Origin of the sequence: Streptomyces sp. NPDC001851 (assembly GCF_040297165.1) — a bacterium.
In the GTDB taxonomy this organism is placed as follows: domain Bacteria; phylum Actinomycetota; class Actinomycetes; order Streptomycetales; family Streptomycetaceae; genus Streptomyces.
This window is the reverse complement of sequence record NZ_JBEOYR010000010.1, coordinates 1-57,017: the sequence shown is the minus strand read 5'-3', so window position 1 is coordinate 57,017 and position 57,017 is coordinate 1. Positions and strand designations below refer to the sequence as shown.

Below are 57,017 nucleotides of genomic sequence, written 5' to 3'. Positions count from 1 at the left end.
GGGCCGGCCTGCGGCTCCGGGTGCCGAGGTGAGGGAAGGACAGGATCGTCGCGGCGCCCGCGATGTGCGGGCGCGCGGCGGGGGCGGGCCGCGAGAGGCGGAGCTTCTCGTGCACCGGGTGCGCGGACGCCCCGGCGTCCTCGCTGTGCGCCGGCGGGGTGGAACAGGGAGCTTCGGCGGGCCCCTGCGCAGGCTGTGCCATGGTGTTTCCTCCGGTGTGGCGTGCCCCGGCCCGGGCGGGCGGACCGGGGACACGCGTCCCGCGTCAGAGGTTGGTCATGTCGACCGGGATCTTCGGCTCACAGCCGTCCCGGAGGATGGTCGCCTCGATCAGGCCGTAGGGCCGGTCGGCGGCGTAGTAGACCTCGTTGTCGTTCTTGAGCCCGAAGGGCTCCAGGTCGACCAGGAAGTGGTGCTTGTTCGGCAGCGAGAAGCGGACCTCGTCGATCTCGCTGCGGTTGTTGATGATGCGCGCACCCATCTGGTAAAGCGTCTGCTGCAGGGAGAGGGAGTAGGTCTCGGCGAAGGCCTGGAGCATGTGCTTCTTGACCTGCTCGTAGGACTTCTCCCAGTTGGGCATCCGCTGCTCGTCGTCGGTCCAGTTGAACCGCCAGCGGCCGGAGACCTGGGTGGCCAGGATGCGGTCGTACGCCTCCTGCAGGGTCGTGTACTTGTCCTTGACGTAACCCCAGAACTCGGAGTTCGTCGAGTTCATCACGACCAGGTCCTTCAGACCGGAGACGACCTCCCACTGCTCGCCGTCGTAGGTGACCTGGGTGACGCGGATCTCCTGGCCCTTGCGGACGAAGGAGTGCTTGACCTCGTCGGCGCCGATGAACTTGGAGTTGGCGTCGGAGGTCTCGATCCGCTCCCAGGCGTACTCCTCGATCCGGATCCGGGCGCGGTGGATCGGCTCCTGCGAGGTGACGAAGTGGCGGGCGAGGTGGATGCCGAACTGCTCGGCGGACTCGATGCCGTACTCCTTGGCGAACGCGTACACCGTGTTCTTGGTGGTGTCGGTCGGCAGGCAGTTGGCGTTGGAGCCGGAGTAGTGGACCTCCTCCATGTCGCCGCTCAGCGCGACGGAGACGTTGAGGTCCTTGATGTGGTGGGTGGCGCCGTCCCGCGTGATCTTTACGACTCGGTTCTCGGCCTTGCCGTACTGGTTCTGTCCCAGGATGGTCGGCATTAGCTAGCTCCCTCGGTAAACGGAGTAGCCGAACGGGTTGAGCAGCAGCGGTACGTGGTAGTGCTCGCCCGGTACGACGGCGAACGTGATCGCCACCTCCGGGAAGAACACGGCCGGTCCGCTGTCCCGATTCGCGGGGGCGTCCTGCTGCGCATCGGCTTGCTTCTTCTCGAAATACGGCTCCACCGCGAAGTCGAGCCGTACGTGGGTGGTCCCCTCCGGCAGGGCCGGCAGGTCCTTGCACCGGCCGTCGGCGTCGGTCGCGGAGCCGCCGAGCGCCTGCCAGCCCGCGTGGCGCCCGGAGCGGGCGCTGAGCTGGACGGCGACGCCCTCGGCGGGGCGGCCGACCGAGGTGTCCAGGATGTGGGTGGACACGGAGGCGGTGGTGCTGGTGCTCATGGTGTCAGGCGTCCTCTTCGACGAGTCGGGCCAGTCGGATACGGTTGATCTTGCCCAGCTCGGTGCGGACGATCTCCCGCTCCTGCTCCGGCGCGTTACCGATCCGCTCCTTGACCGCGTCCCGCATCTGCTCGCCGGTCCGGCCGGTGGCGCAGATCAGGAACACATGGCCGAACTTCTCCTGGTAGGCCAGGTTCAGTTCGAGCATCTCGGCCTTGAGCCCCTCGGCGGCGCCGGCCATGCCGGCCTGCTCGCGCGCGGAGGTCGGGTCGCCGGGCTTGGGCCGTCCGATCGGCGGGTGCCCGGCCATCGCCTCCTCCAGGTCCGCGGTGCTCAGCTCGGCCATGGCGGCGTCGCTGGCGGCGTAGAGGTCCTCGGGGGTGGCGTACGGCCGGGCGGCTAGCAGCCGCCGGGCCCACGCGGTGGAGGCACACGCCTCGTGGAGGGCGGCGAGGGCCGCGTGCTCCTCCAGATCGTTGAACCGGGCCAGGCCCGGGGGCGTGGAAGTCGAAGTCACGGGAGCCTCCGTGGCCGGATCCGGCCTTCGTGCTGAACGGGCTGCCGATAGCTAACGCCCCCGGAAACGTCACGTCAACACTTTGTTGAAAATTCCGGGTAACGAGAACACCCGAAAGGGGCACGGGGAACTGCGCGCCCGGTCACGACGCCGCGACAGCCGTCCGACGGCAGCCCCGGGCACCCGCCGACGACAGCCCCAGGCACCCCCGACGGCGCACGCCCCGGAGCGCTACGCGCCCTTCTCCCGGTTCAGGTAGTTGTAGACCGTGAAGCGGCTGACGCCCAGCGCCCCGGCCACCGTCTCCACGCCGTGCCGTACGGCGAAGGCGCCCCGCGCCTCCAGCGTACGCACGAGCTCCTGCTTGGCCTTGCGGTCCAGGTCGGCCAGCGGCCGGCCCTGCCGGCGCTCCATGGCGGCCAGGATGTGGTCGAGCGAGTCGGCGAGCTGGGGCAGGCGGACGGCGACGACGTCGACACCCTCCCAGGCGAGGACGACGTCCTCGGGGCCGGCCTCGTCCGGCGGGACCATCTCCCCGCCCATGGCGTCGACCAGCGGCTTCACGGCCGTGATGAAGGGCTCGTCCCCGGTCATCTGCCGCCCTCCCCGATGCCGTCGTCGACCACATTGACCTGGAGCGAGATCCGGGTGGCACCGGCTTCCAGGCTCTTGCGCAGCAGCGCGTCCACAGCGGTGAGCACGCGGTCCGCGCCGCCCTCCGCCGTGTTGCCGAACGGACCGACGTCGACGGCGTCCAGTCCCGCCGTCTCGACGACCTCCCGCGCCACCAGGGCGTGCGCGGGCGCCTCGTCCAGGTCGAAGGGTTCGGTCGTGAACTCCACTCTCAATCGCACGCGCTCAACCTAGCGCCCGGCGCGGCTTTTCGGGCGGCCGGTGACCGGCCCCCCTTGACAAGCGCCGACACACGACGGCAATCTTCCATTAAGCAGAAACGAACTTCCGCAATACGGAATCTACGGAAGGGAGCGCGGCCCCCGATGGGATTCGCAGACCAGCGCTTCAACGTCAACCTGTCGATCCTCTTCACGGAACTCCCGCTCCTGGAGCGCCCCGCGGCCGCCGCCGCGGCGGGCTTCACGGCGGTCGAGCTGTGGTGGCCCTGGGTCGACTCCCCCACCCCCGAGCAGTCCGAGCTCGACGCCCTGAAGAAGGCGATCGAGGACGCGGGCGTCCGGCTCACGGGGCTGAACTTCTACGCCGGGCAGCTGCCGGGCCCGGACCGCGGCGCCCTGTCGGTCCCCGGTGAGGAGTCGGAGAGGTTCCGCGCCAACATCGACGTCGCCGCCGGCTTCGCCGCCGCCCTCGGCTGCACGGCGCTCAACGCGCTGTACGGCAACCGCGTCGAGGGCGTGGACCCGGCCGAGCAGGACGCGCTCGCCCTGGAGAACCTGGTCCTCGCGGCCCGGGCGGCCGACCGCATCGGCGCGATCCTGCTGATCGAGGCCCTGAACCAGCCCGAGTCGCCGCTGTACCCGCTGGTGAGCGCGCCCGCCGCCATCGGGATCGTGGACAAGGTCAACGAGGCGACGGGCCTCGGGAACGCCAGGTTCCTGATGGACCTGTACCACCTGTCCATGAACGGCGAGGACCTGCCGTCGGTCATCGAACAGTACGCGGCCAGGACCGGCCATGTGCAGATCGCCGACAACCCCGGCCGCGGCGCCCCCGGGACGGGTTCGCTCCCGCTGGAGGAGCTGCTCGACCAGCTGGGGAAGGCCGGCTACGACGGCTGGGTGGGCCTGGAGTACAAGGCCGGCGACCGCCCGAGCGCCGAGTCCTTCGAGTGGCTCCCGCGCGACGCGCGCGCTGCGCGCTGAACCCCCCGACCTTGCAGAGCAGTCAGAGAGGCACCCCCATCATGAGCAACACTCTTCCCAAGATCGCGTGGATCGGCCTCGGCATCATGGGCTCCCCCATGTCCGAGAACCTGATCAAGGCGGGTTACCAGGTCACCGGCTTCACGCTGGAGCAGGACAAGCTGGACCGCCTGGCCGCCGCCGGCGGTACGGCCGCCTCCTCGATCGCCGAGGCCGTGCGCGACGCCGACGTGATCATCACGATGGTGCCCGCGTCCCCGCAGGTCGAGGCCATCTCCTACGGCCCCGACGGCATCCTGGAGAACGCCAAGCAGGGCGCCCTGCTGATCGACATGTCCTCGATCACCCCGCAGACCTCCGTCGACCTGGCCGCCGCCGCCAAGGACAAGGGCATCCGGGTGCTGGACGCCCCGGTGTCCGGCGGTGAGGCGGGCGCCGTCGAGGCCGTACTGTCGATCATGGTCGGCGGCGAGCAGGGCGACTTCGACCAGGCCAAGCCGATCTTCGAGGCGCTGGGCAAGACCATCGTGCTGTGCGGCCCGCACGGCTCCGGCCAGACCGTGAAGGCGGCCAACCAGCTGATCGTCGCCGTGAACATCCAGGCGTGCGCCGAGGCCGTGGTCTTCCTGGAGAAGTCGGGCGTGGACCTCGCGGCCGCGCTGGACGTCCTCAACGGCGGCCTCGCCGGCTCCACCGTGCTGACCCGCAAGAAGGCCAACTTCCTCAGCCGCGACTTCAAGCCGGGCTTCCGCATCGACCTGCACCACAAGGACATGGGCATCGTCACCGACGCCGCCCGCAACGTCGGCGCCGCCCTGCCGGTCGGCGCCGTGGTCGCCCAGCTGGTCGCCTCGCTGCGCGCCCAGGGCGACGGCGGCCTGGACCACTCGGCCCTGCTGCGGGCCGTGGAGCGCCTCTCCGGCGCCCAGGTCTGAGCCGAACCCCGAGACTTCCGGGCGGCGCCGTCGCTGACACCTGTCCTGTCGCGCCCAGGCGCCGGCGCCGCCCGGAACCAGCATGAGATCAGATTCAACAAACTGTTGACGTCAGATTGCCCCACTTCTAGGCTCCACGAAGCGGAAACAGGTTTCCGCTGACACCCGCACGGAAGGTCCACGATGTCGAAGCGCGTGCTCACGACAGAGGCCGGCGCCCCGGTCGCCGACAACCAGAACTCCGCATCCGCCGGCGTCGGCGGCCCGCTCCTGCTCCAGGACCAGCACCTCCTGGAGAAGCTCGCGCGCTTCAACCGCGAGCGCATCCCGGAGCGCGTGGTGCACGCCCGTGGTTCCGGCGCGTACGGCCACTTCGAGGTGACGGACGACGTCACCGGCTTCACCCACGCCGACTTCCTGAGCACGATCGGCAAGCGCACCGAGGTGTTCGTGCGCTTCTCCACGGTCGCCGACTCCCTCGGCGGCGCGGACGCCGTCCGCGACCCGCGCGGTTTCGCGGTGAAGTTCTACACCGAGGAGGGCAACTACGACCTCGTCGGCAACAACACCCCGGTGTTCTTCATCAAGGACCCGATCAAGTTCCCCGACTTCATCCACTCGCAGAAGCGCGATCCCTTCACGGGCCGTCAGGAGCCGGACAACGTCTGGGACTTCTGGGCGCACGCCCCCGAGGCCACGCACCAGGTGACCTGGCTGATGGGCGACCGCGGCATCCCGGCGTCGTACCGCCACATGAACGGCTACGGCTCGCACACCTACCAGTGGACGAACGCGGAGGGCGAGGCCTTCTTCGTCAAGTACCACTTCAAGACCAACCAGGGCATCCGTTCCCTGAGCAGCGAGCAGGCCGCGGAGCTCGCCGGCAAGGACCCCAACTCCCACCAGACGGACCTGTTGCAGGCCATCGAGCGGGGTGTGCACCCGTCCTGGACCCTGTACGTCCAGCTGATGCCGGCGGCCGAGGCGGCGGACTACCGCTTCAACCCGTTCGACCTGACCAAGGTGTGGCCGCACAAGGACTACCCGCTGCAGCGGGTCGGCCGCCTGGTCCTCGACCGCAACCCGGACAACGTGTTCGCCGAGGTCGAGCAGGCCGCGTTCTCCCCGAACAACTTCGTGCCCGGCATCGGCCCGTCCCCGGACAAGATGCTCCAGGGCCGGCTGTTCGCCTACGCGGACGCGCACCGCTACCGCCTGGGCGTCAACCACACCCAGCTGGCGGTCAACGCCCCGAAGGCCGTGGCGGGCGGTGCCCAGAACTACGGCCGCGACGGCTTCATGGCGGTCAACGGCCAGGGCCGCGGCGCCAAGAACTACGAGCCGAACTCCTACGACGGCCCGGTCGAGACCGGCCGTCCGCTCTCCGCCCCGCTGGCGGTGTCGGGCCACACGGGCACCCACACGGCCCCGCTGCACACCAAGGACGACGACTTCTTCCAGGCGGGCGAGCTGTACCGCCTGATGTCCGAGGAGGAGAAGTCCCGCCTGATCGCGAACATCGCCGGCGGCCTCTCGCAGGTCTCCCGCGACGACGTGATCGAGAAGAACCTGGCCCACTTCCACGCCGCCGACCCGGAGTACGGCAAGCGCGTGGAGGAGGCGGTCCGCGCCCTGCGCGAGGACTGAGACCAGGACACCGCAAGCAGCGTACGGGATCCGACGGGAGGTCAGGGTCTCCGGACGCGGCCCGCGCGGCACGCCGGACGGCCCGGATGAGGGGTGGTCGTACGGCGGAGGGCGCGGGCAGGGCGAGGACCGTGGCGGCGTGCGAGCCAGTGCGGTGGTGAAGGACCGAGTCCCCTTCTCGACCAGAGGGAAGGGGTTCCCGGTTCCGTCGCACACCGCCGCGGTCCCACCCAGCCCCCTTTGCGGGGGCCACGAGCTCCGTCCGGCGGCGCGAACGTCCTGTCGCGCCCAGCCTCGCGCCGTCGGACGGTCACCATACGGACACGAAGCGCTCCCCCGGCAGGGGGAGCGCATCGTGCTGTCCGGGCCCGGCGTGCGGCTCCGCCCCACCCGCCGCACGCTGAACACATGGGCAATACGCAGTACCCGCACATCGTGGTCCACTCCCCGGCCCTGGACGGGTCCCGGCGGGTCACCGAGGGAGACGTGATCCTGGGGATCGCCTCGCATCTGGACGATGTCGTGGAGATCCTGCGGCTGGCCGATCTGGACCGGATCGAGGTCGAGGAGAGCGATCTCATCGAGTGGCAGGGCGGCGGACCCGACGACTGGCCCGGGCTGTCGGAGCACGAGCTGTAGCGGCCGGGCGTACGACATCGGTCGTAGGCGGGCTACGCCATCCTCAAATGAACCTCTGAAGACAGGGCTGGAGGCTTCAACTGCCCCGGCGGTAGGGCAGATTACGTGCATCGGGGGCCCGTCGGCACGGGGGCGGCGGGCCCCGTACGGGGGAGCACCACGGGGGAAAACCACGGGGGACGCGAAAGGGCGGCCCGTCCTTCCGGACGGGCCGCCCTTGGTGTGCCCGGTGGTGTCAGACCTTCAGCGGCTTGATCGACGTCGGGGCGTGGCCCGGCTCGGTGGCCAGCTCCTCGAACTCGGAGATGTCGCTGATGTCCATGGTGCGGCTCATCGAGATGTTGGTGATCCGCTCCAGGATCGCCTCGACCACGACCGGCACCCGGTACTCCGCGGCCAGCTTCTTCGCCTGCTCGAAGGCCGCGCCCAGCTGGTCCGGCTCGGTGACCCGGATCGCCTTGCAGCCCAGGCCCTCGGCGACCTTCACGTGGTCCACGCCGTAGACGCCGATCTCCGGCGTGTTGATGTTCTCGAACTCCAGGTTGACCTGGAAGTTGATGTCCAGCCCGATCTGCGCCTGCCGGATCAGGCCCAGGTAGGCGTTGTTCACCAGGACGTGGACGTAGGGGATCCGGTGCTGGGCGGCGACCGCCAGCTCCTCGATCAGGAACTGGAAGTCGTAGTCGCCGGAGAGCGCGACGACCGGCGAGTCCGGGTCGGCCTTGGCGACGCCGATCGCGGCCGGGATGGTCCAGCCGAGCGGGCCGGCCTGGCCGCAGTTGATCCAGTGGCGCGGCTTGTAGACGTGCAGCATCTGTGCGCCGGCGATCTGGGAGAGGCCGATGGTGGTGACGTACCGGGTGTCCGGGCCGAAGGCCTTGTTCATCTCCTCGTACACGCGCTGCGGCTTCATGGGCACGTTGTCGAAGTGCGTACGGCGCAGCAGCGTGGCCTTGCGCTCCTGCGTCGAGGCCACCCAGTCGCTGCGGTCGGGAAGCCTGCCCTCCGCCTCCAGCTCCTTCGCCACCTCGACGAACAGCTCCAGTGCGGCCTTGGCATCGGAGACGACCCCGTAGTCGGGCGGGAAGATCTTGCCGATCTGGGTGGGCTCGATGTCGACGTGGACGAACGTGCGGTCGCCGCGGTACACGTCCAGCTTGTAGCCGGTGTGGCGGTTGGCCCAGCGGTTGCCGATGCCGAGGACGAAGTCCGACTCCAGGAAGTTGGCGTTGCCGTACCGGTGCGAGGTCTGGACGCCGACCATGCCGGCGTTCAGCTCGTGGTCGTCGGACAGCACGCCCCAGCCCATCAGGGTCGGGACGACCGGGGTCTGGGTCAGCTCGGCGAACTCGACGAGCAGCTCGGCGGCGTCGGCGCCGAGGACGCCGCCGCCGGCCACGATGACCGGGCGCTCCGACTCCAGAAGAAAGGTGATCGCCTTCTCGATCTGGGCGCGGGTCGCCGCCGGCTTGTAGACGGGCAGCGGCTCGTACGTCTCCGGGTCGAACTCGATCTCGGTGAGCTGGACGTCGATCGGCAGGTCGATCAGGACCGGGCCGGGACGGCCGGAGCGCATCAGGTGGAAGGCCTGCTGGAAGACGCCGGGGACCTGCGCCGCCTCCAGGACGGTGACCGCCATTTTGGTGACCGGCTTGGCGATCGAGGCGATGTCGACGGCCTGGAAGTCCTCCTTGTGGATCACATGGGTGGGCGCCTGGCCCGTGATGCACAGGATCGGGATGGAGTCACCGATGGCCGAGTACAGGCCGGTGATCATGTCGGTGCCGGCCGGGCCGGAGGTGCCGATGCAGACACCGATGTTGCCCGGCTTGGTGCGGGTGTACCCCTCGGCCATGTGCGAGGCGCCCTCGACGTGGCGGGCGAGGGTGTGGGCGATGCCGCCCCCCTCCTTGAGCGCCTTGTAGAACGGGTTGATCGCCGCGCCCGGCACACCGAAGGCGTCGGTGACGCCCTCGCGCTTGAGGATCTCAACTGCCGCGCGGGCAGCGGTCATACGGGCCATCGAGTACTCCTGCTTCGGCTGTCGGATGCGTACTCCCGTCGCGCCCCGCGGTGAGCACAGTCTCCAGATATGAAACTTCCGCATTGCGGAATTTAACTTCTACTATCTGGAATCAATGTAAAAGCGCGCGACCATGTCGTCAAGAGAGCCAAGAGAGGTGCAAGCGCCGGACAAGCGGGGTGGCGGAGGAGCACGATGGGTGCGCTGTCCCGACGCGACTGTCCCGACGTGACCGATTCCTGCGCGACACCTGGGGGGGCCATGCCCGAGAGCGTGCCGGTGCGCTGCCCGGCCTGCCGACGCGAGCACGTCTACACCGCACCGGTGTATCCGTGCGCGTGCGGCGCCCCCACGGCCCCACGGCTGGATCCGGCCGCCGAACCGATCGTGACGGGTCACCGGGCCTGGGACAACGAGTGGATCTCCGTGCCGTGCACCGCCTGCGGGCGCCTGGGGCAGTGGCCGCAGCCGGAGCTGGGCTGCGCGTGCGGCACGGCCCTGCGCATCCCGGTGGCGGTGACACCTCCGCCCGACGCCGGTATGCAGTCGACAGACGACCGCAGACCGTCCACGGACGACGGTATGCAGTCGCCGGACAGCGGTATACCGCCGACAGCCGGCAGTAGCCCGCACAGCGGCGGCATACCGTCGACGGACGATCGCATGCCGTCCGCAGACAGCGGTACATCGTCGACGCGCGACCGTATGCCGTCCACGGCCAGCGGTATCCCCTCACCGGCGCCCGAGCCCGGCGCCCCCGCCCGCCGCCCCGCCTTCCAGCCGCGCACCATCCGCACCGCTCGCGACGCCGTCACGGTCGCCGCGCTGTATCTGCGCTGGCTCGGCTACCGGGACATCCGCCGCGCCGACCAGCGGCCCCCGAACGGCATCGGGCTCGCCGCGCACGGGCTCCTCGCCCAGGTGGACCCGACCGTGCGCCCGGCGGCGCCGCGGGACGTGGAGTGCCTGTGGCTGACGGCGATGACGGAGTCCGCGGACTGCGTGTACTTCTCCCTCGCCGGTTACACCGACGAGGCCCGGGCCCGCGCGGACACTCTCGGCATCCCCCTCTTCGTCCTGGACCTCGCGGGCGTCCCGCAGCCGGTGAACGGCCACGCCGACACGCTGAACGCGGAGGGGACACCGGAACCGGGTCCCCGGCCCCGGGGCCGGCAGAGCTGACCGCTCCCTGGGCCGCCCTGCCACCGCGAACGGATCCGCCTTAGGTCGGACGAGGGCGGCGGGTTCTCTCCACCGGCGGGTCGATGTGCGGGACCGGCGCGGCTGCCTAACGTGCGGGGCGTACACCAGCCGAAGAGAGGAAGGGTATGCGTTTACCGCACAGGAGGCTGACCGCGGTCGCGGCGTCCGTACTGGCCACGATGGTGCTCGGTGTCCCCGCACACGCGTCGGCGCCGACCGCGCCGGGCATCGACTGGCAGCGCTGCCAGGGGGCCGTCCGGACCGATGCGGTGCGGTGCGGACAGGTCTCCGTGCCGCTCGACTGGTCCCGGCCCGCCGCGTCCGCCCGGACCACCATCGCGGTCGCCCGGCTGCCGGCGGCCGACCCGGCACACCGTCTCGGCACGCTCATGTTCAATCCCGGCGGTCCGGGGGAGGGGGAGGTCGGCTATCTGCTCTCGCGGCAGGCCCGCCTGCAGTACTTCCCCGAGGCCCTGCGCGACCGCTTCGACATCGTCGCCGTGGAGCCGCGCGGCACCGGCGTCAATCCGCCGCTGAACTGCCCGCTGCCGGTCGACCACACGGTGAGCAGGTTCCCCGCCGACCGGCCGGCCGCCGCCGCACTGGTCGCCAGCAACCGGCGTATGGGAACCGTCTGCGCCCGGCGGGGCGGACCCGTGTTCCGGCACCTGGACGCGGCGAGCGTGGCCCGGGACATGGACACGGTGCGGGCGGCGCTGGGCGAGGCGAAGATCAGCTTCCTCGGGGTGTCCTACGGCACCATGCTGGCGCAGGGTTACGCCGAGCGGTTCCCCTCGCGGGTGCGCGCGATGGTGCTGGACGGCGTGGTCGACCGGTCGCTGTCCTGGCGTCGGCTGGCCCGTGTCGACGCGGCCGCCGTACAGGACGGTGTCCGCCGGTTCGCGCGCTGGTCGGACCGGGACGTCCGCAGCGCGCTGCACGGCCGGGACGTCACCGGCTTCCTGGCCTCGCTGCTGCGTCGCGCCGACCAGGGCCGGATCAAGGACGGCGGCCGGCCGGTGCGCGCGGAGGAGATCGCGCAGGCGGTGAACGCCGGTCTCCAGTCGCCGTCTCTGTACGCACCGCTGGCCACCGCGCTGGACAGGACGGACGCCGGCGGGGACATGGCGCCGCTCGTCTTCCTCACCCCTGGCCACACCGGCGAGTACGGCCCGTACCGCTCGATCGTCTGCCAGGACGTGCCCGGCCCGGAGGATCCCGGTGCCGCGCTGCCGGCCGCGGTGCCCGCGATGCGTGCCGCCGGCCCCGCTCTGCGCGGCTATTCCGAGTTCTGGGACATCGCCAGCGGCTGCGCGGGCTGGCCGGTGGGCTCCGCCTGGAAGCCGCACGCGTGGCGGGTGCCCGCGCACTTCCCCGCGGTGCTCCTGCTCTCCGGGACACACGACGTGGCGACACCCCCGTCCTTCGCCGACGGGGTGCGGCGCGCCCTGCCGTCGAGCAGGCTGCTGCGCTGGGACGGTGACGGCCACACGGCCTGGCTCAACAGCCCCGCCACGGTGGACGCGGCGGTCGGCTACCTCACCACACTGCGCATGCCCGACGGGGCGCGCTGAGCCACGCCCGGCAGGGCGGGCGAGGTGCGTCGACGGGTCCCGTTCGAGTGTGCCGCCGACAGCGCGCTCCTCCGGGACCCGTCCCCGAGCATCTAGCGCATGCTCGCTCGCGGCCGTTTCATACCCGGTACTTCTCCCGCAGTTCGACCTTGCGCACCTTTCCGGACACCGTCATCGGGAAGGAGTCGAGGATCTGCAGCCGGCTGGGGATCTTGTAGTGGGCGAGCCTGCCCTGGCAGAAGGCGCGCAGTTCCTCCAGGGTGAGCGGGTCCGCGGGGTCGTGCGGGATGACACAGGCGAGGACCTCCTCGCCGTACGTCTCGTGCGGTACCCCGACGACCTGGACGTCCCTGATCTTGGGGTGGGCGTAGAGGAACTCCTCGATCTCGCGCGGGTAGATGTTCTCGCCGCCCCGGATGATCATGTCCTTGATCCGGCCGACGATCTCGACGTAACCGTTTTCGCGCATCACCGCGAGGTCCCCGGTGTGCATCCAGCGGCCCGCGTCGACGGCCTCTGCGGTCTTCTCCGGCTCGTTCCAGTAGCCGAGCATCACGCTGTAGCCGCGGGTGCACAGCTCCCCCGCCGCACCGCGCGGCCGGGTGACCCCGGTGGCCGGGTCGACGACCTTGACCTCCAGGTGCGGCAGGACGCGGCCGACGGTGCCGGTGCGGTGCTCCAGGTCGTCGTCCATCCGGGTCTGCAAGGACACCGGGGACGTCTCGGTCATGCCGTAGCAGATGGAGACCTCCGCCATGTGCATCTCGGCGACGACCCGCTTCATCACCTCGACCGGGCACGGTGAGCCCGCCATGATGCCGGTGCGCAGCGAGGAGAGGTCGTACGTCGCGAAGTCGGGGAGGTTCAGTTCGGCGATGAACATGGTCGGGACGCCGTACAGGGACGTGCAGCGCTCCTGCTGGACCGCCTCCAGCGTGGCCTTCGGGTCGAAGGACGGGGCCGGGATGACCATGCAGGCGCCGTGCGAGGTGGCCGCCAGGTTGCCCATCACCATGCCGAAGCAGTGGTAGAAGGGCACGGGGATGCAGATCCTGTCCTGCTCGCTGTAGGCGATCAACTCCCCGACGAAGTATCCGTTGTTGAGGATGTTGTGGTGGGACAGGGTGGCGCCCTTCGGGAAACCGGTGGTCCCCGAGGTGTACTGGATGTTGATCGGGTCGTCGCAGGACAGTTCCTCGTACGGGGCGTCACCGGTGCCCCGCCCGAGCAGTGCCTCCCAGCTCGGGTCGCCGATGTACACGACCTCGCGCAACGCCGGGCACCGGCCGCGCACTTGCTCGACCATCGCGCGGTAGTCGCTGGTCTTGTGGCTCAGGGACGCGAACAGCAGGGAGATCCCGGCCTGGCCCAGGACGTACTCCACCTCGTGGGTGCGGTAGGCCGGGTTGATGTTCACCATGATCGCGCCGATGCGGGCGGTGGCGTACTGGACCAGGACCCATTCCGGGCAGTTGACCGCCCAGATGCCCACCCGGTCGCCCTTGGTGACGCCGCTGGCGACCAGGGCCTGTGCCAGTTCCTCGACCGCGGCGCCGAACGCGGCGTACGTCCAGCGCCGGCCGGAGGGCACGTCGACCAGCGCCTCGCGGTCCGGCCAGGCGGCCACGGCCCGGTCCAGGTTGGCGCCGATGGTGTCCCCGAGCAGGGCGGTGGAACCGGTTCCGTGGGTGTACGACAGCTCGGCGCTCACCGGAAGTCCTCCTCGCGGTACTCGTCGTCGGAGCCCTGGGCCGTCGCCTCGCGCAGTTCGATCCGGCGGATCTTGCCGGAGACGGTCTTGGGCAGCGTGCCGAACTCCAGCCGGCGGATGCGCTTGTAGGGGGCGAGCACCTGGCGGGAGTGCTCGAAGATGACCTTGGCGGTGTCGGGGCCGGGTTCGTAGCCCTCGGCGAGGACGACGTAGGCCTTCGGCACCGCGAGCCGCAGTTCGTCCGGCGCGGGCACGACGGCCGCCTCGGCCACCGCCTCGTGCTCCAGCAGCGCGCTCTCCAGCTCGAAGGGGCTGATCTTGTAGTCGCTGGCCTTGAACACATCGTCAGCGCGCCCGATGTAGACGAGATATCCGTCTTCGTCCCGCACGGCGATGTCCCCGGTCCGGTAGTAGCCGCCCGCCATGGCCTCGGCCGTGCGGTCGGGGTCGCCGTGGTAGCCGGTCATCAGGCCGACCGGGCGCTCGGACAGGTCGAGGGCGATCTCGCCCTCGGTGGCGCCGGGCGCGCCGGAGACGGGGTCGAGGAGTTCGACGCGGTAGCCGGGGCTGGGGCGGCCCATGGAGCCGGTCTTCAGTACCTGGCCGGGGCTGTTGGAGACCTGCACGGCGGTCTCGGTCTGCCCGAAGCCGTCCCGGATGGTCACCCCCCAGGCCCGCCGGACCTGTTCGATGACCTCGGGGTTGAGCGGCTCGCCGGCGGCCACGACCTCGCGCGGCGGAGTGCGCAGCAGGCCCAGGTCGGCCTGGATGAGCATGCGCCACACGGTCGGCGGGGCGCAGAAGGTGGTGACCTGGGCCCGGTCCATCTCGGCCATCAGCCGGGCCGCGTCGAACCGGGTGTAGTTGAAGAGGAAGACGGTCGCCTCGGCGTTCCACGGCGCGAACAGGTTGGACCAGGCGTGCTTGGCCCAGCCGGGCGAGGAGATGTTCAGGTGCACGTCGCCGGGTTTCAGGCCGATCCAGTACATGGTCGCCAGGTGCCCGATCGGGTACGAGGTGTGGGTGTGCTCCACGAGTTTGGGGCGGGCGGTCGTACCGGAGGTGAAGTAGAGCATCAGCGGGTCGTCGGCCAGGGTGGGGCCGTCGGGGAGGAACTCGGCGGGGGCGGTGTACGCGTCCTCGTACGGCTCCCAGCCCTCTTCGGGCAGGCCGCCGACGGCGATCCGGGTGTAGGTGCCGGGTACCTCGGTGAACTTCGCGGTGTCCTCGGCCCGTGCGATCACGTGTTTCACCCGGCCCCGCTCCACCCTGTCGCGCAGGTCGGCCGGGCCGAGCAGCGGGGTGGCCGGGATGACCACCGCGCGCAGCTTCATCGCGGCCAGGGCGGTCTCCCACAGCTCGGCCTGGTTGCCGAGCATGACGAGGATGCGGTCCTCGGCGGCGACGCCCCGCTCGTGCAGCCACCGGGCGACCCGGTTCGACCGCTCGGACATGTCCGCGAAGGACAGCCGCGTCTCGCCGCCGTCCTCCTCGACGATGTGCAGCGCGGTCTTCTGGTTGCCGGCGGCGATCACGTCGAACCAGTCCAGGGCCCAGTTGAAGTGCTGGGGCCGGGGCCAGGCGAAGCCCTCGTAGGCGGTGGCGTAGTCCTCGCGGTGCTCCAGCAGAAAGTCCCGGGCGCTCCGGAACAACTCCGTCGCCGTCGTCATCGTGTCCTCCTCGCGGTGCCGGACCATTGCCGGGCGGCTGTCCGGCATCGTCTAATCCGTGATGCAGGTCTCACTACCCCCGAACGGGGGTGGGGGTGCCGGAAGGGGCGGACAGGTGACGGCGGACGCGGCGGGGACGGTGGAGATCGGCGGTGCGCTGGCCCGGCTGCGGCGGGCGACGGGGCTGCCGGTCGCGTTCGGCGGCCTGGTCGAGTCCGGGCGGCCGCAGATCCGGATCAGCGAGCTGAGCGGCACGACGACGACCGCGCTGCGCTCGCTGGCGGTGACCTCGGGCAGCGGGCTCGGCGGCAAGGCGGTGGCGCTCGCCCGGCCGTGCGCGGTGACGGACTACTCCAGCTCCCGGCAGATCAGCCATGAGTACGACGTCCCGGTGGCCGCGGAGGGTATCCGCTCGGTCGTCGCCGTGCCGGTGGTGGTGCGGCGCCGGGTGCGCGGGGTGCTCTACGGCGCGCTGCGCTCGGCCCGGCCGCTCGGCGACCGCACGCTGGGCGCGGCGATGGCGGTGGCGCGGGACGTGGAGCAGGCGCTGGTGGTGCGGGAAGAGGCGCGGGGGCTGCTGGCGGCGGCCCGGCCGGAGCCCGCGTGCGCGGAGCGGGGCGCCGGCTGGGAGCAGGTGCGCGAGGCGCACGCGGCGCTGCGCGCGCTCGCGCCCAGGATCGCCGACCCGGAGCTGCGGGCGGAACTGCTGGCGGCGTGCGGGCTGCTGACCGCGCCGCGTCCGGCCGGGGGTACGGCTCTGGCGCCGCGCGAACTGGACGTGCTGTCCTGGGTGGCGGCGGGGGCGACCAACGCGGCCGTGGCCGGGCGGCTGGGTCTGCGCCCGGAGACGGTCAAGGGCTATCTGCGCTCGGCGATGCGGAAGCTGGGCGCGCACACCCGGGGGGAGGCGGTGACCGCGGCGCGCAGGGCGGGGCTGCTGCCGTGACGCGAGGCGGTGAGGAAACCTTTCCATTCAAGCGCAGACGCCTTGAATTTCCATCTGCTTGACTGTTTGTTATTTCCCTCACCACGGCTTCCGTCCGAATTTCGACGATCGTTGCCTAGTATTTGGCCCGGACACGACACACGAGGGGAGCGGTGACCGTGCGACGGGACTTCCAGGAGCCTGCCAGGTGCCGCTCCGACCTGGTCATCGGCCGCGAGGACCTGTTCGCCGGCGCCCGCGACCAACTCGCCTCGGGCGGCAGTGTGCTGCTCCACGGTCCCGCCGGAATAGGGAAATCCACCGTCCTGCGGGCATTGGCCGAGGAATACGGCGCCACGGTGCGGACCGTGTTGCGCTGCTCGGCCACCGAGTCCGAATCCCATCTCCCCTTCCTCGCCCTCGCCGACCTGTTCGGCCTGGTCCTCGACGACGTCTCCCCCCGGCTGCCGGTGGCCCAGCGCACCGCCCTGGAGTCGGCGCTCACCGGCCGCGGCGAGTCCAGCCTGCAGCGCGACGGTCTGGCGCTGCGCCTCGCGGTGCTCTCCGCGCTGCGCGCGCTCGCCGCGCACGGCGGTGTCCTCGTCGTCGCCGACGACCTGCAGTGGCTGGACCCGGCCAGCGCCGAGCTGCTCGGCTTCGCCGCCCGGCGCCTGGAGGGCACCCCGGTGCAACTGCTGTGCGCGGTGCGCACCGAGGGCCAGGAGAGCCGGGAGTACGACGGGCATCTGCGGTCGTGCCCGCCGGGCACCCTCGCGGTCCGGCTCGGTCCGCTCTCCCGCGCCCAGGTCGCCCAGTTGCTGGACCACCGCGGCCACGGCGGCCTGCCCCGCTCCACCGTCCGCGAGATCCACCGCACCTCCGGCGGCAACCCGCTGTTCGCCCTGGAGCTCGGCCGCGCCCTCGCCGACAGCGCCACCCCGCCCCGGCCGGGCGAGCCGCTGCCGGTGCCGACCAGCCTGCGCGCCCTGGTGCTCAGCCGCCTGGACATGCTGTCCGTCGAGGCCCGCCGCACCCTGCTGGTGGCCAGCGCCGGCGCCCGTCCCACCCCGGCGCTGCTGCACGCGGCCGGCCGGACCAACGCCGAGGCCGAGTGCGCCCAGGCCGCCGAACTCGGGCTGCTGGCCACCGAGCCCGACGCCCCGGCCGTACGGTTCGCGCACCCGCTGATCTCGGCCGCGCTGTACGCGGAGGCGCCCGCGCACGAACGGCGCGCCGCGCACGCGGCCCTGTCCACGGCCGCCTCCGACCCGATCGAACGGGCCCGGCACCTGGCCCTGGCCACCACCGGCACCGATCCGGAGGTCGCCGCCCGGCTCGCGGAGGCCGCCGCTCTCGCCCGGGACCGCGGGGCCCCCTCGGTCGCCGCCCACCTGGGGCTGCTCGCCGCCCGGCACACCCCCGCCGACGGGACGCCCGGCCCGGAGGAGCGCCGGCTGCAGGCCGCCGAGGACGCGATCACCGCCGGCGAGATCGACCTGGCCCGGGACATCGCCCGGGAGGTGCTGGCGCGGGCGACCGTACCCGCCGACCGGGTCCGCGCCTGGATCATCGTCATCGACAGCGCCGGCCACACCATGGCCGAGGTGGACGCCGTGTTCCCGCAGGCCCTCGCCGACGCCGGCGACGACCCCCGGCTGCTGGCCCTGGTGCACTACCAGCTGGCCTGGCGGACGCTGATCGTGGAGGGCGACTTCACGGAGGCCCGCGAGGCCGCCGCGCACGCCGCCGAGCTGGCCGCCCTCGGCGACGACCGGCGCACCGAGCTGCTCTCGCTGGCGTTCCAGGCGCAGACCGAGACCCTGATGGGCCACCCGGAGGCCCCCCGGACCATCCAGCGCGCCCTGCGGGAGCCCCAGGACCCGAGGGTGGCCTGGCACCACAACGGGGCGGCCAGTGCCCGGTTCCGCTGGCTGGTCATGGGCGACCAGCTGACCGAGGCCCGGGCGACGGTCACCACCCTGCTGCGCGAGGTGCGCCGGCGCGGCTCGGTGGAGTCCGAGGTGCACTTCCTGCGCGGCCTCGCCGAGACCGAACTGCGCGCCGGGCACTGCGGGCGCGCCCTGGAGCTGGCCCGCGAGAGCCTGCGCCTGGCCCGGGACTCGGGGATCGGCGAGACCGCCTCGGCGATGCTCACCTCGCTCGCGGAGGCCTCCGGCGGCGATGTCGACCGGGCTCTGGCCCTCGCCCGGGAGGCGGTGGCGCACGCCGAGGAGGACGGCGACCAGATGTACCTGTCGCGGGCCCTGGGCGCGCTCGGGTACGCCCAGCTGGTGGCCGGGGACCCGGCGGGCACGGTCCGCTCGCTGCGCCGGGTGCGGACGCTGGAGCTGGGGCTCGGCATCACCGACCCGGCGCGCGGGCGCTGGCAGGGGGATCTCGCCGAGGCGCTGGTCCGGATCGGTGAGGCGGCCGAGGCGCAGGACGTCATCGACACGAGCCGCGAACACGCCCTCAGGCTCGGCCGGGAGAGCGTCCTCGCCGTCCTGGACCGCTCCGAGGCCCTGGTGCGGGCCGCGCGGGGTGACCTGGAGGCGGCGGTCGCCCAGCTGACGTCCGCTCAGCACCGGCTGGGCAGGCTGGGCTACGGCCTGGAGGAGGCACGGGCCGCGTTCGCGCTGGCCCGGCTGCGGGACAGACGGCGCCCGGCCGACGGGGCGCGCCGGTGGCAGGAGCCCCCGGGCGCGGAAGCCCGGAACGCCGAGCACGGCCGGGCTCCCGCCCCGGGCTTCGGCGCCGCCAAGGCCCGGACGAGCACGGGCTCGACGGCGTACGACGAGGCCACCCGGATGTTCCGCCGCTGCCGGGCGCTGCCCTGGCTGCGCCAGGTGGACGAGTCCCGCACGGACCCCGGGCCGGAGCCGGCCCTTCCCGCGCCGGACGCCCTGGACGCGCTGGCGGTGCTGGCCGCGATGGAGCGTCAGGTGGCCGCGCTGGTGATGGAGGGCGCCACCAACCGGGAGATCGCCGCCCGGCTGTTCATCAGCGTCAAGACGGTGGAGGCGACCCTGACCCGGGTCTACCGCAAGCTGGGGATCCGCTCGCGGGTGGACATCGTCCGATTGGCGGCGGCTCGCGGGCGCGCCGAGCACGGCCCTAGTTAACTGAACCGGACCGAGGGTTTTCCCTCACCCAACCCCTTAGGGGGTTCCCTCATTGGGAGCCGAGGGTTCCGGGTCCTAGCGTAATGGGCGTGCCGCTCGCCCGGGCACACGGGGTCGGTCCCTCCCCAGCTCTCGGCCACGCCCGAGCAGGGGGTGCCCCCGCCCCGTGCTCCACCACCCGTGCGACCCCCCACCGGTGCAACCCCACTGAGGAGACTCATGTTCGGGCCCAGACGTGCCAGACAGACCGCCGCGACCCTGGCGGCCACCGCCGCCGCCGCGGCGAGTGCGCTGTTCGCCTCCCCCACGGCGAGCGCCGCCCCTCAGCCCGTCGTCGGCGGTACGACCACCACGACGACGGCGTACCCGTTCGTCATGCAGATCACCGACGCGTCCGGCAACCAGTTCTGCGGCGGCACCCTCGTGGCCGCCACGAAGGTCGTCACGGCCGCGCACTGCATGGCCGGCGAGTCCGCGGCCAACGTCCGCGTGGTCGGCGGGCGGACCTTCCTCAACGGCACCGACGGCACGGTCGGCAAGGTCAGCAAGATCTGGGTCCATCCGGGCTACACCGACGCCACCAAGGGCGACGACGTGGCCGTACTGACCCTGTCGACGTCGATGCCGTACACCCCGGCGTCGTACGTCTCCTCCTCCCAGACGAGCGTGTACGCGGCCGGCACCCAGGCCCGCATCCTCGGCTGGGGCACCACCTCGGAGAACGGCAGCTCCTCCAACCAGCTGCGGACCGCGACCGTCCCGATCGTGTCCGACTCCAGCTGCGGTTCCTCCTACGGTGCGGACTACGTGAAGTCCGACATGGTATGCGCCGGATACAGCACCGGCGGCGTAGACACCTGCCAGGGCGACAGCGGCGGTCCCCTGCTCATCGGGGGCGTCCTGGCAGGGATCACTTCCTGGGGCGAGGGGTGCGCGGAGGCGGGTTATCCGGGTGTGTACACCCGGCTGACCACCTTCTCGGACCTCGTGACCGCGCAGGTCACCTCGTAACCCGGAAGAGGGACACCTGAGCACCCCTCAGGTAGATGCCAGGGGGGCGTTGCGAGCCACCACGAGCGGCCCGCAACGCCCCCCTCTCCACGTTCACCCCCGTGGAACGCGGGGGTCTACTTGTCGGCCGTGAGCTTCCCGGCCGCGCCCCAGCTGTCCGCCGGGACCTCGTGGATCCACACCTGCACGGTCTCGGCCGGGATCCGGTACGCGTCGACGAAGGCGTCGGTGACCCGCTTGACCAGCTCCCGCTTCAGTTCGGCGTCGCGAGGGCCCTGCTGGATGGTGACGATCGGCATGACTGAACTCCCTTGAGTGGTGTTCCGGTTCGGTGGGTCCAGTCCATCGCGGCGCACGCCCGTGACCAAGGGGCAGTCCGCGACCGCAGCGATCAGCTCTCGTGATCGCCGCAGGCCAGCAGCAGTTTCTCCAGGTGCGGGGAGGGGTCGGCGGCGGGGACGGCGAGACCGGTGGCCAGGGCCAGTCCGGGCGCGCGGAAGGGGATGTACGCCACCCGGGGCGTGGCCAGCACGCGCGCGTGGGAGGCGTAGACGACCGTCCACAGGGGGCGGGCGCCGATGGTGGCGAGGGTGTCGTGCAGCGTGCCGCCGGCCGGTCCGGGCACCGGCTCGAACCCGGCCGTGTGGCAGGCGCCGACGACCAGGTCGACCAGGGCGGGGTTGTTCCGTCGCGGGGTGAGGGCGAGGGGCAGCCCGGCGAGGTCCGCGAGGTCGATCTCGTCCCGCGCCGCGAGCGGGTGCGTGGCCGGCAGGGCGGCCACCAGCGGATCGGACCACAGCGGCACCACCCGTACCCCGGGCGGCGGTTCGGCCGAGCGCACGAACGCGGCGTCCAGGCGGCCCGCCGCGACCCGGTTCAGCCGTTCCTCGGCCGGCAGGGACACCAGCTCCACCGGCACCTGGGGCGCCCGGTCGGCGAACGCGGCCAGCACCCGGTCCAGGTGTGCGCCGAGCCCGGTGCTGGTGCCCAGGCGCAGCCCGTCGGGCGCCGCCACGGCGGCCCGCGCCTTCTGGGCCGCCACGAGCACCGCCCGTGCCTCGGGCAGCAGCCGCTCGCCCGCCCCCGTCAGCCGCACCCGGCGCGGCGAGCGGTCGAACAACTCGGCGCCCAGCTCCCGCTCCAGCCGCTGTATCTGCTGGCTGACCGCCGACTGCACGATGTGCAGCCGCTCGGCGGCCCGTCCGAAGTGCAGTTCCTCGGCGACGGCGACGAAATAGCTGAGCTGACGGAGTTCCATGGGCTGACTGTAGAGCGGGGACCGCGAGGCCCGGGCGTCCCCCCGGTGGACGCGGTCGCGGCGAGCGCGCTGCGGCTCGCCCCGGGTGCGCCGCGTGGGCGCGAGCAGCCGCAAGGAGCGCTTCACGCCCGGCGCGGCCTCAGCGCGGCCAGCACCTCCGCGTCCGTCAGCTGCTCGAAGTCCTCGTACCACTGTCCGACGGCGGTGAACGCGGCCGGCCGGTGCGGGCACAGGATCGTGTCGGCCTCGCCGGCGAGGCGGTCCAGGGAGTCCGGGGCGCCGACGGGGACGGCCAGGACGAGGTGCGCGGGCCGGCGGCGCCGGACGTGGCGCAGGGCCGCGCGGGCGGTGGCGCCGGTGGCGAGCCCGTCGTCGACCACGATCACCGTGCGGCCCGCCGGGTCCGGCGCCGGCCGGTCGCCGCGGTAGCGCTCCTCACGGCGGCGCAGTTCCTTGCGCTCGCGTTCGACCACCGGGGCCATGGACTCCTCGGTCAGACCGAGCCGGTCCAGCGTTCCGGCGTTGTAGAGGGGCGGGTCGTCCCCGACGAGCGCGCCGACGGCGAACTCCTGGTGGTGGGGGGCGCCGATCTTGCGCACGATGAGCACGTCGAGCGGGGCGCCGAGCGCGCGGGCGATGGGCTCGGCGACCGCGATGCCGCCGCGCGGCAGGGCGAGGACGAGGGGGTCGGTGAGGGCGACCTGCTCGCGCAGGCCGCTCAGCAGTCCGGCGAGTTCCCGCCCGGCTTCGGCACGGTCCCGGAAGCGCATGACTCGTCCTCCTCCGCGGAGCCTCTCCTTCCATGGTGCTCCTGGTCGGGCGTGCCGGCCGGATGCCGCGGGGCGGGCGCCCGGCATGCGTGCACCGGATCACCCGCGGCAGGGCGGAACCGGGCGAGGCGTACCGTCCCCGACCGCTCGGCCGGGCGGGTGAGACCGGGGCGAACGCTCAGGTGCCGGGCGGCCATTGCCTACGATCGTGCCGTGCCGACCTTCTCCTTCGCCCGTACGGCCCCGCTTCCGCTCGACGAGGCGTGGCGCCGGCTCACCACCTGGCCCCGCCACGCCGACGCGGTCCCGCTGACCCGGGTCCGGGTGCTCACGCCGGAGCCCACCGGCGTGGGCACCCGCTTCGTGGCCCGCTCCGGTCTCGGCCCGCTGGCCGTCGACGACGTCATGGAGGTGACGGTCTGGCGCCCGCCCGCCGACGGCGAGGCCGGCCTGTGCCGCCTGGAGAAGCGCGGCCGGGTGGTGCTGGGCTGGGCGGAGATCGAGGTCGTGCCGGGGCCCGGGGGCCGCAGCCGCGTGGTGTGGCGGGAGGAGCTCCGGGTGCGCGGCCTGCCGCGTGCCTTCGACGGCGTACTGGAACGCACGGCACGCGCGATGTTCGGGCGAGCGGTCAATCGGCTGCTTCGACGGGCGTGAGCGGCGGCGCACCGGAGGGACACGGCTGCGCTCAGGCCACCGACCCGATCCTCGCGGCCGGCCACGCGGCCGCCTCGCGGTGGATGGGGGTGTGCGCGCCGGTGAGGGAGGCCCCGCTGCCGCCCCGCCGGTTCGCGACGATCTCGGCGCCGATCGACAGGGCCGTCTCCTCCGGCGTGCGGGCCCCGAGGTCGAGCCCGATCGGGGAGCGCAGCCGGGCCAGCTCCAGCTCGGTGACGCCGACCTCGCGCAGGCGCCGGTTGCGGTCCTCATGGGTGCGGCGGGAGCCCATCGCGCCGACGTAGGCGAGCGGCAGGCGCAGGGCCAGCTTCAGCAGGGGGACGTCGAACTTGGCGTCGTGGGTGAGGACGCACAGGACCGTACGGCCGTCGGTCCCGGTGCGCTCCAGGTACCTGTGCGGCCACTCGACGACGATCTCGTCGGCCTCCGGGAAACGGGCGCGCGTGGCGAACACCGGGCGGGCGTCGCACACCGTGACGTGGTAGCCGAGGAACTTGCCGACGCGGACCAGCGCGGCGGCGAAGTCGATCGCGCCGAAGACGATCATGCGGGGTGCGGGGACGGAGGACTCGACCAGGACCGTGAGCGGGGCGCCGCAGCGCGAGCCCTGTGCGCCGATCTCCAGGGTGCCGGTGCGGCCCGCGTCCAGGAAGGCGCGGGCCTCGGCGGCGACGGTGCGGTCCAGTTCGGGGCGGGCGCCGAAGCCGCCGTCGCGGGAACCGTCGGGGCGGACGAGGAGGGCCCGGCCCCGCAGCTCGGCCGGGCCGTCCACGATCCGCGCGACCGCCGCCGCCTCCCCACGGGCGGCGGCGGCCAGCGCGGCCGCGACCACCGGCCGGGCGGGACCGTCCGCCCTGACCGGCGTGACGAGGATGTCGATGACGCCGCCACAGGTCAGGCCGACGGCGAAGGCGTCCTCGTCGCCGTACCCGAAGCGCTCCAGGACGGTCTCGCCGTCCTCCAGCGCCTGCCGGCACAGCTCGTACACGGCCCCTTCCACGCATCCGCCGGAGACCGAACCGATGGCCGTGCCGTCGGCGTCCACCGCGAGGGCGGCGCCGGGCTGGCGCGGAGCGCTGCCGCCGACGGCCACCACGGTGGCGACGGCGAAGTCACGGCCCTGCTCGACCCACCGGTTCAGCTCCTCGGCGATGTCCAGCATCTGTCGGTCTCCTAACGGGTTGCGCGGGAAGGGCGGGGCGGCTAGTGGACGCCCAGCAGGGCCCGGACCGGGTGCAGGGAGAAGTAGACGAGGAAGAGCACGGTCAGACCCCACATGAAGGGGCCGATCTCCCGCCACTTGCCCTGGGCGATCTTGATGACGACGTAGGAGATCACACCGGCCGCGACACCGGGGGTGATCGAGTACGTGAACGGCATGATCACGACGGTCAGGAAGACCGGGATCGCGACGGAGCGGTCGCCCCAGTCCACGTGGCGGGCGTTCATCATCATCATCGCGCCGATGGTGACGAGGGCGGCCGAGGCCACCTCGCGCGGCACGATCGCCGTGATCGGCGTGAAGAAGAGGCAGAGGGCGAAGAACCCACCGGTGACGACCGAGGCCAGTCCGGTACGGGCTCCCTCGCCGACGCCGGTCGCGGACTCGACGAACACGGTCTGGCCGGAGCCGCCCACGACACCGCCGACCGCGCCGCCGGCACCGTCGATGAACAGCGCCTTGGACAGACCGGGCATCCGCCCCTGGGAGTCGGCGAGGTTGGCCTCGGTGCCGATGCCGATGATGGTGGCCATCGCGTCGAAGAAGCCGGCGAGCACCAGCGTGAAGACGATGAAGGTGACCGTCATGTAGCCGACGTCGCCCAGGCCGCCGAAGGACACCTTGCCGATGAGCGAGAAGTCCGGCATCGACACGGCACTGCCGTGCAGCGCGGGACCCTCACCGTTGGCCCAGGCCTTGTCGTCGACGAGGCCGGCCGCGTTGACGACGACCGCGAGAACGGTACCGGTGGCGATGCCGATGAGGATGGCACCCGGCACGTTCCGCGCCTGCAGCGCGAAGATGAGCAGCAACGTGACGGCGAAGAGCAGCACGGGCCAGCCGACGAGCTCGCCCCCGTTGCCCAGCGTGACCGGGGTCGCCGTACCGGCGTGCACGAACCCGGCCTTGACCAGGCCGATGAACGCGATGAACAGGCCGATGCCGATCGTGATGCCGTGCTTGAGCGGCAGCGGGATCGCGTTCATGATCATCTCACGGAGTCCCGTGACCACCAGCAGCATGATCACGACGCCGTAGGCGACGCACATCGCCAGGCCCTGGGCCCACGTCAGGTCCTTGGTGCCCATGACCAGACCGGCCAGCACTCCGGACACGGAGAGTCCGGCGGCCATGGCGAGCGGCACCTTGCCGATCCAGCCCATGAGGAGAGTGGTGAACGCCGCGCCGAGCGCGGTGGCCGTGATGAGGGCCTTCTGGCTCAGGGAGTCGCCGGACTTGTCCGCGCCGCTGAGGATCACCGGGTTGAGCAGAAGGATGTACGCCATCGCCATGAAGGTGGTGACGCCACCGCGGACCTCGGTCGCGATGGTGGATCCTCTTTCGGATATGTGGAAGTACCGGTCGAGCCACGACCTGCCGGCCGACGGACGCGAACCCGCGCCCGCGTCTTCGGCGGTGGTCGTGGGCTCCACTGACTGCTGGGTCATGGTGCCATCTCCCAAGGTTCACAGGGGCACCCGTGCAACCGCCTCGACGGTCACGGGATTTGGGGAATGGACGACCCGGGGGACGGCCCGAGACGAACGAATTTCCTGGTACTTCAAGGACCGCGAGCGGTGCGGAACTCAAAGGGGGTTCCTCCGGGCGGCGCGGCGGAGTGTGTGACGTTCCCTGCGCCGCCCGGAGAGCTCTTTTCCGGTGTTACGCGGTTCCCGTGAGGTGCTCGGGCCGCACCGGCGTGCGGTTGAGCTCCAGCCCGGTCGCGTTCCGGATCGCCGCGAGGACGGCCGGGGTGGACGACAGGGTCGGGGCCTCGCCGATGCCACGGAGCCCGTAGGGGGCGTGGTCGTCGGCGAGTTCGAGCACGTCGACCGGGATGGTCGGCGTGTCGAGGATCGTGGGGATCAGGTAGTCCGTGAAGGAAGGGTTTTTGACCTTCGCGGTCTTCGGGTCGACAATGATCTCCTCCATCACCGCCACGCCCAGGCCCTGGGTCGTACCGCCCTGGATCTGGCCGATCACGGAGAGCGGGTTGAGCGCCTTGCCGACGTCCTGGGCGCAGGCCAGTTCGACGACCTTGACCAGGCCGAGCTCGGTGTCGACCTCGACGACCGCGCGGTGCGCGGCGAAGGAGTACTGGACGTGTCCGTTGCCCTGGCCGGTGCGCAGGTCGAAGGCCTCGGTCGGCCGGTGCCGCCACTCCTCCTCGACCTCCACGACCTCGTCCTCCAGCACGTCGGCCAGGTCGCCGAGGACCTCACCGCCGTCGGTGACGACCTTGCCGCCCTCCAGCAGGAGTTCGGCGGTCGCCCAGGCGGGGTGGTAGGAGCCGAACTTGCGGCGCCCGATCTCCAGGACCTTCTCGCGGACGATCTCACAGGCGTTCTTCACGGCGCCGCCGGTGACATACGTCTGCCGGGAGGCCGAGGTGGAGCCGGCGGAGCCGACCTGGGTGTCGGCCGGGTGGATGGTCACCTGGGTGACGCCCAGCTCGGTGCGGGCGATCTGCGCGTGGACGGTGACACCGCCCTGGCCGACCTCCGCCATCGCGGTGTGCACGGTCGCGACCGGCTCGCCGCCGATGACCTCCATGCGGACCTTGGCGGTGGAGTAGTCGTCGAAGCCCTCGGAGAAGCCGACGTTCTTGATGCCGACCGCGTAACCGATTCCGCGTACGACGCCCTCGCCGTGGGTGGTGTTGGACAGACCGCCGGGCAGCTGCCGTACGTCGGCGCCCTCGCTGGACTCCCACTGGCGCTCCGGCGGCAGCGGCATCGCCTTGACGCGGCGCAGCAGTTCGGCGACCGGGGCGGGCGAGTCGACGGGCTGGCCCGTCGGCATGAGGGTGCCCTGCTCCATCGCGTTCAGCTGCCGGAACTCCACCGGGTCCATGCCGAGCTTCTTCGCCAGCTTGTCCATCTGCGCCTCGTAGGCGAAGCACGCCTGGACCGCGCCGAAGCCGCGCATGGCGCCGCAGGGCGGGTTGTTGGTGTAGAGGGCGATGGCCTCGATGTCGACGTCGTCGATGACGTACGGGCCGACCGACAGGGAGGAGGCGTTTCCCACCACCGCCGGGGAGGCGGAGGCGTAGGCGCCGCCGTCCAGGACGATCCGGCACTTCATGTGGGTCAGCTTGCCGTCGCGCGTGGCGCCGTGCTCGTAGTAGAGCTTCGCCGGGTGGCGGTGGACGTGTCCGAAGAAGGACTCGAACCGGTTGTAGACGATCTTGACGGGCTTGCCGGTGCGCAGGGCGAGCAGGCAGGCGTGGATCTGCATCGACAGGTCCTCGCGGCCGCCGAACGCGCCGCCGACGCCGGCCAGCGTCATGCGCACCTTCTCCTCGGGCAGGCCGAGGACGGGTGCGATCTGGCGCAGGTCGGAGTGGAGCCACTGGGTGGCGATGTAGAGGTGGACGCCGCCGTCCTCCTCGGGCACGGCGAGGCCGGACTCGGGGCCGAGGAAGGCCTGGTCCTGCATGCCGAAGGTGTACTCGCCCTCGACGATCACGTCGGCCCGCCTGCGGGCCTCCGCCACGTTTCCGCGGATGATCGGCTGGCGGTGGACGATGTTCGGGTGCGGGACGTGCCCGATGTGGTGGTCGTCGCGGCCCTCGTGGACGAGGATCGCGTCCGGGGCGAGGGCCGACTTCTCGTCGGTGATGACCGGGAGTTCGCGGTACTCGACCTTGATCTTGGCGGCGGCGCGGCGGGCCGTCTCCGGGTGGTCGGCGGCGACGAGCGCGACCGGCTCGCCGTGGTGGCGTACCTTGCCGTGGGCGAGGACCGGCGTGTCCTGGATCTCCAGGCCGTAGTTCTTCACCTCGGTGGGCAGGTCGTCGTAGGTGAGGACGGCGTAGACGCCCGGCGTGGCCAGGGCCTCGGCGGTGTCGATCGAGACGATCTCGGCGTGTGCGACGGTGGAGCGCAGGATCTGGCCCCACAGCATGTCCTCGTGCCACATGTCGGACGAGTACGCGAACTCGCCGGTGACCTTGAGGGTGCCGTCCGGGCGGAGCGTGGACTCGCCGATGCCGCCCTTGGTCCGAGAGCCCTGCGTGATCTTCGTAGGGGCGCCGTTGGCCGGCATGTCAGACCTCCTCGGACTGGCGGGCGGCCGCCAGGCGGACCGCGTCCATGATCTTCTCGTAGCCCGTGCAGCGGCACAGGTTGCCCGACAGCGCCTCGCGGATGTCCGCGTCGGACGGGTTCGGGTTGCGCTCCAGGAGCTCGTCGGAGGCGACGAGCAGGCCCGGGGTGCAGAAGCCGCACTGGACGGCGCCGGCGTCGATGAACGCCTGCTGGACCGGGGAGAGTCCGGTGCCCTCGCCGGTCTGGGAGTCGGTGCCCTTGGCCGTCCTCCCCCAGGCTTCGCCCGGGGGGACCCCCAGCTGGGCGGCCTGCAGTGTCGTACCGCAGGCGCCGGTGGCGCAGCCGCCGTGCTCCTCGCGCTGCTTGGCGTAGTCCGCCAGGCCCTCGACGGTCACCACGTCACGGCCCTCGGCCTGACCGGCCGCGACCAGGCAGGAGCAGACCGGCACGCCGTCCAGGCGCACCGTGCAGGAGCCGCATTCGCCCTGCTCGCAGGCGTTCTTCGAACCCGGCAGGCCGAGGCGCTCGCGCAGGACGTAGAGGAGGGACTCGCCCTCCCAGACGTCGTCGGCCTCCTGCGGGCGTCCGTTGACGGTGAAGTTGACGCGCATTACGCAGCTCCCTCGGTGGTGCGGTGGTTGCCGCGGTACGACTCCCAGGTCCAGGTGAGCGTCCGGCGGGCCATGACGCCGACCGCGTGGCGGCGGTAGCTCGCGGTGCCCCGGACGTCGTCGATCGGGTTGCAGGCGCCGGAGCACAGCTCCGCGAACTGCTTGGCGACCGAGGGGGTGATGATCTTTCCACTGTCCCAGAAACCGCCCTCTTCGAGCGCCGCGTTCAGGAACTCCTCGGCGGCCTTGGCCCGCACCGGGGTCGGGGCGGCCGAGCCGATGCCGGTCCGGACCGTACGGGTCTCGGGGTGCAGGGCGAGGCCGAAGGCGCACACGGCGATGACCATGGCGTTGCGGGTGCCGACCTTCGAGTACTGCTGCGGGCCGTCCGCCTTCTTGATGTGGACGGCGCGGATCAGCTCGTCGGGCTGGAGCGCGTTGCGCTTGACGCCGGTGTAGAACGCGTCGATCGGGATCAGCCGGGTGCCGCGGGCCGCGGACTCCACCTCGACCTCGGCGCCCGCCGCGAGCAGGGCGGGGTGGGCGTCACCGGCGGGCGAGGCCGTGCCGAGGTTGCCGCCGACGCCGCCGCGGTTGCGGATCTGCGGGGAGGCGACCGTGTGCGAGGCGAGGGCGAGGCCCGGCAGCTCCGCACGGAGGTGCTCCATGATCCTCGTGTAGGGGACGGAGGCACCCAGCCGTACGTTCTCCTCGCCGACCTCCCATTCGTAGAGATCGCCGATGCGGTTGAGGTCGAGCAGGTACTCGGGCCGGCGGTGGTCGAAGTTGATCTCGACCATCACATCGGTGCCGCCCGCAATCGGCACAGCGGTGGGGTGCTCGGCCTTCGCGGCGAGCGCCTCCTCCCAGCTGGCGGGGCGAAGGAAGTCCATGACCGGCTCTCTTCTTGGTCTCATGGGTCGTACAGATTGAGCCAATCCGTGTGCGGCGGTCCCGGCTCGTTCATGTGCTGTTAACGCGCAGTGGACTCAGTACACCGCCCCGTACTCCCACGCGGTCAGTCACCGAAACCATGAAGGAGTTGGCTGGCCACGTCGGGCATCTTGTAGATTCGTATGAACGGAGGTCATCGGTAACCTCTCCGATTTCCTGGGGAAACGCAGGAAACAGCGCGGAGACGCCGGAGAGCGCCCTGTGCGGCCGGTGCCGGGCTCTTCTCCCGTCATCCTCCGAAGATCCATCGTAGGTTTCGAGACAAAGAACGGCGGCGACGAGATGCGGCTGCGCGCACTTCTGGACACCGATGCGCTGGGCCTGCGGCTGCTCGGCGGCGAGGAGGAGCTGGACCGTTCGGTGCGCGGGGTCATGACCACCGACCTGCGCGACCCGAGCCGCTACCTCTCCGGGGGCGAGCTGGTGCTGACCGGCCTGGCCTGGCGCCGCGACGCGGACGACTCCGAGCCGTTCGTGCGGATCCTGGTGCAGGCCGGGGTGGCGGCGCTCGCGGCCGGCGAGGCGGAGCTGGGCGACATCCCGGACGACCTGGTGCTCGCCTGCGTCAAGCACCGGCTGCCGCTGTTCGCCGTGCACGAGTCGGTGGCCTTCGCCACGATCACCGAGCATGTCGTACGGCAGGTCTCCGGCGAGCGCGCCGGGGACCTGGCGGCCGTCGTGGACCGGCACCGGCGGATGATGACCTCGGGCCCGGCGGGCGGCGGCCCGGACGTGGTCCTGGACCTGCTCGGCTCCGACCTGGACCTGCGCGCCTGGGTGCTGTCCCCCACCGGCCGGCTGATCGCCGGCTCCAAGGTGGCGGGCCCGGCGCTGCCCGCGGAGACCTGCGCGAAGCTCGCCGCCGAGCATCTGGCGGCCACCCGCACCGGCCGCCGCGGCCCGCACCGGGTCCTGCTGGGCGGCACGACGTACTCGCTGTTCCCGATCCGCTCCTCGGGGCGCTCCCCGCAGGCCGCCCGCGATGTGCGCGAGACGGTGCTGTCGGACTGGCTGCTGGCCGTCGACGCGGACGCCGGGGACTGGCCCGAGGAGCGCCTGGACCTGCTGCAGGGCGTGACCCAGCTGATCGCGGTCGAGCGCGACCGCCGGGACGCGGCGCGCACGGTGCGGCGCCGGCTCGCCCAGGAGGTGCTGGAGCTGGTGCAGACGGGTGCCGCGCCGGCCGAGATCGCGGCCCGCCTGCGGGTGGCCGCGCCGGTGCTGCTGCCCGGGCTCGGGGCGGCCCCGCACTGGCAGGTGGTGGTGGCCCGCGTGGAGTGGGACGGCGGTCAGGTCGAGGGCGGCCCGGTCGCCCAGTCGCTGCTGGAGGAGGTGCTGGTCGACCCGCTGGCCACCGGCCCCGAGCCCTCGGACCGGATCGCCGTCGCGCACACCGGCGACGAGGCCGTCGCGCTCGTCCCGCTCCCGGCGGTCTCCACCGAGCACGACGGCTCGGAGACGGGTCTGCTGGCCGACTCCCTGCTGGAGTCGGTGCGCGAGACGCTGTCGGCGGGCCTGGACGACGACGGGCGGCTCACCCTCGGCGTCAGCGCGGCCGTGCACTCGGCGGAGGGCCTGCGCGGCGCCCTTGAGGAGGCCCGGCACGCCCGCCGGGTCGCGGCGGCCCGCCCCGGCCGGGTCTGCGCGGCCGGGCACCAGGAGCTGGCCTCGCACGTCCTGCTGCTCCCGTTCGTCCCCGACGACGTCCGCCGCGCCTTCACGGCCCGCCTGCTGGACCCGCTGAAGGACTACGACCGCCGCCACCGGGCCGAGCTCATCCCCACCCTGGAGGCGTTCCTGGACTGCGACGGCTCCTGGACCCGCTGCGCCACCCGGCTCCACCTGCACGTCAACACGCTGCGCTACCGGGTCGGCCGGATCGAGCAGTTGACGGGACGGGACCTGTCGCGGCTGGAGGACAAGCTGGACTTCTTCCTGGCCCTGCGGATGAGCTGAGGTCAGCGGGGGCGCGCGGCGGCCGCGGCGGCCGGAACCCGTCACGCCCGCACCCCACCCCTTTGTGAAAACTTTCACCCACCCTCTTGGCCCGGCCCGGCGATTGGTGCTGGAATGCCGCCACCACTCAACAGCTCGATGGCGTGCTCGGGGAGGGCAACGTGGCGCCTACCGCCATGTCTGGTAACGGAACGACCCCAGGTGACGATCCGCTCCAGACCGCGGTATGGCGGCTGCGCTCGCGGGCCTGCTGGGCGGACGCGGCGGCCCTGCTGCCGCCCGACACCCCCGCCACGGCCCTGCAGCGGGCCGTACTGCTGGTCGAGCGGTGCCTGTACACCGAGCGGGGCTGGGAGGAGGCGGAGGACGCGCTGCGGACGGCGGAGGCGCTCGCGCACACCGACGAGGAGCGGGGGGCCGCCGCCTGCGAGCGGGGCCAACTCGCCTACACGGCAACGCTGCACGGGGTGCGGGACCGCGCGGACGAGGCGCGGGCAGCGCTGGGCCGGGCGGCGGCGCTGGTCCCTCCGGGGGCGCCGGGCCGGGCTCTGCTGGACTTCCGCCGGGGACTGATCGCCGAGAACCTGACCCGCTCCGCGCAGGCGGCGCGCGCCGCGTACCGCCGGGCGCACGCGGGCGCCGCCGCGCACGCCGACCCGCTGCTGATGTCCTTCACATGGCGCCATCTCGCCGGACTCGCCCTGCGCGAGGGCGAGTTGGCCGAGGCCCGGCACGGCTTCGCCGAATCCCTGCGGATCCGCGAGGAGTTGGGCTACCTGGTCGGTACGGCCCCTGCGCTGGCCTCGCTGGCCGACGCGGAGTCCGAGCCGGAGGCGTCCCGCCTCCGCGAGGAGGCCCGGCGCCTGTTCCGGCTGCTCGGGGGTGTACCGACCTGGCTGGCGCGCCAGTTGACCCCGCCGGCCCCGGGGGTGGCCACGGCCTAGCGGCGGGTGGGCACTGTCGCGTCACCGGGTGCGGGCCGGGCGGGTCGGTGTTGTCCTGTCACCGAGTGCGGGCCGGGCCGGTCGGCACTGTCCTGTCACCGGGTGCGGGCCGGGCGGCTCGGCGCTGTCGCCTCACCGGGTGCAGACCGAGCCGGTCAGCGCTGTCCCCTCACCGGGCGGAGGCCTGCGGGGGTCGGCACTGCCCCGTCACGGGGCGCGAACCAGGCCGGTCAGCACCGTCCCGCCACCGGGCGCGGACCAGGCCGGTCAGCGCTGGGCCGTCACCGGATACGAGCCAGGCCAGTCAGCGCGGTCCCGTCACCAAGTGCGGGCCGGGCCGGTCGGCACTGCCCCTCACCGGGCGCGGACCAGGCCGGTCAGCACTGCCCCCTCACCGGATACGAGCCAGGCCAGTCAGCGCTGCCCCGTCACCAAGTACGGGCCGGGCCGGTCAGCACTGTCCCCTCACCGGATACGAGCCAGGCCAGTCAGCGCTGTCCCGTCACCGAGTGCGGGCCGGGCCGGTCAGCACTGTCCCGCCACCGGATACGAGCCAGGCCGGTCGGCACTGCCCCGTCATCGGGCGCGGGCCGGGCCGGTCGGCACTGCCCCTCACCCGGCGCAGACCGGGCCAGTCAGCGCTGCCCCGTCACCGGGCGCAGGCCCGCGGGGGTCGGGCGCGGCCGCGACGGACCCGTGCCCGGGAGGCGGCCGAACCCCGGCGGGGATCGCCGTACCGGCTCAGCGCGCGCCCGCGAAGTGCTCCTCCACCAGCCCCCGCACCACATCCACATCCCCGGCGGCCAACGCGTCCAGCAGCGCCATGTGCTCCGCCGCGTCCGCCACCAGGTAGGCCCGCCCCTGCCGCACCGGCGGCCACTGCGAGCGCCGGTGCAGGTCCGACGCGATACGGACCAGCTGCTCGTTGCCCGACAGGGCGAGCAGCGCCTGGTGGAAGGCCCGGTCGGACTCCGCGTACGTCGCCGGGCAGCCGGCCGCCGCCGCCCGTACGGTCTCCTCCGCGAGCGGACGCAGCTCGGCCCACCGCTCGTCCGGCACCGTACGGGCGAGCCGCAGCATCACCGGCACCTCGATGAGCGCCCGCACCTCCGCCAGCTCGGCCAGCTCCCGCGCCCCCCGCTCGACGACCCGGAAGCCACGATTGGGCACGACCTCGACGGCGCCCTCCAGGGCGAGCTGCTGCATGGCCTCGCGCACGGGCGTGGCCGAGACCCCGAACCGCTCGCCGAGCACCGGCGCCGAGTGGACCTCGCCCGGCTTCAGCTCCCCGGTGACCAGCGCCGTCCGCAGCGCGTCCAGGACCTGCCCGCGCACCGAGGAGCGCTGCACCCCCGGCCGCGGACCGGAAACCGGCCGCTCACCGTGCGTGTGCTCGCCGCGCGCGGCCGGCAGGGCGGTGTCCCCCGCGCGCGCCTGCGCCGGCACCCGGGCGGCGCCGGGTGCCCGGCACTCCGGTGTCCCCGCCTCGGCGGAGCCCTGTGCGCTGTACTCCACGGGTCCTCCTGGCGGGGTTGTCGGCACTTGGGTCATTAACGGTGGGTTGTCACTTCTCCGTCAAGCACCTTAGGCGCCAGGGGCGGCAGTTCCAATTCGCCAGAAATAAATGAGGCTAGGCTTACCTTCATACAATCCCCGCACGGGGTGGCTCACACCGTCCTCACAGGCCACACAAACTGTCCACGGAACACCCGTGCGGGTACTCTTATTCGAACCCAACTCCCGCCTGTCACACGGCAGTTCGAGCAGAACGCCGTCCTGGGCATCCCCTTGCACTTCGTTGGCGGTCTCTTGCCCCGAAACCCCCTGAGGGCCCTCGGGAGTGGGCCACTATGGCGGGCGTTACGCCCTATCCCAAGGCAAGGGACCCCTGATGAGACTGACCGACATATCGCTGAACTGGCTGCTTCCTGGCGCCGTACTGCTCCTGGGGATGCTGGCGGCGGTGGCGGTGCTCGCGCGCGGCAAGCGCTCCTCCGGGGAGAACGCGAGCGCGGACGACTCCTGGGAGCGCAGCGAGGAACGCCGCAGACGCAAGGAGGCCATCTACGGCACGGCCTCGTACGTGCTCCTGTTCTGCTGTGCGGCGGTCGCCGCCGCCCTGTCCTTCCACGGCCTCGTCGGCTTCGGCGAACAGAACCTCGGACTGACCGACGGCTGGCAGTACCTGGTGCCGTTCGGCCTGGACGGTGCGGCGATGTTCTGCTCCGTCCTCGCGGTGCGCGAGGCCAGCCACGGTGACGCGGCCCTCGGCTCCCGGATCCTCGTGTGGCTGTTCGCCGCCGCCGCGGCGTGGTTCAACTGGGTGCACGCGCCCCGGGGCGCCGGGCACGCGGGCGCCCCGCAGTTCTTCTCCGGCATGTCGCTGTCGGCGGCCGTCCTGTTCGACCGCGCGCTGAAGCAGACCCGACGGGCCGCGCTGCGCGAGCAGGGCCTGGTGCCGCGTCCGCTGCCGCAGATCCGCATCGTCCGCTGGCTGCGGGCCCCCCGCGAGACCTACCGGGCCTGGTCGCTGATGCTCCTGGAGGGCGTGCGCAGCCTGGACGAGGCCGTGGAGGAGGTCCGCGAGGACAAGCGGCAGAAGGAGGAGACGCGGCAGCGCCGACGCGATCAGCAGCGGATCGAGCGGGCCCAGCTGAGGGCCATCAGCCGGGGCCACCGCGGCTTCGTCGGCCGCGGTGCCCGGCAGGTCGAGGTGCAGGCGGTGGAGCGTGGCCCCGCCCCGGCGACCGCGGAGCCTGCCATATCCACCGCGGAACAACTGCCCGTACGACGCCGTCCCTCCCTGCAGCCGGTCCGCAGCGGATCCGCTGAGCAGGTGACCGTCGACCTCACCGCCGAGGACGACACCATGGCCCTGCCGCGCCTGGACTCCCTGGAGCGCAAGCTGAAGGACCTGGAGCAGCAGTTCGGCTAGCGCCGCCGCTCCGGCCCGCCGGGGGCGTGACCACACGGGTCAGGCCCCCGGCGCGTCTCCGCGGAGCGTCACGCCGCCTCGGCGCCCAGTTCGAACCACACCGACTTGCCGACCCCGTGCGACCGTACGCCCCAGGCGTCCGCGAGGGACTGCACCAGCAGCATGCCGCGCCCGTGGGTGTCGTCCGTGTCCGGGCCTCTCAGCTCCGGTCTGCGGGCCACGAAGTCCCGTACCTCCACCCGCAGCCCGCCCGGCTCCACCACGGCCGTGAGGACCGCGTCGTCGTCGGTGTGCACCAGGGCGTTGGTGACCAGTTCGCTGGTGAGCAGTTCGGCGATCTCCGAGCGGCCCGGTTTGCCCCAGTGCCGCAGCAGTTCGCGCAACTCCCGGCGGGCCTCGGGCACCGCCCTGAGATCCGCCCGCCCCAGCCTGCGCCGGAGCCGGTGCGCGTGTTCCGTGGTGGTGCCGGCCTCTTCCCCCGTCGTCGCCGAGGAGCCCCCGACGACCGCAGGACCGCCCCCTCGTGCCTGACTCTTCATGACCCCCGCCCGCACGCCGCTGGACCCTGCCCCTCCTGGTCGAACACGTTCACGGGGGATGCTTGCCCAGCACGAACCCGGGCAGTCCTGACAGATGCCCGATGACCGGAGGTTCGGCCACGGCCGTACGGGTTCCGGACCGCCCGCCGGGCCGCGCCGCACCCGCCTCACCGGCCTCCCGCACGGCGCTGGGCGCCACGGACGCCCCGGGACGGCAAGGCAGATGCGTCCGGCACCGGCCGTCGGCACACCGTCACGCGCCGTGAAAGTGGCCGAAATCCGCTCCTCTTCCGGCGGGTGCCGGGCTACGCCTCCCACACGGCCGCCGCCGTGCGGTCGTCGGCGTAGCCCTTCACCCGCACCTGGGCGTCGGCGAGGAACGCGGCGAGGCCCGGCGGGGTACGGCCGGACCAGCGGCGGGCCAGATAGGCGCAGAGGGCGGCCTCGCCGCGCAGCGGTTCGGCGAGGCCCGCGGTGCACATGACCAGCGCATCACCCGGACGGGCCAACGAGGCCCGGAACCGGAACGGCTCGCGCGGCGGCTCCGGCGCCGGCTCGTACGGGCTCGGCGGGGCCGGGATGCCCAGATCCATGGTGAGCCGGTCGCCCTCGGGCGTTTCGGCAAACGTCTTCGCGGGATTTCCGGGCGGGGAGCCGATGCCGGCGACGGACGCACCGCCGCTGTCGTCGGGCGTGACGCGCGGCTCGATGTCCTGCCACTCCCCGTCCCGCAGCCGGAACAGGCCGCCGTCGCCGACGCCGAAGAACACGCGCGTACGGCAGTCGGGGTCGGCGGGCAGCAGCAGACAGCGCAGGCTCGCCCGGTACCCCTCCGGGTCGAGGCCCTGTTCCGCCGCGCTCGCCCGGAGCTTGCCGAGGCTGCGGTCGGTCAGCCGCTGCAGGCCCGCCTTCAGGTCGCCGCGCCGGGCGGCCCGGAGGTCCGCCACGAGCCGGTGGTGGCTGCGGCCCACGGCCCGCCCGATCCACCGGCAGGCCTCGGCCGCCGCGAGATGCGCGCCCGGCGCGCCCCGCACCCCGGTCGCCATCGCGACCAGCACCAGTGCCTGGTCCCCCGTCCCGAACCGGGCGGTCAGCAGCGAGTCCCGCCGCGGCTCGCCCCGGTACCGCGCCGAGTCCCCCCGCAGCGACACGGCCCGCAGCGCACACCCGCCGTACCGGGCCCCGTCCAGCACGGTGTCCGCCACCAGCTCCCCCAGCCCCTCGGGATCGGCGGCCGGCAGCGCGGTCGGCTCGGGGTCGTAGGTGGGCGGCCCGGAGCCGACGTAGTCGACGGCGGCGGGGGCCGGGGGCGGGGGCGGGGTGGACTCGCGCACGTCCTGCGCGGACCCGTCGGCGAGCGGGTCCGCGGGCGAGCCGGGAGCCTGCTCCTGCGCGGCGCGTACGGCAGGCGGCGAGGGGGCCGCGGACGGATCCGGCCGCTCGTCGGGCGCGGCGGGTGCTTCCCGGTGGGCCGGGGGCGGTTCCCAGGGCGTGCGCTGGGGCGGCAGAGTGGTCCGGCCGGGCGGCGTGCTCCCCGGGATGTCCCCTCGGTCCGGCGCGGCGGTACCGGCCCGTGCCTCCGGTCCCGGCTCGCACGGTGGTGCCTCGGCCGGCCGGCCCGTCACCGTGCGCTTCGCGGAGGCGAACCGGTCGTCCAGCGAATCGGGCGCGGCCGTCGGTCCGGTGTCCTCGGTGGAGTCGTCGTACAGCTGTCCCCACCAGTCGTCCTCAGGACGGGCGGGCCTTCCCCCCTGCTGGCTCATGCCGCTCATTGTCCACCGCACGGGCGGTATGAAAGCGGGTCATCGGGAAATTCCGGCGTACCCGCCGCGTCGTACGGCGCGTCGAGTGAGGGGGTGAACAGCCGTACGGGAAGCGGGAGATGACGGCGGGTGACCGCTGACCCGTCACCGGCTCCGGTGTCACCGCGGCAGGCCGCCGAGCGCCCGGCGGACCGTGTCGGCGACCGCCGCCATCCCGGTGTCGTTGAAGTGCAGGTGGTCGCCGGGGTCGTAGGCGGGCAGGAGGCGGGTCGGGTCCGCGGGGTCGCGCAGCGCGGCGTCGGCGTCGGCGACCGCGTCGAAGGCGCCGCCGGTGCGGATGAAGGCGTTCACCCGCTGCCGTACCGCCTCGCGGGCGTCGGTGTACGCCGGGAAGCCGCGGTACGGCGTCAGGGTGACGCCGATGACCCGGACGCCCCGGGCATGGGCGCGGGCGACGAGCGTGCGGTAGGCGTCGGCGTAGGCGGTGACGTCGTCGGCCGTCGGTGTGCCCTTGATGTCGTTGATGCCCTCCAGGACGACCAGGACCCGTACCCCGGCCCGGTCCAGGGCGTCGGCGTCCAGGCGGGCGAGGGCGTTCGGGCCGGCGCCGTCGTGCAGCAGACGGTTTCCGGAGATTCCGGCGTTGAGGACGCCGAGCCGGCCCGCGCGCACCTGTTCGGCGAGCCGGTCGGGCCAGCGGTGGTTGGTGTCGGGGGTGGAACCGTTTCCGTCGGTGAGGGAGTCGCCGAGCGCGACGATGCTGCCCGCGGCGCCGCCGAGGACGTCGACACCGGTGACGTAGTACCAGCGGCTGATGGCGGTCGTGTAGGCGGCGCCGTTCTCGTCGGTGGCGCGGCCCGCCCCGGCCGGGGCCAGGTAGCTGGTCTGCAGGGCCGTCTGGTGGTAGGTCGCGGGGCCGCTGTCATCGGGGGTGTACACGGTGACGAGGAGGTCGGCGGCGGCCGGGACGGGCAGCGCCACCGGGTCGGTGACCAGGTCCTGGCCGGGCGGGACGGTGACGGTCGCGGCGCCCTGGAAGGTGGCGGTGCGCAGGGTGCCCGGTACCGCGTCCGGACCGGACGCGCGCAGCGCGACGGTGACCGCGCCGAGCCGCAGGGGCGCGGTACCGAAACGGTTGCTGAGCCGGATGCGCACGCCCGTGCCGCCGACGCTCAGGTGGACGACGTTGCGGACGGCGGCGCCGGGCAGTGCGGAAGCGGTGCCGGACGGCGCGGTCTCCCAGCTGCCGGTCCAGGGCGGCGGCGCCGGCTCCGCGACGGCCGGTGCCGCCGCGCCGGGCAGGATCACCGACAACAGCACCGCCAGGGCCCGTCCGACCTCGGCCATCTCCGCACCCGCCCTTCCCCGTGGCTCGTCGGAGCAGACCGTGCCACACGGCCGGGCCGCGCCGCCGCACCTTCGACGGCGGTCCACCCGCTCGGCGCAACGAGCGCAGGACGCCGGTGCCGGGGGTTTCGTTGGGATCAGCCCTGGTCCGACCTGATGCGAACGAAGCCCCTAGCGCACCGCCGGCAGGCCACGCTCGGCGGAGTTCATGAAGTCCAGCATCAGGCGGTTGGCCCGTTCCGCGTGGTCGATCTGCGGGCCGTGGCCGGTGCGGGAGATGATCTCGGCCCTGGCGCCGGGGATCAGGCGGGGAACGCGTTCGGCCTGCCGGTCCGGGTGCACCAGGAGGCTGCGCCTGCCGAGCACCAGGTACAACGGCGTGCGAACGGCGGCGAGTTCGGCCTCGGTCAGGGGCTGCGGCGCGGGCCGGCGGATGCGGTAGGCGCGCACACCGGCCCTGATCATGGCGCGCAGCTCCGGCACGACCAGGACCGGCTGCTCCAGCCAGGACGCGAGACGGGGCCGCAGCCGCTGGGGGGCGAAGGTCGCGAACAGGCTGATGAAGATCCACACGAAGAAGCGCAGCCCCACCTTCTCCAGGCCGCCGGGGTCGAGCAGGGTGACCGAGGCCAGGCGGCCCGGCTCGCGGTGGGCCTGGTTCAGCGCGAGCCACCCGCCGTACGAGGAGCCGACCAGGTGCACCCGGTCCAGCCCGAGCCCGGCGAGCGTCTCGTCCAGCCACCGCGCGGCGTGCGCGGGCTCGTGGATGGGTGCGCGCTGCACGCTGCGGCCCGGGTCGCCGGGGGTGTCGATCGCGTAGACGGGCCGTTCGGGGCTCAGGGCGGGGGTGTTGGGGTACCACATGGCGGAGCAGGAGCCGGCGCCGTGGACGAGGACGACGGGGGTGCGGTCACGGGCGGCCGGGTCCTCGGGGTCGTAGCGGTAGACGTGGGTGGTCCCGTACGAGGTCTCCACGTCCTCCTCCCAGGCCGCGGGCGCGCCCAGCGCGTAGACGGCGTCGCAGGCCGCGAAGTAGCGCTCGCGCCGGGCGTCGCTGACGTAGCGGCCGATGCCGGGCTGGGAACGGGTGCGTGCGGACTCGGGCACAGCCACCTCCGGTAGGTCGTCTCCGGTGTTTGTGGTACGAACGTACCACGTTGGTGGTACGGCTGTATCATCAACCAGGCGGCGGAGGAACGGAGAGGGAAGATGCCCAGGCGGGTGGATCACACGGAGCGGCGGACCGAGATCGCGGAGGCCCTCGTCCGGGCCGCCGGGCGGCTCGGCCTGCACGCGGTGGGGATGCGCGACGTGGCGGCCGAGGCCGGCGTGTCACTGAGGCTGGTGCAGTACTACTTCGAGTCCAAGGAGAAGCTGCTGCTCTTCGGACTGCGCCACCTGGCAGGCAGGTTCGGGGAGCGGGTGACCGCCCGGGTCCGCGCGGCCGGCGACGATCCCGGACCACGGGCGGTGGTCGAGGCGCTCCTGACGGCGGCCCTGCCCGTCGACGAGGAGAGCCGTGTCTTCCACCACCTCTACACCGCGTACGCCGTCCTCTCCGTGACCGACGAGGCTCTCGCCGCCCAGCCGTTCATCAAGGACCCGGACGCCGCCGAGGCCACCCTGACCGGGCTGCTGGAGCAGGCCGCGGACGCCGGGCTGCTGCGGCCCGGGGTGGACCCCCGCACCGAGGCGGCCGGACTGCTGGCCATGTCCGCGGGGCTCGGCACCAGCGTCCTGGTCGGCCAGCGGGACGCGGACTCCGCCACCGCCGTCCTCACCTACCACCTGGACCGGATCTTCCGCGCCACGGACGGGGATTAGGGCGTACCGGCGGCGAGCGCGCCCTCCAGGGTCAGCAGCCACACCTTGCGTTCGACGCCGCCCGCGTACCCGGTCATCGCCCCGTTCGCACCGATGACCCGGTGACACGGGCGGACGATCAGCAGCGGGTTGGCGCCGATCGCGCCGCCGACGGCGCGAACCGCCGCGCGCGGTGCGCCGATCCGCGCGGCGATCTCGCCGTAGGTGACCGTGGCGCCGTACGGCACCTCGTCCAGCGCCGCCCACACCCGCTGCCGGAACGCGGTGCCGTGCGCGCGCAACGGCAGCCGGAACTCCTTGAGTTCACCGGCGAAGTAGGCGGCGAGCTGGTCCGCGGCGGCGCGGAACGGACCGGTGTCGTGCCGCCAGCCGTCCCGTACCGTCCGCCCGCCCTTCTGCCCGGGCACGGACAGCGAGGTGAGCGCCCCGTCCGCGTCGGCGGTGAGCAGCAACGGGCCCACGGGAGCGTCCAGCCGGTCCCAGTACACGGTCGTCATCGGGCCCCCTCCCCCGCCACGCGCAGATGCTGGACGGCGTACGAGCGCCAGGGCCGCCAGTCGTCGGGCAGCCGTACGCCGGGCGGCGCGACGTCCGGATCGCCGAGGGCGCGTACGCGCAGGGCGGCGACGGTCTCCGGGTCCATGCCGGGCAGGGCGAGCAGGGCCTCCTGCGCGGCGTCCCGGTCGGCTCCCGGATCCAGCCGTACGGTGCCGTCGGCGAGGGCTGCGGCCAGCGCGCCCAGCGGGCCGCCGGGCTCGGCCCCGGCGAGGACGGCGGCGTCGGGGAAGAGGTGGGTGAGGCTGCCGCAGGGCGCGTCGAGCACCTTGCCGTAGCGGCGCACCAGCTCCTCGGCGCCCTCTCTTCCGGCCAGGGCGCGGACGGCAGACTCCAGCGGGTCCACGGTGCCGGGCGAGCGCAGTCCGGGCCGGGCGGCGACCAGCCGGCCCAGCCGCGGGTCGGCGCCCAGCCGCTCGTCGACGGCGTACGGGTCGGCGTCGAGGTCGAACAGGCGCCGCAGCCGCTGCACGGCGGTGGTGAGGTCCCTGGGGTCGGTGAGATGCAGCCGCGCGTCGAGCCAGCCGCCCGTACGGGTGCCGGTACCGGTCCTCGGCGCCCCGGTGCGCTCCTCGACGGCGACGATTCCGGTGCCGTACGGCAGCCGCAGGGTGCGCCGGTAGGTACGGGCGCCCGGCGCGCCGGAAACCTCCTCGACACCGGTTACCGCCTCCTCGGCGAGCTGGTCGAAGACGGCGCCGGCCTGGTACGGGCCGCGGTGGGCGAGCCGCAGCGGTATCCCGGCGCCCGGCGAGGGCCGGCGCACTCCCCGGCCCCGGGCACCGCCCCGGCCGCGGTGGGCGGCGGCCCGCAGCTCGGTGGGCGTCGAGGCGTACACCTCCCGGACGGTGTCGTTGAACTGCCGCACGCTGGCGAACCCGGACGCGAACGCGATCTCGGTGACCGGGAGTTCGGTGGTCTGCAGCAGCGTCCGCGCGGTGTGCGCCCGCTGCGCCCGGGCGAGCGCCACGGGCCCGGCGCCCAGCTCGGCGGTGAGCTGCCGCTGGACCTGCCGGGCGCTGTACCCGAGCCGCGCGGCGAGTCCGGCGACGCCCTCGCGGTCCACGACACCGTCGGCGATCAGCCGCACGGCCCGCCCCACGACGTCCGCCCGCACGTTCCACTCCGCCGACCCCGGCACCGCGTCCGGCCGGCACCGCCGGCAGGCCCGGAACCCCGAGCCCTGCGCGGCGGCGGCCGTCGGGAAGAACCGCACGTTGCGCCGCCTCGGCGTCACCGCCGGGCAGCTGGGCCGGCAGTAGATCCCGGTGGTCTCGACGGCGAAGAAGAAGACCCCGTCGAACCGCCCGTCCCTGCTGCGCACCGCCTCGTACCTGGTGTCTTCGTCCGTCACGCTTCCCAGTGTCGGACCCGGCGGGAGGAGGGGCCAGCGGGAATCGGACATGGAGCTGAGCTGCTCTTCCCGGCGCCGGCCGGCAGGAACAGCTCGCACCCCGGCACAGGGCACCTACGCGAAGCGCCCCCGCTTGATCCCCATCGCGGCCTTGCCGGCGGCCCCCTTCCTCTTCCAGTCCCGCCGAAGCTCCGCACGGACCCGCGCATCCGTCTTCGCCGCGATCCACTGGTTCTCCCGCACCAGCTTCCGGTAACTCTCCAGCCGCCGCACCGCGAGCTCCCCGCTCTCCACGGCGGAGCGCACCGCACAGTCCGGCTCACTGTCGTGGGCACAGTCGTGGAAGCGGCACCGCCCGGCCAGTTCCTCGATCTCGGCGAACACCTGGCCGACGCCGCTCTCGGCGTCGTACAGGCCGACGCCGCGCAGTCCCGGCGTGTCGATGAGGACCCCGCCGGAGGGCAGGAGGAGCAGGTTGCGGGTGGTCGTGGTGTGCCGGCCCTTGCCGTCGACGTCCCGCGCCGCCCGCACGTCCATGACCTCCGCGCCGACGAGCGCGTTGGCCAGCGTGGACTTGCCCGCGCCGGACTGGCCGAGCAGCACGGACGTACCGGAGCCGACCAGCGCGACGAGGACGTCGAGCCCCTCGTCGTGCAGGGCGCTGACGGTCAGCACCGGCACACCCGGCGCGCTCGTCTCGACGTCCTGCACCAGGTGGGCCAGCGTGACCGGGTCCGGCACCAGGTCGGCCTTGGTGAGGACGACGACGGGCTGGGCGCCGGACTCCCAGGCGAGGGCGAGGAAGCGCTCGACGCGGCCGAGGTCGAGGTCGACGGCGAGCGACACGGCGACGACGGCGTGGTCGGCGTTGGCGGCGAGGATCTGCCCGTCGGACCGCTTGGAGGAGGTGGAGCGCACGAACGCCGTGCGGCGCGGCAGATACGCCCGCACGTACTGCGGGTCGCCGTCCGGGTCGACGGCGACCCAGTCCCCCGTGCAGACGACCTTCATCGGGTCGCGGGGCACGACGAACTCGGTGTCGGCGCGCACGGTGCCGGCCGGGGTGACCACGTCACACTGGCCGCGGTCGACGCGTACGACACGGCCGGGCAGGAGTCCCCGCTCGGCATACGGAGCGAATGCGGCCTCCCATCCGTCGTCCCATCCGTACGGGGCGAGATGATGCGAGGAGGGCGAGGACGAACCCGCGAGAGAAGAGAAAGACAAGGGAGGACCCTTCACAAGGGTGGCCCCGGCCCCGCGCTCACGGGCGCGAGAAGAGTGAGGTCAGCCGGAGGCCACGGAGGTGGAGTGGATGAACTTCCGGATGCGGGCAGCGCCCATCACAGAGACAGCCATCGGTCACACCTCCCGTTCCTCACTCGGCCGACAGCAGCGGCCGGCAGCCGCTGCACGAAGTGAGCCCAACCCTAGATGCGCGTACGCTCGGGCGCCATCGACTTTCCGGCAGGGTCACAGGTCGTTCCGGTCGAGGAGCCTCATCAGGTTCCGCTTGCGCTTCTGGCCGCGTCAGGCGATCTGTTCAGCCATCCCCGCAGGCCGCCCCGTTGAGCGTGAAACCGTACGGAGACCGGTTTCTGCCCTGCCAGGTGCCGAGGAACCCGAAGGACAGCGTGCCGTGCGCGGCGACGGTCTTGTCGTAGTCGGCGGCGGTGGCGGTGACGCGGGAGCCGTTCTGGCGGGCGCCGGCGTCCCACATCCGGCCGACCCGCTGACCGTCGTGGAAGGCCCAGGACACCCTCCAGCCGTCGAGGGGCCGGTCGGTGGTGACGGTGACGGTGGCCTGGAAGCCGTCGGGCCACTGGTTGACGAGGCGGTAGGCGACGCGGCAGGCGGTCGCGGGTGCGGTGGAACGGGGGCCGGGTCCGGGCCGGTGCGTGGCGGAGGAGGCGCCCTGCGGTTCGGGGTCGGGCTGCGTGCGGTGCGAACCGGCGGTCGTACGCGGCGCGGAGGGGGTGGCCGCGGGTGCCGCCGTCGCCGGGTCCTGCGGGGCGGTGGTGCGGGAGACGCCGGGGTCGGCGACCGGCTGCCGGTCGTCGCGGGCGGCGGCGGTGCCGTCTCGTGCTGCGGCGGTGTCGCCGCCGGAGCCGCCGAACGGCATCATCGACACGCCGAGCGCCAGCGCCGACAGCAGCACGGCGGCGACGAGCAGGCCGCCGCGCAGGACGCGGCTGCGGCCGGTGCCCTCCTCCGGATCTCCGCCCGCGGGGTCGGCGCCGCCGGGGCGGCCCGCGCCGAGGCGGACCTCGGCGGCGCGGCGGCGGCGTTCCAGGTAGGCGAGGCCGCCCCAGCCGATGACGCCGCCGGCCAGCGCGGCGGGCAGTCCGCCGCCGTGCAGCCGCAGACAGGCGGCGGCCTCGGCACACCGCACGCAGGTCGCCAGGTGCCGGGAGAGATCGTCGGGAGTGCCGGCGGACGGCGAGCGGGTGACCGCGTCCAGCAGGCGGGCGTAGGAGCGGCACCGCGCGTCCATCGGGGTGTCGAGGTGGGCGCGGTGGCAGCGGTCCCGGAACAGGGTGCGGACCTGGTCGAGTTCGTCGGCGACGGTGGCCGGGTCCAGGCCGAGCCGGCGGGCGACGGCGGGCAGGGGCAGCGCCTCCACCTCGGCCAGCCACAGCAGCGAGGCGTCGGCCTCCTGCAGGTCCCTGAGGCCGCGCAGCGCGACCGGGCGTTCCAGCGGCGGGCCCGAGAAGCGGGCGGACTTGCGGGAGTTGAGCCACAGCCGGAGGTCGGGGTCGAGCTTGTGTCCCTGGCCGTCGGCCTCCCAGGCGGCCGCCGTGTCGCGTACGGCGGTGAGCAGGGCCGGGATCGCGGGCAGCCGCGCGGTGCGGCGGCCCGCACCGCGTACATGGGTGCGCGCGGCGGCGCGGACCTCGCGCATGCCGAGCGTGAACGCCTCCGTCGCCAGCTGATGGGCCGTCAGGGAGCCGGAGGTGCACAGGTCCGCGTAGCTGAGGACCGCGTCCCAGCCCTCCGAGAACAGCGCGGACTCGGTGGCGTCCTGAGGGGTCGGCAGGTCGGGCATGGGACTCCTGCATCCACGAACGAGGTCAACTCACCACAGGCAAAAGGGAGTTGCAAGAAACCTCGCGGCAGTCACAGAGCCTTTCACGTCCTCGACACAACTGACAAGCCGCCTGTTCACATCCGGTTACCGATGGTGGCGGAGCCGTCGCGGGACGCGACGGACCCGCGACTCCACCCTCTGGTACGGATGCGGATGCCGCCGCGCTCACCGCCCCTCGGGCACGCCGGGCCGGATCACACCTCGGCCTGCTCCTCCACGGGTTCGCCCGCCGGCAGGCTGTCCATGAAGGAGCTGACGGAGAAGACCGCCCGGCCGGGTCCGGGCGGCCCGTACCCGGGCGGGGAGGAGAGCCCGAAGTCGTCCATCGTCTGACGGTAGGCCTGCAGCAGCCGGATGTGGTACTCCAGCGGCGCGCCCTGCGGATTGGCCTTGCCGAGCGGGGTGGTGGGCTCCGGGCACCAGGTGGTGAAGCGGGGCGTGATGCCGTGCGACATGAAGAAGCGCAGGCCCTCGGTGGTGGAGGCGATCGCCTCGTCCACGGTGGTGAAGCCGAACGGCTCGGCCATCTCCACGCCCGCCACGAAGTTCGGGATCACGTTGCGCGCGCCGAAGACCTCGGCGGAGTCCAGGATCCGCCGGTGCCACTCGTCGCGGCCGACGTACCTCTCCTTGCCGGGGCAGTACAGCTCGAACAGCCGGCGGTCCCACACCTCGAAGTTGGGGTGGTAGATCTGCACGCCGTAGTCCTTGAACCGCTGCACGTCCGCCTTGGGCAGCGCCTGGGCGACGACCTTGCCGATCCAGCGGCCCGGGAAGCGCTCCTCGATGGCCTTGGCGTACTGGCCGTAGAAGTCGGCCTCGTCCCGCCCGGCAACCGTTTTCGTAATGGCTCCGCCGGTCAGCGTGTACGCGGTGGACGCCTTCTGGGTGTCGTACCGGTCGATGATGTCGAGGGCCTCCAGGACCTCCTCGACGTCCTTGACTCCTGTATACGGTCGACCGGCGGCCTTGTGCTGGCGCCAGTTGTGGTTGATGTCGCAGTACTGGCACTCCTCCTTGGCGCCGAAGTACTGGCAGACCCGGAAGACGGTGAGGTAGATCAGGTAGCCCCACTGGATGGTCGGGGCCACCTCCATCACGGACTTCCCGTTGGAGAGGGTGTGCCGGTAGTACTCCGGCATGGGCGGCACGCCCACGTCGGCGATCCGCTTGCCGTCGAGGTAGAGCCCGAGCAGCCCCTCGTCGTCGGCGGCCACCCGGTACGGCGAGGCCGGGTTCACCCGTACGGAGACCACCGTACGCCGCAGGTCGTACGGGCCGCCGGTGAGGATGATCTCCTCCGGCGGGCGCCTGAGGGCCGCCTCGCCGAGCTCGGGCAGGGTGCCGTGGTCGAAGGAGAAGATGAAGTACGACTTCGGCTTGACCTCGCCGCTCTCGTTGTCGCTGAGGGCGGACGGGTCGAAGGCGACGCCTCCGCGGAGCAGGTCCTCCTTGACGACGGCCTCCCGCGGTACCTGCGGAAACCGCTCCATCAGATCCTCGACCAGCGCGGTACGACTGCCCATCCGTCTGTCTCCTCCCGGTTCAGGCGTACGTCCGACACCGTATGCCCATGCCTGCGGCTCAGCCGTGCCGGGTCCCCGCACGGCGCCCGATGTGTTCCGGTACGGCGGTCCCGGGCGGCAGCGCCGGGTCGGGCTGCGGGGTGCCCCAGACCGTGGTCAGCGGCAGGACCCCGGCCCACAGGCCGAGGGCCGCGTCGGGTCCGTCGCCGTCGTCCGGCGCGCCGGTGCGGATCTTGACGGAGGCCTCCCCGAGGGAGAGGGCGAGAAGGGTGGTGGCGGCCAGCTCCTTGCGGCTGGGGCGGCGGGCGTACGACCACTGGCCCGGCGCGCAGTGCTCGGTGAGCCGGCGCAGGCCGTCGAGCTTCTCGTCGGGGTCGGTGACCTTGCGCGCCGTGCCGTGGATCATGGCGCTGCGGTAGTTGACGCCGTGCTCGAAGACGGACCGGGCGAGCACGAGCCCGTCCACGTGGGTGACGGTCACGCACACGGGGCTGTCCGGGGCGAGGCTGCGGCTGGCCACGGACCCGTGCAGATACAGCCACCGCTCGTCCCGCCCGTACACCGTGGGTACGACGACCGGCCGCCCGTCGACCAGCACGCCGAGATGGCAGACGAAGCCGGCGTCCAGGACCGCCTCCAGCTCGGCCCGTTCCAGACTGCCCTGCTCGCGCAGGCGGCGGTGGCGGGTGCGGTCGGTGACGGGCAGGCGCGCGGGCAGCGGTTCCTGGGGCATGGAGCGCAAGTTATCGATTTCGCGCACACAGGGCCAGTGAAATTTCGGATACGCCAGTCAGGAGTGAGACAGGCAACGAAATCCGCAGCAAGTCTCCGTCCCGTTCATGACGGGCGGGAAGGTCGGCGCACACCCACGCGCCGGGAGGGGCGCAATGGTGGCGGGCACTTTCTCCAGCCCCTTTCCTAACTCCTTGTCGAAAGGTGCTCCCAGCCCATAGCCTGGCGCTCTCGCCGGTGCCGATGCCGCCCCGGCCTGGACGGGACGGGAGGGGCACCCGCGTGAAGCGCACATCACGTGACATCCGCACCGCGAACCGCTACGAGGTGTTGCGCCAGATCATCGCCGAGTCTCCCACCTCCCGGCAGGAGCTGGCCGCCGCCACCGGTCTGAGCCTGGCCACGGTGGCCACGCTGGTCGGCGAGTTGCTGGACCTGCGCATGATCACCGAGGTCGGGTTCGAGGACTCGGCCGGCGGCCGGCCCCGGGGCCTGGTGGCCGTCAACGCGTCGGGGGGCGCGTTGATCGGCGTCGACATCGCGGAGACGTACGTCCATGTCGAGCTGTTCGACCTGGCGCTGAACGTGCTGGCCCGCGCCGACGAGGACATGCGGCCCGGTGAGAGCCGCCCGGAGCAGGTGGTCGGCCAGGTGGCCGCGGCCGTCGGCTCGGTGGTGGCGCAGGCCGGGATCGAGGCGGCCCGGGTGCTCGGCGTCGGGGTGAGCGTGCCGGGCCAGGTGGACCGGGACACCGGCATCGCCGAGTACGCGCCCAACTGGGACTGGCACGACGTGCCGTTGCTCGACCTGCTCACCGAACACATCGCGTATCCGCTGCACTTGGACAATCCGCTGCGCGCGTGCGCGGTGGCCGAGCTGTGGTTCGGGGCCGCGCGGGGCCGTGGCGACGCGGTCGTGGTCAACCTGGGCACGGGCGTCGGCGCCGGTCTGGTCCTCGGCGGCGGACTGCACCGGGGCGTGAGCAACAGCGCCGGCGAGTGGGGCCACACCACGCTCGTGCTGGACGGACGGCTGTGCCACTGCGGCAACCACGGCTGCGTGGAGACGTACGTCGGCGCGCCCGGCATCATGCAGAACCTGCGCGAACTCAGCCCGCGGTCCGCCCTGCTGCACCCCGAGGACCAGACGGCCACCATCGACGCGCTGGCCCGGGCGGTCGCCGCGCAGGACCCGGTGGCGGTCAAGGTGGTCCGGGACACCGCCCGTTATCTGGGCGCGGGCATCTCCGACCTGATCAATCTGCTCAACCCCGAAGTGGTCGTGCTCAGCAGCTGGGTCGCCTCCCGGCTGGGCGAGCCGCTGCTCGACGAGGTCCGCCAGGCCGTCGCCCGGCACGCGCTGCGCCGGCCGCTGGCCGCCACCCGGATCGTCCTCTCCCCGATCCCCACCGACCCGGTCTCCCTCGGCGCGGCCACGTTCGCGCTGGAGGGGGCGCTGCGGTCCGTCGGCCAGAGGACCGGCACCACCAAGCGCACCACCCCCGCAAGGAGCCGTACCGCACCGCCTTCATGACGACGAAGGGACGCACGTGTCCCACCCCGCAAGAAATCCCTGCCGCTGACAGCCTCTGCCGCACTGGACGTCACCGGAGCCCTCCTCGCCTCCCCTTCCGCGAGTGCCACGGCCGCCCCGGCCGCCGCCAGGGCTCCCTGGTGGGCAGGCCGTCGGGCAAGTGCCTGGCCGCCGACGCCTCGGGGGCCGTGATCGCCTCGCGCACCGGCGCGGCGGGGCAGTCGTGGCCGTACGACGCCCAGGGCACGCTCAAAGGGACCAACGGCTGTCCGACGGCGGAGGGTCCGGGCCTGGCCGCCGGGGCCACGGCCACCGGTGACGCGGCCCGGCGCCGGCCGCTGAACTCGAACGGGCGGATCGTGGACGAGGCGGCGGGCAGATGCCTGGACGTCAGCGGACAGGCGACCGCCGACGGCGGCAAGGTGATCCTCCACAACGGCGGTGGCAGCGAGGCCTGGACCAGGCGGTAACCCCCGCCACCCGCCGACCGGGGGCCGCCGGCCGCACCCCTGACCCGGCCACCCCCAACCCCCTTGCCTCTCAGCCCGGTTCGTGATGCCGAACGTTTCACAACTCTTCGAACAGACTTCATCCAACCCCTTGCCGAAGGCTTAGCCGAAGGTTAGCGTCCCGCACCACACCCGCATTCGAACCATCCGGCCGCCGCCGGGCAGTGCGCCTCAGCCGCATCTCATACAGACAAGGACGTCAGCATGCCGGCACTGAGCACCAGCAACTGGGACCGCCGTTCGATACTCCGGGCCGCCGCAGGTCTGGCCGTCGCCGCCCCGCTCGCCGCGTGCGGCAGCAACAACGGCCGGGGCGGAGGCAGCGGTTCGGGCAAGCAGCTCACCCAGATGTTCCACGCCTACGGCGAGCCGGGGACGGAGCAGGCGGTCAAGCGGTACGCCGCCGCTTACAAGAACGCGAACGTGACAACCCAGTGGATCACCAGCGCCGACTACGAGAGCAAGCTCTTCGCCACGCTGCTCACCAAGAGCGCCCCCGATCTCTTCGAGTTCCACCCGCAGATCCAGATGGTCAGGAGCGGCCAGGTCGCGGACCTGAGCGACATCGTCGATCCGGTCAAGGACGACTTCAACACCGCCGACATCACGTCGCACACGGTGGACGGGAAGATCTACGGCGTCCGGATGATCGACGACCCGCAGTTCTTCTTCTACCGGCCCTCACTGTTCGAGAAGGCCGGCGTCAAGGTTCCCGAGACCCTCGACGAGCTGATCGAGGCCGCCGCCAGACTCACCACCGGCAAGACGAAGGGCGTCTACCTCGGCAACGACCTGCACGCGATCATCAACCCGCTGATCTGGTCCGCGGGCGCCGACACCCTCGACGACAAGAACCAGATCGCCTACCACACCCCCGGCGTCATCGAGGGGCTGAGGAAACTGCGCAAGCTGTTCTCCAGCGGCCATCTGCTCCTCGGCGCCCCGACCGACTTCTGGGACCCCTCCTCGCTCAACCAGGGCCTGTGTGCGATCCAGTTCTGCGGCATGTGGGCGATGCCGCAGTTCCAGCAGGCCCTCGGCGACGACCTCGGCGTCTTCCCGTTCCCGAAGACCGTCGACTCGGGCAAGCCCTCGGTGTACAACGGCGGCTGGTCGATGTTCGTCAACGCCAAGGGCGACAACGTCGACGCGGCCAAGGAGTACGTCAAGTGGCTGTGGATCGACCAGAAGAAGTACCAGGACGACTGGGCCACCTCCTACGGCTTCCACATCCCGCCGCGCAGCTCGATCGCCGCGTCGGCCACCAAGCTCAAGTCGGGTCTCCCCGCCCAGGGTGTCAAGCTCTTCAACGACTACGGGCACTTCGACAACATCGGCTGGACCCAGGCCATGATGCAGGCGACATGGGACCTCCTCGCCGACTGCGTCCGCAAGGACGGTGACCCGGAGGCGGCTCTCGACACTTGCGACAGGACCGTCAACCGCCAGCTGAAGAAGCTCTTCGGATAGGCCGGCGGACGGACCACGACATGTCGACGACCACCGAGCCCGCCCTCACGAGCCCCGCCCCGGCGCAGGCCGCACCGGCCAGGACCTGGCGGGGACTGCGGGGCAGCCGCACCTTCAGCTTCTGGCTCTTCATCAGCCCCTTCCTCATCGGGCTGGTCATCTTCATCTACGTGCCGATCGGCTGGAGCGTCTACCTCAGCTTCTTCGACGCCCGCTTCACGGTCACGCCGTCGAAGTTCATCGGTTTCGACAACTACACGTACATGCTGACGGACCCCAAGTTCGTCCGTTCCCTCGGCACCTTCACCGTCTTCGCCGCGTTCATCGTGCCGACCACCTGGGCGGTGTCCCTGGGCCTCGCCCTGCTGGTGAACCGGCTGAGGTTCATGCGGGCGTTCTTCCGGTCGGTGTTCTTCCTGCCGACCGCGTGCAGCTATGTCGCCGCGTCGCTGATCTGGAAGATGTCCCTGTTCAGCGGCGTGCGCTTCGGCCTGATGAACACCGTCCTCGGCTGGTTCGGGACCGACGGCATCGCCTGGCTGGCCAGCCCGAGCCCTCCCTGGTACTGGCTGGTCATCGTCACGGCACGGCTGTGGCTGCAGTCCGGTTTCTACATGATCCTGTTCCTGGCCGCACTGCAGAACATCCCGGCCGAGCTGTACGAGGCCGCCGCCATCGACGGCGCCAAGCAGGGCTGGCAGACCTTCCGGCACATCACACTGCCCCAGCTGCGCGCCACGTCGACCGCGGTGATCCTGCTGCTGCTCATCGCCGCGTACCAGGCGTTCGACGAGTTCTACAACCTGCTCGACAAGACGACCTGGGGCCGGCCGCCGCTGGTCGAGCTGTACTACACCGCCCTGGGCACGGAACAGGACTACGGCGCCGGCAGCGCGGGCGCCGTCATCCTGACCGCGCTGATCGTCGTCGTCAGCCTCTTCCAGGGCAAGATCATGGGCTTCGGAAGGGGAGACGACTCCAAGTGACCACGAAACGCAGGGACGGGGTGATGGGCAACACCGGCCTGTACATCGCCGGCGGTGTCGCCACCGTCCTCTTCCTGATCCCGTTCTACGTGCTGCTGCGCAACTCCCTCTCCACGGACGCCCAGATCACCGGAGAGCACTGGGAGTTCTTCCCCACGCACCTGCAGTGGGGCAACATCAGCGAGCTGTTCGACGACACCACGGTGCCGTTCGCCCGGTCGCTGTGGAACTCGCTGGTCGTCGCCGTCTCCATGACGGCCGGCATCCTGCTGGTGTGCTCGCTCGCCGGTTACGCCCTGGCCCGGATCCCGTACCAGCACGCCAACAAGGTCTTCTACGTCGTCCTGGGCACCCTGATGGTCCCGGCCCCGGTGACCTTCGTGCCCAGCTTCGTGCTGGTGTCCTCCCTCGGCTGGGTGGACAGCTACCGTGGCCTGATCATTCCGGGCCTGTTCAGCGGTTTCACCTGCTTCCTGTTCCGGCAGTACTTCCTCGGGTTCCCCAAGGAGCTGGAGGAGGCGGCGCGCGTGGACGGGCTGGGCTACTGGGGGGCGTACTGGCGGGTCGTCGTCCCCAACTCGCTGAACTTCTTCGCCGCGATCGCGACGATCACCTTCATCAACGGCTGGAACGCCTTCCTGTGGCCGCTGGTCATCGGCCAGGACCCCGGCTCGTGGACCGTCCAGGTCGCGCTCTCCTCGTACATGACCAACCAGACCGTCGTCTTCCACCAGATCTTCATGGCGACCGCCATTTCCATCCTGCCCCTGCTGATCGTGTTCCTCTTCCTCCAGCGCTGGCTGGTACAGGGAATCGCACAGACCGGTATCAAGGGCTGAGCTAGGAGACCGATGTCCTTCCCCCACCACACCGTCACCGATTACATCGAGGACGTCTCACCGGGCTCCGGGACGCTGCCACCCCGCGCGTGGTACGCGTCCTCGGACGCCACATCGCTCTCGCTGAACGGGAGTTGGCGGTTCCGGCTGTCGCCGACGGCCGACGCCGAGGACGACTCCTTCGCCGAGGAGGGGTACGACGCCTGCGGCTGGGCGGAGATCCCGGTCCCCGGCCACTGGGTCCTGCAGGGACACGGATCCCCGATCTACACCAACCACCTCTACCCGTTCCCGGTCGACCCGCCGCGCGTGCCGACCGAGAACCCGACCGGCGACCATCTGCGGGTCTTCGACCTGCCGGAGGACTGGCCGGACCTCGCCGAGGGCGGCGCGGTGCTGCGGTTCGACGGCGTGGAGTCCTGCGCCCGGGTATGGCTGAACGGTACGGACCTCGGCGAGTTCAAGGGGTCCCGGCTGCCGCACGAGTTCGCGGTCGGCCATCTACTGAAGACTGCAGACAATGTACTGGCGGTCCGGGTCCACCAGTGGTCGGCCGGCTCCTATCTGGAGGACCAGGACCAGTGGTGGCTGCCGGGCATCTTCCGTGACGTCACCCTGCTGCACCGCCCGGTCGGCGCCGCACTCGACTTCTTCGTGCACGCCTCCTACGACCACCGCGCCGGCACCGGCACCCTGCGCGTCGACTCCGACGTGGACGGCCGGGTCACCGTGTCCGAACTCGGCATCGACATCGCGACCGGCGACAGCGTGACCGTGCCGGTCGAGCCGTGGTCGGCGGAGACGCCGCGGCTGTACGCGGGCGAACTGGCCACCGAGGGCGAGCGGATCCCGCTGCGCATCGGTTTCCGCACGGTGGAGCTGTCGGACGGACTGATCAAGGTCAACGGCCGGCCGGTGCTGTTCAAGGGCGTGAACCGGCACGAGTGGCACCCGGAGCGGGGCCGCGCACTGGACCTCGCCACCATGCGCGAGGACGTGCTGCTGATGAAGCGGCACAACATCAACGCCGTCCGCACCTCCCACTACCCGCCGCACCCCGCCTTCCTGGACCTGTGCGACGAGTACGGGCTCTGGGTGATCGACGAGTGCGACCTCGAAACGCACGGCTTCACCGAGCAGGCCTGGCGGGACAACCCCGTCGACGACGACCGCTGGACCCCGGCCCTGCTGGACCGGGCGGCCCGCATGGTCGAACGGGACAAGAACCATCCCTCGGTCGTGATCTGGTCCCTCGGCAACGAGGCCGGCACCGGCCGCGGCCTGACCGCGATGGCCGAGTGGATCAAGGGCCGGGACGCCTCCCGGCTCGTGCACTACGAGGGCGACCTCACCTGCCGGGACACGGACGTGTACGCGCGGATGTACGCCGACCACGCCGAGGTCGAACGCATCGGACGGCACCTGGACGGCGGAACGCACCGACGGCGTGAACTCCCCTTCCTCCTCTGCGAGTACGCCCACGCCATGGGCAACGGCCCCGGCGGCCTTGCCGACTACCAGCGGCTGTTCGAGTCGTACGAGCGTCTCCAGGGCGGGTTCGTCTGGGAGTGGATCGACCACGGCATCACACACCCGGAACTGGGCTACGCCTACGGCGGCGACTTCGGCGAGGAACTGCACGACGGCAACTTCGTCTGCGACGGCCTGCTCTTCCCGGACCGGGAGCCCTCGCCCGGGCTGATCGAGTACAAGAAGGTGATCGAGCCGGTCGCCATCGACGGGGACGCCGCCGACGGCACCGTCCGCATCACCAACAAGTACGACTTCGCGGACCTGTCGGCGCTGGCGTTCACCTGGTCGTACCAGGTGAACGGCGAGACGGTGGAGTCCGGCGCCCTGTCGGTGCCGACGCTGGCGCCCGGTGAGTCGGCCGAGGTGAAGCTGCCCGAGCCGCCGGTCGCCACCGCTTCCGGCGAGGCCCACTGGACGGTACGGGCCCTGCTCGCCGCCGACACCCCGTGGGCTGCGAAGGACCACGTGGTCGCCTGGGGCCAGTTCGCCGTGTCCGCACGCCGGCTGCCGTCGGTCACGGCCACCGAGCGCCCGGTGGCCGGCGGCGGCCGGATCACCCTGGGGCCGGCCGCCTTCGACGCCCGCACCGGCACGCTGAGGACGGTCGGCGGGGTGGAGGTGACCGGGCTGCGCCTGGACGTGTGGCGGGCCACCACCGACAACGACGACGGCGCCGCCTGGCAGACCGGCATCCGCTACGGTCCCCTGTGGCGCACGTTCGGCCTGCACCGCATGCGGCACCGGCTGGACGCGGTGGAGGCGGGCGACGACGCGCTGACGGTTCGTACCCGAGTGGCGTCGGCGGCCCGGGAGGCGGGCCTGTCGACCGTATACCGCTGGACGTCGGACGGAGATCGTCTACAGCTGACGGTATCCGTGACACCGGAAGGCGACTGGACGGTGCCGCTCCCCCGGCTCGGCGTCCGCTTCGGATTGTCTGCAGTCGACCGTGTGCAGTGGTACGGCGGCGGCCCGGGCGAGGCGTATCCGGACAGCAGTATGGCGTCTACGGTCGGCCGTTGGCAGTCGACTGTAGACGATCTGCAGACGCCATATGTCCGTCCGCAGGAGAACGGCGCCCGCGCCGACGTCCGCTGGGTGGAGCTCGGCGGTCTGCGCGTCGAGGGTGCCCCGGAGTTCTTCTTCACCGCCCGCCGCTGGACCACCGAGCAGCTGGACGCGGCCGAGCACCGCACGGACCTCACCCCGGGGGACACGGTCTGGGTCAACCTCGACCACGGCCAGCACGGCCTCGGCTCCCAGTCCTGCGGTCCCGGCCCGCTGCCGCAGTATCACCTGAGGGCCGAGCCCGCCGAGTTCTCCTTCGTGTTCTCCACCACCGCTGCCCCGGGGGCCAGTTGACCAACACTGCCCCAGCGTGCGCGCGGGCCGGGCACGCTCGGCCCCGTGCCGTGCAGGCGTGGGGCCGGAGTCGGGCGAGCGGCGATGCTCAGCTGACCAGTCCCAGCTCCCGTGCGATGAGCATCCGCTGGACCTCGCTCGTGCCCTCGCCGATCTCCAGGATCTTGGAGTCACGCCACATACGAGCCACCGGGTACTCGTTCATGAAGCCGTAGCCGCCGTGGATCTGGGTGGCGTCACGGGCGTTGTCGACGGCGACGGTGGAGGAGTGGAGCTTGGC

The 57,017-nt window shown here is 72.3% G+C and carries 49 protein-coding genes (1 of these 49 running past the window's edge); 20 read left to right on the top strand and 29 right to left on the bottom strand.

Going from position 1 to position 57,017, the window contains the following annotated elements; all coding sequences use genetic code 11:
* The 6 genes from ABT171_RS16620 to ABT171_RS16595 form a co-directional block, all read right to left on the bottom strand.
* On the bottom strand, nt 1–202 hold the 5' portion of the coding sequence (locus ABT171_RS16620; RefSeq protein ID WP_351244252.1) for a hypothetical protein. 20 nt of this gene lie to the left of the window's left edge; the window shows 202 of its 222 coding nt (coding positions 1–202); it begins with the start codon at nt 200–202; its stop codon lies off the left edge, out of view.
* A gap of 63 nt (nt 203–265) precedes the next feature.
* Nucleotides 266–1,189 (bottom strand): factor-independent urate hydroxylase, encoded by a 924-nt coding sequence (gene pucL, locus ABT171_RS16615; protein WP_351244250.1) that lies wholly within the window; start codon nt 1,187–1,189, stop codon nt 266–268.
* Nucleotides 1,190–1,192: 3 nt separating this feature from the next.
* Entirely contained in the window at nt 1,193–1,588 is a 396-nt protein-coding gene (gene uraH, locus ABT171_RS16610; RefSeq protein WP_351244248.1) for a hydroxyisourate hydrolase, read from the bottom strand.
* 4 nt (nt 1,589–1,592) lie between these two features.
* Nucleotides 1,593–2,105, bottom strand: coding sequence for a 2-oxo-4-hydroxy-4-carboxy-5-ureidoimidazoline decarboxylase (gene uraD, locus ABT171_RS16605; RefSeq protein ID WP_351244246.1), 513 nt, complete (start codon nt 2,103–2,105; stop codon nt 1,593–1,595).
* Nucleotides 2,106–2,336: 231 nt separating this feature from the next.
* The gene (locus tag ABT171_RS16600) at nt 2,337–2,699 is read right to left on the bottom strand and encodes a helix-turn-helix domain-containing protein (protein WP_351244244.1); all 363 of its coding nucleotides are present in this window, start codon (nt 2,697–2,699) and stop codon (nt 2,337–2,339) included.
* The gene (locus ABT171_RS16595) at nt 2,696–2,959 is read right to left on the bottom strand and encodes a YkoF family thiamine-binding protein (RefSeq protein WP_351244242.1); all 264 of its coding nucleotides are present in this window, start codon (nt 2,957–2,959) and stop codon (nt 2,696–2,698) included. The genes ABT171_RS16600 and ABT171_RS16595 overlap by 4 nt, the downstream gene beginning before the upstream one ends.
* Before the next feature lie 144 nt (nt 2,960–3,103).
* Between ABT171_RS16595 and ABT171_RS16590 the strand changes: the two genes are divergently transcribed.
* The 4 genes from ABT171_RS16590 to ABT171_RS16575 all read left to right on the top strand — a co-directional run bounded on the left by ABT171_RS16590 (nt 3,104) and on the right by ABT171_RS16575 (nt 7,164).
* A complete protein-coding gene (locus ABT171_RS16590) occupies nt 3,104–3,943 on the top strand; it encodes a TIM barrel protein (RefSeq protein ID WP_351244240.1) in 840 nt (279 codons plus the stop codon).
* A 41-nt stretch (nt 3,944–3,984) separates the two neighbouring features.
* Complete coding sequence (locus tag ABT171_RS16585; RefSeq protein ID WP_351244238.1) at nt 3,985–4,878, top strand: 2-hydroxy-3-oxopropionate reductase; 894 nt, start codon at nt 3,985–3,987, stop codon at nt 4,876–4,878.
* A 183-nt stretch (nt 4,879–5,061) separates the two neighbouring features.
* Nucleotides 5,062–6,525: a catalase gene (locus ABT171_RS16580; RefSeq protein WP_351244236.1), complete on the top strand. Its 1,464-nt coding sequence runs from the start codon at nt 5,062–5,064 to the stop codon at nt 6,523–6,525.
* Nucleotides 6,526–6,933: 408 nt separating this feature from the next.
* Entirely contained in the window at nt 6,934–7,164 is a 231-nt protein-coding gene (locus ABT171_RS16575; protein ID WP_351244234.1) for a hypothetical protein, read from the top strand.
* Between the two features lie 235 nt (nt 7,165–7,399).
* On the opposite strand, the gene gcl is transcribed toward ABT171_RS16575, so the two are convergent.
* Nucleotides 7,400–9,187, bottom strand: a complete 1,788-nt coding sequence (gene gcl / locus ABT171_RS16570) for a glyoxylate carboligase (protein WP_351244232.1) — start codon at nt 9,185–9,187, stop codon at nt 7,400–7,402.
* A 261-nt stretch (nt 9,188–9,448) separates the two neighbouring features.
* Here gcl and ABT171_RS16565 point away from each other — a divergent pair, with 261 nt between their 5' ends.
* Both ABT171_RS16565 and ABT171_RS16560 read left to right on the top strand, forming a co-directional pair.
* The gene (locus tag ABT171_RS16565; protein ID WP_351244230.1) at nt 9,449–10,369 is read left to right on the top strand and encodes a hypothetical protein; all 921 of its coding nucleotides are present in this window, start codon (nt 9,449–9,451) and stop codon (nt 10,367–10,369) included.
* Between the two features lie 146 nt (nt 10,370–10,515).
* Nucleotides 10,516–11,964: an alpha/beta hydrolase gene (locus ABT171_RS16560; protein WP_351244228.1), complete on the top strand. Its 1,449-nt coding sequence runs from the start codon at nt 10,516–10,518 to the stop codon at nt 11,962–11,964.
* Nucleotides 11,965–12,082: 118 nt separating this feature from the next.
* Here ABT171_RS16560 and ABT171_RS16555 read toward each other — a convergent pair whose 3' ends face one another.
* Together ABT171_RS16555 and ABT171_RS16550 are read right to left on the bottom strand one after the other, a co-directional pair.
* On the bottom strand, nt 12,083–13,675 hold the full coding sequence (locus ABT171_RS16555; protein WP_351244226.1) for an AMP-binding protein: 1,593 nt from the start codon (nt 13,673–13,675) through the stop codon (nt 12,083–12,085).
* Nucleotides 13,672–15,345 (bottom strand): AMP-binding protein, encoded by a 1,674-nt coding sequence (locus ABT171_RS16550; RefSeq protein WP_351244224.1) that lies wholly within the window; start codon nt 15,343–15,345, stop codon nt 13,672–13,674. Before ABT171_RS16550 ends, ABT171_RS16555 begins: the two co-directional genes overlap by 4 nt.
* 115 nt (nt 15,346–15,460) lie before the next feature.
* On the opposite strand from ABT171_RS16550, the gene ABT171_RS16545 reads away from it, so the two are divergent.
* From ABT171_RS16545 to ABT171_RS16535, 3 genes are all read left to right on the top strand, one after another.
* Nucleotides 15,461–16,291, top strand: a complete 831-nt coding sequence (locus ABT171_RS16545) for a helix-turn-helix transcriptional regulator (RefSeq protein ID WP_351244222.1) — start codon at nt 15,461–15,463, stop codon at nt 16,289–16,291.
* A 152-nt stretch (nt 16,292–16,443) separates the two neighbouring features.
* Entirely contained in the window at nt 16,444–19,392 is a 2,949-nt protein-coding gene (locus ABT171_RS16540; RefSeq protein ID WP_351244220.1) for a helix-turn-helix transcriptional regulator, read from the top strand.
* Between the two features lie 219 nt (nt 19,393–19,611).
* A complete protein-coding gene (locus ABT171_RS16535; protein ID WP_351244218.1) occupies nt 19,612–20,403 on the top strand; it encodes a S1 family peptidase in 792 nt (263 codons plus the stop codon).
* A 116-nt stretch (nt 20,404–20,519) separates the two neighbouring features.
* On the opposite strand, the gene dmpI is transcribed toward ABT171_RS16535, so the two are convergent.
* From dmpI to ABT171_RS16520, 3 genes are all read right to left on the bottom strand, one after another.
* A complete protein-coding gene (gene dmpI, locus ABT171_RS16530) occupies nt 20,520–20,702 on the bottom strand; it encodes a 4-oxalocrotonate tautomerase DmpI (protein WP_023545801.1) in 183 nt (60 codons plus the stop codon).
* Nucleotides 20,703–20,794: 92 nt separating this feature from the next.
* Entirely contained in the window at nt 20,795–21,661 is an 867-nt protein-coding gene (locus tag ABT171_RS16525; protein WP_351244215.1) for a LysR family transcriptional regulator, read from the bottom strand.
* Nucleotides 21,662–21,783: 122 nt separating this feature from the next.
* Nucleotides 21,784–22,431 (bottom strand): phosphoribosyltransferase, encoded by a 648-nt coding sequence (locus tag ABT171_RS16520; RefSeq protein WP_351244213.1) that lies wholly within the window; start codon nt 22,429–22,431, stop codon nt 21,784–21,786.
* Nucleotides 22,432–22,644: 213 nt separating this feature from the next.
* Here ABT171_RS16520 and ABT171_RS16515 point away from each other — a divergent pair, with 213 nt between their 5' ends.
* The gene (locus tag ABT171_RS16515) at nt 22,645–23,085 is read left to right on the top strand and encodes an SRPBCC family protein (protein WP_351244211.1); all 441 of its coding nucleotides are present in this window, start codon (nt 22,645–22,647) and stop codon (nt 23,083–23,085) included.
* Between the two features lie 31 nt (nt 23,086–23,116).
* Here the strand turns inward: ABT171_RS16515 and ABT171_RS16510 are convergent, their stop codons facing one another.
* From ABT171_RS16510 to ABT171_RS16490, 5 genes are all read right to left on the bottom strand, one after another.
* Nucleotides 23,117–24,268, bottom strand: a complete 1,152-nt coding sequence (locus ABT171_RS16510) for an XdhC family protein (RefSeq protein ID WP_351244209.1) — start codon at nt 24,266–24,268, stop codon at nt 23,117–23,119.
* Between the two features lie 41 nt (nt 24,269–24,309).
* Nucleotides 24,310–25,776 carry an NCS2 family permease gene (locus ABT171_RS16505; RefSeq protein WP_351244207.1) on the bottom strand — a complete coding sequence of 489 codons (1,467 nt, stop codon included), beginning with the start codon at nt 25,774–25,776 and terminating at the stop codon, nt 24,310–24,312.
* 214 nt (nt 25,777–25,990) lie between these two features.
* Nucleotides 25,991–28,375, bottom strand: a complete 2,385-nt coding sequence (locus tag ABT171_RS16500; RefSeq protein ID WP_351244205.1) for a xanthine dehydrogenase family protein molybdopterin-binding subunit — start codon at nt 28,373–28,375, stop codon at nt 25,991–25,993.
* A 1-nt stretch (nt 28,376) separates the two neighbouring features.
* Nucleotides 28,377–28,988, bottom strand: coding sequence for a (2Fe-2S)-binding protein (locus tag ABT171_RS16495; RefSeq protein ID WP_351244203.1), 612 nt, complete (start codon nt 28,986–28,988; stop codon nt 28,377–28,379).
* A complete protein-coding gene (locus ABT171_RS16490; protein ID WP_351244201.1) occupies nt 28,988–29,881 on the bottom strand; it encodes an FAD binding domain-containing protein in 894 nt (297 codons plus the stop codon). The genes ABT171_RS16495 and ABT171_RS16490 overlap by 1 nt, the downstream gene beginning before the upstream one ends.
* A 343-nt stretch (nt 29,882–30,224) precedes the next feature.
* Between ABT171_RS16490 and ABT171_RS16485 the strand changes: the two genes are divergently transcribed.
* Together ABT171_RS16485 and ABT171_RS16480 are read left to right on the top strand one after the other, a co-directional pair.
* Nucleotides 30,225–31,898, top strand: a complete 1,674-nt coding sequence (locus ABT171_RS16485; RefSeq protein WP_351244199.1) for a PucR family transcriptional regulator — start codon at nt 30,225–30,227, stop codon at nt 31,896–31,898.
* A gap of 176 nt (nt 31,899–32,074) precedes the next feature.
* Nucleotides 32,075–32,842 carry a hypothetical protein gene (locus ABT171_RS16480; protein ID WP_351244197.1) on the top strand — a complete coding sequence of 256 codons (768 nt, stop codon included), beginning with the start codon at nt 32,075–32,077 and terminating at the stop codon, nt 32,840–32,842.
* 741 nt (nt 32,843–33,583) lie between these two features.
* On the opposite strand, the gene ABT171_RS16475 is transcribed toward ABT171_RS16480, so the two are convergent.
* On the bottom strand, nt 33,584–34,357 hold the full coding sequence (locus ABT171_RS16475; protein WP_351244195.1) for a GntR family transcriptional regulator: 774 nt from the start codon (nt 34,355–34,357) through the stop codon (nt 33,584–33,586).
* Between the two features lie 376 nt (nt 34,358–34,733).
* Here ABT171_RS16475 and ABT171_RS16470 point away from each other — a divergent pair, with 376 nt between their 5' ends.
* Complete coding sequence (locus ABT171_RS16470) at nt 34,734–35,777, top strand: DUF2637 domain-containing protein (protein ID WP_351244193.1); 1,044 nt, start codon at nt 34,734–34,736, stop codon at nt 35,775–35,777.
* Nucleotides 35,778–35,845: 68 nt separating this feature from the next.
* On the opposite strand, the gene ABT171_RS16465 is transcribed toward ABT171_RS16470, so the two are convergent.
* From ABT171_RS16465 to ABT171_RS16450, 4 genes are all read right to left on the bottom strand, one after another.
* A complete protein-coding gene (locus ABT171_RS16465) occupies nt 35,846–36,316 on the bottom strand; it encodes an ATP-binding protein (protein ID WP_351244191.1) in 471 nt (156 codons plus the stop codon).
* Between the two features lie 305 nt (nt 36,317–36,621).
* Complete coding sequence (locus ABT171_RS16460) at nt 36,622–38,079, bottom strand: protein phosphatase 2C domain-containing protein (protein WP_351244189.1); 1,458 nt, start codon at nt 38,077–38,079, stop codon at nt 36,622–36,624.
* Between the two features lie 159 nt (nt 38,080–38,238).
* A complete protein-coding gene (locus tag ABT171_RS16455; protein WP_351244187.1) occupies nt 38,239–39,426 on the bottom strand; it encodes an SGNH/GDSL hydrolase family protein in 1,188 nt (395 codons plus the stop codon).
* 171 nt (nt 39,427–39,597) lie between these two features.
* On the bottom strand, nt 39,598–40,533 hold the full coding sequence (locus ABT171_RS16450) for an alpha/beta fold hydrolase (RefSeq protein WP_351244185.1): 936 nt from the start codon (nt 40,531–40,533) through the stop codon (nt 39,598–39,600).
* 102 nt (nt 40,534–40,635) lie between these two features.
* On the opposite strand from ABT171_RS16450, the gene ABT171_RS16445 reads away from it, so the two are divergent.
* Nucleotides 40,636–41,250 carry a TetR/AcrR family transcriptional regulator gene (locus ABT171_RS16445; protein ID WP_351244183.1) on the top strand — a complete coding sequence of 205 codons (615 nt, stop codon included), beginning with the start codon at nt 40,636–40,638 and terminating at the stop codon, nt 41,248–41,250.
* Here the strand turns inward: ABT171_RS16445 and ABT171_RS16440 are convergent.
* From ABT171_RS16440 to ABT171_RS16415, 6 genes are all read right to left on the bottom strand, one after another.
* On the bottom strand, nt 41,247–41,747 hold the full coding sequence (locus ABT171_RS16440) for a methylated-DNA--[protein]-cysteine S-methyltransferase (RefSeq protein ID WP_351244181.1): 501 nt from the start codon (nt 41,745–41,747) through the stop codon (nt 41,247–41,249). The two genes, ABT171_RS16445 and ABT171_RS16440, sit on opposite strands and share 4 nt — an antisense overlap.
* The gene (locus tag ABT171_RS16435; RefSeq protein ID WP_503075368.1) at nt 41,744–43,210 is read right to left on the bottom strand and encodes a DNA-3-methyladenine glycosylase 2 family protein; all 1,467 of its coding nucleotides are present in this window, start codon (nt 43,208–43,210) and stop codon (nt 41,744–41,746) included. Before ABT171_RS16435 ends, ABT171_RS16440 begins: the two co-directional genes overlap by 4 nt.
* A 63-nt stretch (nt 43,211–43,273) precedes the next feature.
* The gene (gene rsgA / locus ABT171_RS16430; protein ID WP_351244177.1) at nt 43,274–44,386 is read right to left on the bottom strand and encodes a ribosome small subunit-dependent GTPase A; all 1,113 of its coding nucleotides are present in this window, start codon (nt 44,384–44,386) and stop codon (nt 43,274–43,276) included.
* A gap of 316 nt (nt 44,387–44,702) precedes the next feature.
* Nucleotides 44,703–46,205 (bottom strand): cellulose binding domain-containing protein, encoded by a 1,503-nt coding sequence (locus ABT171_RS16425; RefSeq protein ID WP_351244175.1) that lies wholly within the window; start codon nt 46,203–46,205, stop codon nt 44,703–44,705.
* Nucleotides 46,206–46,441: 236 nt separating this feature from the next.
* Nucleotides 46,442–47,773, bottom strand: coding sequence for a radical SAM protein (locus ABT171_RS16420; protein ID WP_351244173.1), 1,332 nt, complete (start codon nt 47,771–47,773; stop codon nt 46,442–46,444).
* A 58-nt stretch (nt 47,774–47,831) separates the two neighbouring features.
* Entirely contained in the window at nt 47,832–48,506 is a 675-nt protein-coding gene (locus ABT171_RS16415; protein WP_351244171.1) for a pyridoxamine 5'-phosphate oxidase family protein, read from the bottom strand.
* A 281-nt stretch (nt 48,507–48,787) separates the two neighbouring features.
* On the opposite strand from ABT171_RS16415, the gene ABT171_RS16410 reads away from it, so the two are divergent.
* From ABT171_RS16410 to ABT171_RS16385, 6 genes are all read left to right on the top strand, one after another.
* Complete coding sequence (locus ABT171_RS16410) at nt 48,788–50,038, top strand: ROK family transcriptional regulator (protein ID WP_351244169.1); 1,251 nt, start codon at nt 48,788–48,790, stop codon at nt 50,036–50,038.
* A gap of 140 nt (nt 50,039–50,178) precedes the next feature.
* On the top strand, nt 50,179–50,508 hold the full coding sequence (locus tag ABT171_RS16405; protein ID WP_351244167.1) for a ricin-type beta-trefoil lectin domain protein: 330 nt from the start codon (nt 50,179–50,181) through the stop codon (nt 50,506–50,508).
* A gap of 243 nt (nt 50,509–50,751) precedes the next feature.
* A complete protein-coding gene (locus tag ABT171_RS16400) occupies nt 50,752–52,017 on the top strand; it encodes an ABC transporter substrate-binding protein (RefSeq protein WP_351244165.1) in 1,266 nt (421 codons plus the stop codon).
* 20 nt (nt 52,018–52,037) lie between these two features.
* Nucleotides 52,038–53,003, top strand: coding sequence for a carbohydrate ABC transporter permease (locus ABT171_RS16395; protein WP_351244163.1), 966 nt, complete (start codon nt 52,038–52,040; stop codon nt 53,001–53,003).
* Nucleotides 53,004–53,026: 23 nt separating this feature from the next.
* On the top strand, nt 53,027–53,842 hold the full coding sequence (locus ABT171_RS16390) for a carbohydrate ABC transporter permease (RefSeq protein WP_351244615.1): 816 nt from the start codon (nt 53,027–53,029) through the stop codon (nt 53,840–53,842).
* A gap of 12 nt (nt 53,843–53,854) precedes the next feature.
* Nucleotides 53,855–56,737 carry a glycoside hydrolase family 2 TIM barrel-domain containing protein gene (locus ABT171_RS16385; RefSeq protein ID WP_351244162.1) on the top strand — a complete coding sequence of 961 codons (2,883 nt, stop codon included), beginning with the start codon at nt 53,855–53,857 and terminating at the stop codon, nt 56,735–56,737.
* Nucleotides 56,738–56,825: 88 nt separating this feature from the next.
* Here the strand turns inward: ABT171_RS16385 and ABT171_RS16380 are convergent.
* On the bottom strand, nt 56,826–57,017 hold a 192-nt coding region (locus ABT171_RS16380; protein ID WP_351244160.1), incomplete at its 5' end, for an acyl-CoA dehydrogenase family protein.

Excerpts from the sequence above, each read along its gene's own strand:
- pucL (WP_351244250.1), bottom strand. The coding sequence starts at position 1,189 with ATGCCGACCATCCTGGGACAGAACCAGTACGGCAAGGCCGAGAACCGA.
- uraH (WP_351244248.1), bottom strand. The coding sequence starts at position 1,588 with ATGAGCACCAGCACCACCGCCTCCGTGTCCACCCACATCCTGGACACC.
- ABT171_RS16600 (WP_351244244.1), bottom strand. The coding sequence starts at position 2,699 with ATGACCGGGGACGAGCCCTTCATCACGGCCGTGAAGCCGCTGGTCGAC.
- ABT171_RS16590 (WP_351244240.1), top strand. The coding sequence starts at position 3,104 with ATGGGATTCGCAGACCAGCGCTTCAACGTCAACCTGTCGATCCTCTTC.
- ABT171_RS16585 (WP_351244238.1), top strand. The coding sequence starts at position 3,985 with ATGAGCAACACTCTTCCCAAGATCGCGTGGATCGGCCTCGGCATCATG.
- ABT171_RS16580 (WP_351244236.1), top strand. The coding sequence starts at position 5,062 with ATGTCGAAGCGCGTGCTCACGACAGAGGCCGGCGCCCCGGTCGCCGAC.
- ABT171_RS16575 (WP_351244234.1), top strand. The coding sequence starts at position 6,934 with ATGGGCAATACGCAGTACCCGCACATCGTGGTCCACTCCCCGGCCCTG.
- gcl (WP_351244232.1), bottom strand. The coding sequence starts at position 9,187 with ATGGCCCGTATGACCGCTGCCCGCGCGGCAGTTGAGATCCTCAAGCGC.
- ABT171_RS16565 (WP_351244230.1), top strand. The coding sequence starts at position 9,449 with ATGCCCGAGAGCGTGCCGGTGCGCTGCCCGGCCTGCCGACGCGAGCAC.
- ABT171_RS16560 (WP_351244228.1), top strand. The coding sequence starts at position 10,516 with ATGCGTTTACCGCACAGGAGGCTGACCGCGGTCGCGGCGTCCGTACTG.
- ABT171_RS16550 (WP_351244224.1), bottom strand. The coding sequence starts at position 15,345 with ATGACGACGGCGACGGAGTTGTTCCGGAGCGCCCGGGACTTTCTGCTG.
- ABT171_RS16535 (WP_351244218.1), top strand. The coding sequence starts at position 19,612 with ATGTTCGGGCCCAGACGTGCCAGACAGACCGCCGCGACCCTGGCGGCC.
- dmpI (WP_023545801.1), bottom strand. The coding sequence starts at position 20,702 with ATGCCGATCGTCACCATCCAGCAGGGCCCTCGCGACGCCGAACTGAAG.
- ABT171_RS16525 (WP_351244215.1), bottom strand. The coding sequence starts at position 21,661 with ATGGAACTCCGTCAGCTCAGCTATTTCGTCGCCGTCGCCGAGGAACTG.
- ABT171_RS16520 (WP_351244213.1), bottom strand. The coding sequence starts at position 22,431 with ATGCGCTTCCGGGACCGTGCCGAAGCCGGGCGGGAACTCGCCGGACTG.
- ABT171_RS16510 (WP_351244209.1), bottom strand. The coding sequence starts at position 24,268 with ATGCTGGACATCGCCGAGGAGCTGAACCGGTGGGTCGAGCAGGGCCGT.
- ABT171_RS16505 (WP_351244207.1), bottom strand. The coding sequence starts at position 25,776 with ATGACCCAGCAGTCAGTGGAGCCCACGACCACCGCCGAAGACGCGGGC.
- ABT171_RS16500 (WP_351244205.1), bottom strand. The coding sequence starts at position 28,375 with ATGCCGGCCAACGGCGCCCCTACGAAGATCACGCAGGGCTCTCGGACC.
- ABT171_RS16495 (WP_351244203.1), bottom strand. The coding sequence starts at position 28,988 with ATGCGCGTCAACTTCACCGTCAACGGACGCCCGCAGGAGGCCGACGAC.
- ABT171_RS16490 (WP_351244201.1), bottom strand. The coding sequence starts at position 29,881 with ATGGACTTCCTTCGCCCCGCCAGCTGGGAGGAGGCGCTCGCCGCGAAG.
- ABT171_RS16485 (WP_351244199.1), top strand. The coding sequence starts at position 30,225 with ATGCGGCTGCGCGCACTTCTGGACACCGATGCGCTGGGCCTGCGGCTG.
- ABT171_RS16480 (WP_351244197.1), top strand. The coding sequence starts at position 32,075 with ATGTCTGGTAACGGAACGACCCCAGGTGACGATCCGCTCCAGACCGCG.
- ABT171_RS16470 (WP_351244193.1), top strand. The coding sequence starts at position 34,734 with ATGAGACTGACCGACATATCGCTGAACTGGCTGCTTCCTGGCGCCGTA.
- ABT171_RS16465 (WP_351244191.1), bottom strand. The coding sequence starts at position 36,316 with ATGAAGAGTCAGGCACGAGGGGGCGGTCCTGCGGTCGTCGGGGGCTCC.
- ABT171_RS16460 (WP_351244189.1), bottom strand. The coding sequence starts at position 38,079 with ATGAGCCAGCAGGGGGGAAGGCCCGCCCGTCCTGAGGACGACTGGTGG.
- ABT171_RS16455 (WP_351244187.1), bottom strand. The coding sequence starts at position 39,426 with ATGGCCGAGGTCGGACGGGCCCTGGCGGTGCTGTTGTCGGTGATCCTG.
- ABT171_RS16445 (WP_351244183.1), top strand. The coding sequence starts at position 40,636 with ATGCCCAGGCGGGTGGATCACACGGAGCGGCGGACCGAGATCGCGGAG.
- ABT171_RS16440 (WP_351244181.1), bottom strand. The coding sequence starts at position 41,747 with ATGACGACCGTGTACTGGGACCGGCTGGACGCTCCCGTGGGCCCGTTG.
- ABT171_RS16435 (WP_503075368.1), bottom strand. The coding sequence starts at position 43,210 with ATGTCCGATTCCCGCTGGCCCCTCCTCCCGCCGGGTCCGACACTGGGA.
- ABT171_RS16425 (WP_351244175.1), bottom strand. The coding sequence starts at position 46,205 with ATGCCCGACCTGCCGACCCCTCAGGACGCCACCGAGTCCGCGCTGTTC.
- ABT171_RS16420 (WP_351244173.1), bottom strand. The coding sequence starts at position 47,773 with ATGGGCAGTCGTACCGCGCTGGTCGAGGATCTGATGGAGCGGTTTCCG.
- ABT171_RS16415 (WP_351244171.1), bottom strand. The coding sequence starts at position 48,506 with ATGCCCCAGGAACCGCTGCCCGCGCGCCTGCCCGTCACCGACCGCACC.
- ABT171_RS16400 (WP_351244165.1), top strand. The coding sequence starts at position 50,752 with ATGCCGGCACTGAGCACCAGCAACTGGGACCGCCGTTCGATACTCCGG.
- ABT171_RS16395 (WP_351244163.1), top strand. The coding sequence starts at position 52,038 with ATGTCGACGACCACCGAGCCCGCCCTCACGAGCCCCGCCCCGGCGCAG.
- ABT171_RS16390 (WP_351244615.1), top strand. The coding sequence starts at position 53,027 with ATGGGCAACACCGGCCTGTACATCGCCGGCGGTGTCGCCACCGTCCTC.
- ABT171_RS16385 (WP_351244162.1), top strand. The coding sequence starts at position 53,855 with ATGTCCTTCCCCCACCACACCGTCACCGATTACATCGAGGACGTCTCA.